At 40.3% G+C, this 57671-nt stretch carries 53 protein-coding genes and 1 pseudogene (1 of these 54 running past the window's edge); 29 read left to right on the top strand and 25 right to left on the bottom strand.

The genetic code is table 11. From position 1 onward, the window contains the following. The 10 genes from F885_RS13700 to F885_RS20625 form a co-directional block, all read left to right on the top strand. Nucleotides 1–709, top strand: partial view of a hypothetical protein gene (locus F885_RS13700; RefSeq protein WP_005314765.1) — the 3' end only. It extends 1706 nt beyond the left edge of the window; 709 of the gene's 2415 nt are visible here — the last part of the coding sequence; the start codon falls outside the window, past its left edge; the stop codon is at nucleotides 707–709. 102 nt (nucleotides 710–811) lie between these two features. Next, nucleotides 812–1813: a PIN domain-containing protein gene (locus F885_RS13705; protein ID WP_005314762.1), complete on the top strand. Its 1002-nt coding sequence runs from the start codon at nucleotides 812–814 to the stop codon at nucleotides 1811–1813. A 382-nt stretch (nucleotides 1814–2195) separates the two neighbouring features. Then, the gene (locus F885_RS13710; RefSeq protein ID WP_005314761.1) at nucleotides 2196–3278 is read left to right on the top strand and encodes a helix-turn-helix domain-containing protein; all 1083 of its coding nucleotides are present in this window, start codon (nucleotides 2196–2198) and stop codon (nucleotides 3276–3278) included. Nucleotides 3279–3483: 205 nt separating this feature from the next. Continuing rightward, complete coding sequence (locus F885_RS21385; protein ID WP_005314759.1) at nucleotides 3484–3663, top strand: hypothetical protein; 180 nt, start codon at nucleotides 3484–3486, stop codon at nucleotides 3661–3663. Nucleotides 3664–3777: 114 nt separating this feature from the next. Next, nucleotides 3778–4791, top strand: a complete 1014-nt coding sequence (locus F885_RS13720; protein ID WP_005314757.1) for an SMODS domain-containing nucleotidyltransferase — start codon at nucleotides 3778–3780, stop codon at nucleotides 4789–4791. Then, complete coding sequence (locus F885_RS13725) at nucleotides 4791–6503, top strand: ThiF family adenylyltransferase (protein ID WP_005314755.1); 1713 nt, start codon at nucleotides 4791–4793, stop codon at nucleotides 6501–6503. The genes F885_RS13720 and F885_RS13725 overlap by 1 nt, the downstream gene beginning before the upstream one ends. Nucleotides 6504–6508: 5 nt before the next feature. After that, nucleotides 6509–6970 (top strand): Mov34/MPN/PAD-1 family protein, encoded by a 462-nt coding sequence (locus F885_RS13730; RefSeq protein WP_005314752.1) that lies wholly within the window; start codon nucleotides 6509–6511, stop codon nucleotides 6968–6970. A gap of 2 nt (nucleotides 6971–6972) precedes the next feature. After that, entirely contained in the window at nucleotides 6973–8364 is a 1392-nt protein-coding gene (gene cap4, locus F885_RS13735) for a CD-NTase-associated endodeoxyribonuclease Cap4 (protein ID WP_005314749.1), read from the top strand. A 44-nt stretch (nucleotides 8365–8408) separates the two neighbouring features. Then, nucleotides 8409–10280 (top strand): hypothetical protein, encoded by a 1872-nt coding sequence (locus F885_RS13740; protein ID WP_005314747.1) that lies wholly within the window; start codon nucleotides 8409–8411, stop codon nucleotides 10278–10280. Nucleotides 10281–10493: 213 nt separating this feature from the next. After that, nucleotides 10494–10805: a hypothetical protein gene (locus tag F885_RS20625; RefSeq protein ID WP_225761778.1), complete on the top strand. Its 312-nt coding sequence runs from the start codon at nucleotides 10494–10496 to the stop codon at nucleotides 10803–10805. Between the two features lie 156 nt (nucleotides 10806–10961). On the opposite strand, the gene F885_RS13745 is transcribed toward F885_RS20625, so the two are convergent. From F885_RS13745 to F885_RS13760, 4 genes are all read right to left on the bottom strand, one after another. Next, entirely contained in the window at nucleotides 10962–12011 is a 1050-nt protein-coding gene (locus F885_RS13745) for a GIY-YIG nuclease family protein (protein ID WP_005314744.1), read from the bottom strand. A 181-nt stretch (nucleotides 12012–12192) separates the two neighbouring features. After that, nucleotides 12193–13623: a hypothetical protein gene (locus F885_RS13750; protein WP_005314740.1), complete on the bottom strand. Its 1431-nt coding sequence runs from the start codon at nucleotides 13621–13623 to the stop codon at nucleotides 12193–12195. An 18-nt stretch (nucleotides 13624–13641) separates the two neighbouring features. Then, a complete protein-coding gene (locus F885_RS13755; protein WP_005314738.1) occupies nucleotides 13642–14733 on the bottom strand; it encodes a TniQ family protein in 1092 nt (363 codons plus the stop codon). 19 nt (nucleotides 14734–14752) lie between these two features. Then, complete coding sequence (locus F885_RS13760; RefSeq protein WP_005314736.1) at nucleotides 14753–15604, bottom strand: TniB family NTP-binding protein; 852 nt, start codon at nucleotides 15602–15604, stop codon at nucleotides 14753–14755. 86 nt (nucleotides 15605–15690) lie between these two features. Between F885_RS13760 and F885_RS13770 the strand changes: the two genes are divergently transcribed. After that, nucleotides 15691–16766, top strand: a protein-coding gene (locus tag F885_RS13770) for an IS3 family transposase (RefSeq protein WP_085946061.1) whose coding sequence is annotated in 2 segments (ribosomal slippage) — nucleotides 15691–15943 and nucleotides 15943–16766 — 1077 coding nt in all. Because the reading frame shifts where the segments join, the coding sequence is not laid out codon by codon here. Between the two features lie 9 nt (nucleotides 16767–16775). Here F885_RS13770 and F885_RS13775 read toward each other — a convergent pair. Continuing rightward, nucleotides 16776–18680 (bottom strand): Mu transposase C-terminal domain-containing protein, encoded by a 1905-nt coding sequence (locus tag F885_RS13775; RefSeq protein ID WP_005314734.1) that lies wholly within the window; start codon nucleotides 18678–18680, stop codon nucleotides 16776–16778. Next, nucleotides 18677–19372, bottom strand: a complete 696-nt coding sequence (locus tag F885_RS13780) for a heteromeric transposase endonuclease subunit TnsA (protein WP_005314732.1) — start codon at nucleotides 19370–19372, stop codon at nucleotides 18677–18679. The genes F885_RS13775 and F885_RS13780 overlap by 4 nt, the downstream gene beginning before the upstream one ends. Before the next feature lie 114 nt (nucleotides 19373–19486). Between F885_RS13780 and F885_RS13785 the strand changes: the two are divergent. After that, a pseudogene (locus tag F885_RS13785) lies at nucleotides 19487–20137 on the top strand (ATP-binding protein); the annotation flags it as partial. 41 nt (nucleotides 20138–20178) lie between these two features. Here the strand turns inward: F885_RS13785 and F885_RS13790 are convergent. Beyond that, nucleotides 20179–20967, bottom strand: a complete 789-nt coding sequence (locus F885_RS13790) for a TorF family putative porin (RefSeq protein ID WP_005314725.1) — start codon at nucleotides 20965–20967, stop codon at nucleotides 20179–20181. A 409-nt stretch (nucleotides 20968–21376) separates the two neighbouring features. Between F885_RS13790 and F885_RS13795 the strand changes: the two genes are divergently transcribed. Beyond that, nucleotides 21377–22141: a sulfite exporter TauE/SafE family protein gene (locus F885_RS13795; protein ID WP_005314722.1), complete on the top strand. Its 765-nt coding sequence runs from the start codon at nucleotides 21377–21379 to the stop codon at nucleotides 22139–22141. Between the two features lie 99 nt (nucleotides 22142–22240). Here the strand turns inward: F885_RS13795 and F885_RS13800 are convergent, their stop codons facing one another. After that, nucleotides 22241–23053, bottom strand: a complete 813-nt coding sequence (locus F885_RS13800; protein WP_005314719.1) for a TorF family putative porin — start codon at nucleotides 23051–23053, stop codon at nucleotides 22241–22243. 740 nt (nucleotides 23054–23793) lie between these two features. Between F885_RS13800 and F885_RS13805 the strand changes: the two genes are divergently transcribed. Then, the gene (locus tag F885_RS13805) at nucleotides 23794–25095 is read left to right on the top strand and encodes an OprD family outer membrane porin (protein WP_005314717.1); all 1302 of its coding nucleotides are present in this window, start codon (nucleotides 23794–23796) and stop codon (nucleotides 25093–25095) included. Nucleotides 25096–25194: 99 nt separating this feature from the next. On the opposite strand, the gene ppa is transcribed toward F885_RS13805, so the two are convergent. Together ppa and F885_RS13815 are read right to left on the bottom strand one after the other, a co-directional pair. Next, nucleotides 25195–25722: an inorganic diphosphatase gene (gene ppa, locus F885_RS13810; RefSeq protein ID WP_004656389.1), complete on the bottom strand. Its 528-nt coding sequence runs from the start codon at nucleotides 25720–25722 to the stop codon at nucleotides 25195–25197. A gap of 115 nt (nucleotides 25723–25837) precedes the next feature. Further along, nucleotides 25838–26236 carry an MAPEG family protein gene (locus F885_RS13815; RefSeq protein ID WP_005314714.1) on the bottom strand — a complete coding sequence of 133 codons (399 nt, stop codon included), beginning with the start codon at nucleotides 26234–26236 and terminating at the stop codon, nucleotides 25838–25840. A gap of 150 nt (nucleotides 26237–26386) precedes the next feature. Between F885_RS13815 and F885_RS13820 the strand changes: the two genes are divergently transcribed. Continuing rightward, nucleotides 26387–26779 carry a hypothetical protein gene (locus tag F885_RS13820; protein ID WP_004656392.1) on the top strand — a complete coding sequence of 131 codons (393 nt, stop codon included), beginning with the start codon at nucleotides 26387–26389 and terminating at the stop codon, nucleotides 26777–26779. A 48-nt stretch (nucleotides 26780–26827) separates the two neighbouring features. Here the strand turns inward: F885_RS13820 and F885_RS13825 are convergent, their stop codons facing one another. The 6 genes from F885_RS13825 to F885_RS13850 form a co-directional block, all read right to left on the bottom strand. Beyond that, nucleotides 26828–28507 carry a long-chain-fatty-acid--CoA ligase gene (locus F885_RS13825; protein WP_005314711.1) on the bottom strand — a complete coding sequence of 560 codons (1680 nt, stop codon included), beginning with the start codon at nucleotides 28505–28507 and terminating at the stop codon, nucleotides 26828–26830. A gap of 156 nt (nucleotides 28508–28663) precedes the next feature. Continuing rightward, nucleotides 28664–30883, bottom strand: a complete 2220-nt coding sequence (parC, locus tag F885_RS13830; protein WP_005314701.1) for a DNA topoisomerase IV subunit A — start codon at nucleotides 30881–30883, stop codon at nucleotides 28664–28666. Nucleotides 30884–30998: 115 nt separating this feature from the next. Beyond that, nucleotides 30999–31637 (bottom strand): tetratricopeptide repeat protein, encoded by a 639-nt coding sequence (locus tag F885_RS13835; protein ID WP_005314699.1) that lies wholly within the window; start codon nucleotides 31635–31637, stop codon nucleotides 30999–31001. Nucleotides 31638–31737: 100 nt separating this feature from the next. Beyond that, complete coding sequence (locus F885_RS13840) at nucleotides 31738–32382, bottom strand: trimeric intracellular cation channel family protein (protein WP_004802075.1); 645 nt, start codon at nucleotides 32380–32382, stop codon at nucleotides 31738–31740. 52 nt (nucleotides 32383–32434) lie between these two features. Next, the gene (locus F885_RS13845) at nucleotides 32435–32905 is read right to left on the bottom strand and encodes a YchJ family protein (RefSeq protein ID WP_005314698.1); all 471 of its coding nucleotides are present in this window, start codon (nucleotides 32903–32905) and stop codon (nucleotides 32435–32437) included. 81 nt (nucleotides 32906–32986) lie between these two features. After that, nucleotides 32987–34570, bottom strand: a complete 1584-nt coding sequence (locus tag F885_RS13850) for a TerC family protein (protein ID WP_004802070.1) — start codon at nucleotides 34568–34570, stop codon at nucleotides 32987–32989. Nucleotides 34571–34896: 326 nt separating this feature from the next. On the opposite strand from F885_RS13850, the gene F885_RS13855 reads away from it, so the two are divergent. Further along, nucleotides 34897–35523: an LOG family protein gene (locus tag F885_RS13855; protein ID WP_032859160.1), complete on the top strand. Its 627-nt coding sequence runs from the start codon at nucleotides 34897–34899 to the stop codon at nucleotides 35521–35523. A 57-nt stretch (nucleotides 35524–35580) separates the two neighbouring features. On the opposite strand, the gene F885_RS13860 is transcribed toward F885_RS13855, so the two are convergent. Beyond that, a complete protein-coding gene (locus F885_RS13860) occupies nucleotides 35581–37368 on the bottom strand; it encodes a choice-of-anchor I family protein (protein ID WP_005314696.1) in 1788 nt (595 codons plus the stop codon). A gap of 164 nt (nucleotides 37369–37532) precedes the next feature. On the opposite strand from F885_RS13860, the gene mdtD reads away from it, so the two are divergent. The 8 genes from mdtD to F885_RS13900 all read left to right on the top strand — a co-directional run bounded on the left by mdtD (nucleotide 37533) and on the right by F885_RS13900 (nucleotide 45553). Continuing rightward, nucleotides 37533–38921 (top strand): multidrug transporter subunit MdtD, encoded by a 1389-nt coding sequence (mdtD, locus tag F885_RS13865; protein ID WP_005314695.1) that lies wholly within the window; start codon nucleotides 37533–37535, stop codon nucleotides 38919–38921. A 153-nt stretch (nucleotides 38922–39074) separates the two neighbouring features. Further along, entirely contained in the window at nucleotides 39075–39836 is a 762-nt protein-coding gene (locus F885_RS13870) for a glycoside hydrolase family 25 protein (protein ID WP_005314694.1), read from the top strand. Continuing rightward, nucleotides 39826–40893 (top strand): DNA polymerase IV, encoded by a 1068-nt coding sequence (dinB, locus tag F885_RS13875; protein WP_005314693.1) that lies wholly within the window; start codon nucleotides 39826–39828, stop codon nucleotides 40891–40893. Before F885_RS13870 ends, dinB begins: the two co-directional genes overlap by 11 nt. Nucleotides 40894–41192: 299 nt before the next feature. After that, complete coding sequence (creB, locus tag F885_RS13880; RefSeq protein ID WP_005314692.1) at nucleotides 41193–41912, top strand: two-component system response regulator CreB; 720 nt, start codon at nucleotides 41193–41195, stop codon at nucleotides 41910–41912. Between the two features lie 3 nt (nucleotides 41913–41915). Then, nucleotides 41916–43382: a two-component system sensor histidine kinase CreC gene (gene creC, locus F885_RS13885; protein WP_005314691.1), complete on the top strand. Its 1467-nt coding sequence runs from the start codon at nucleotides 41916–41918 to the stop codon at nucleotides 43380–43382. 75 nt (nucleotides 43383–43457) lie between these two features. Further along, on the top strand, nucleotides 43458–44855 hold the full coding sequence (gene creD, locus F885_RS13890; protein ID WP_005314690.1) for a cell envelope integrity protein CreD: 1398 nt from the start codon (nucleotides 43458–43460) through the stop codon (nucleotides 44853–44855). 63 nt (nucleotides 44856–44918) lie between these two features. After that, nucleotides 44919–45122, top strand: a complete 204-nt coding sequence (locus F885_RS13895; protein ID WP_005314689.1) for a hypothetical protein — start codon at nucleotides 44919–44921, stop codon at nucleotides 45120–45122. Nucleotides 45123–45196: 74 nt separating this feature from the next. Then, nucleotides 45197–45553, top strand: a complete 357-nt coding sequence (locus F885_RS13900; RefSeq protein WP_004802050.1) for a RidA family protein — start codon at nucleotides 45197–45199, stop codon at nucleotides 45551–45553. Here F885_RS13900 and F885_RS13905 read toward each other — a convergent pair. The 6 genes from F885_RS13905 to F885_RS13930 all read right to left on the bottom strand — a co-directional run bounded on the left by F885_RS13905 (nucleotide 45550) and on the right by F885_RS13930 (nucleotide 52541). Continuing rightward, nucleotides 45550–46092 carry a DUF2726 domain-containing protein gene (locus F885_RS13905; protein WP_004802049.1) on the bottom strand — a complete coding sequence of 181 codons (543 nt, stop codon included), beginning with the start codon at nucleotides 46090–46092 and terminating at the stop codon, nucleotides 45550–45552. The two genes, F885_RS13900 and F885_RS13905, sit on opposite strands and share 4 nt — an antisense overlap. Nucleotides 46093–46395: 303 nt before the next feature. Continuing rightward, nucleotides 46396–48777 carry a YgiQ family radical SAM protein gene (locus F885_RS13910; RefSeq protein ID WP_005314688.1) on the bottom strand — a complete coding sequence of 794 codons (2382 nt, stop codon included), beginning with the start codon at nucleotides 48775–48777 and terminating at the stop codon, nucleotides 46396–46398. 208 nt (nucleotides 48778–48985) lie between these two features. After that, nucleotides 48986–49372, bottom strand: a complete 387-nt coding sequence (locus tag F885_RS13915) for a hypothetical protein (RefSeq protein ID WP_005314687.1) — start codon at nucleotides 49370–49372, stop codon at nucleotides 48986–48988. Between the two features lie 62 nt (nucleotides 49373–49434). After that, nucleotides 49435–50649 (bottom strand): MFS transporter, encoded by a 1215-nt coding sequence (locus tag F885_RS13920; protein WP_005314686.1) that lies wholly within the window; start codon nucleotides 50647–50649, stop codon nucleotides 49435–49437. A gap of 78 nt (nucleotides 50650–50727) precedes the next feature. After that, the gene (locus F885_RS13925; RefSeq protein ID WP_171068193.1) at nucleotides 50728–51984 is read right to left on the bottom strand and encodes an esterase-like activity of phytase family protein; all 1257 of its coding nucleotides are present in this window, start codon (nucleotides 51982–51984) and stop codon (nucleotides 50728–50730) included. A 152-nt stretch (nucleotides 51985–52136) separates the two neighbouring features. Next, the gene (locus F885_RS13930) at nucleotides 52137–52541 is read right to left on the bottom strand and encodes a helix-turn-helix domain-containing protein (RefSeq protein WP_005314680.1); all 405 of its coding nucleotides are present in this window, start codon (nucleotides 52539–52541) and stop codon (nucleotides 52137–52139) included. Between the two features lie 81 nt (nucleotides 52542–52622). Here F885_RS13930 and F885_RS13935 point away from each other — a divergent pair, with 81 nt between their 5' ends. The 5 genes from F885_RS13935 to F885_RS13955 all read left to right on the top strand — a co-directional run bounded on the left by F885_RS13935 (nucleotide 52623) and on the right by F885_RS13955 (nucleotide 55675). After that, the gene (locus tag F885_RS13935) at nucleotides 52623–53114 is read left to right on the top strand and encodes a DUF2938 domain-containing protein (RefSeq protein WP_005314678.1); all 492 of its coding nucleotides are present in this window, start codon (nucleotides 52623–52625) and stop codon (nucleotides 53112–53114) included. 11 nt (nucleotides 53115–53125) lie between these two features. Further along, nucleotides 53126–53701 carry a flavodoxin family protein gene (locus F885_RS13940; protein WP_005314675.1) on the top strand — a complete coding sequence of 192 codons (576 nt, stop codon included), beginning with the start codon at nucleotides 53126–53128 and terminating at the stop codon, nucleotides 53699–53701. Continuing rightward, nucleotides 53698–53916 carry a DUF2798 domain-containing protein gene (locus F885_RS13945; RefSeq protein WP_004656444.1) on the top strand — a complete coding sequence of 73 codons (219 nt, stop codon included), beginning with the start codon at nucleotides 53698–53700 and terminating at the stop codon, nucleotides 53914–53916. The genes F885_RS13940 and F885_RS13945 overlap by 4 nt, the downstream gene beginning before the upstream one ends. A 315-nt stretch (nucleotides 53917–54231) precedes the next feature. After that, nucleotides 54232–54795 carry a lytic transglycosylase domain-containing protein gene (locus tag F885_RS13950; RefSeq protein ID WP_005314663.1) on the top strand — a complete coding sequence of 188 codons (564 nt, stop codon included), beginning with the start codon at nucleotides 54232–54234 and terminating at the stop codon, nucleotides 54793–54795. Between the two features lie 361 nt (nucleotides 54796–55156). Beyond that, a complete protein-coding gene (locus F885_RS13955; protein ID WP_081401671.1) occupies nucleotides 55157–55675 on the top strand; it encodes a lytic transglycosylase domain-containing protein in 519 nt (172 codons plus the stop codon). 55 nt (nucleotides 55676–55730) lie between these two features. On the opposite strand, the gene cysK is transcribed toward F885_RS13955, so the two are convergent. Both cysK and F885_RS13965 read right to left on the bottom strand, forming a co-directional pair. Next, nucleotides 55731–56732: a cysteine synthase A gene (cysK, locus tag F885_RS13960; protein ID WP_004802030.1), complete on the bottom strand. Its 1002-nt coding sequence runs from the start codon at nucleotides 56730–56732 to the stop codon at nucleotides 55731–55733. Between the two features lie 190 nt (nucleotides 56733–56922). Then, the gene (locus F885_RS13965; protein ID WP_005314656.1) at nucleotides 56923–57465 is read right to left on the bottom strand and encodes a GNAT family N-acetyltransferase; all 543 of its coding nucleotides are present in this window, start codon (nucleotides 57463–57465) and stop codon (nucleotides 56923–56925) included. Nucleotides 57466–57671 lie beyond the last annotated feature (206 nt).

Genomic DNA, 57671 nt, shown 5'->3' with positions numbered 1-57671 from the left:
CACATTAGAAGGTAGTAAAGGGATTTGTCAACTTAGTAGTATTGATGGCCAACTTCAAATTACTTTCAACAATGATTTTATGAAATTTTGTAAAGATAGAACTGTAAATTTTGATGATCAAACACATCCTCTTCAAAAAGATCTAGAATCAATCCAAAAAAGATATATAGAGTTTTTAAAACATATTGAAGTAGAAATATCAGATAATGATCAAAAAGCTTATTTAAGTAGGTTTGCACGGGCAGCTAGAAAATTCTTTAATGAGGGTAATAAAGATCAAGCAATTGCATACTATGAATTAGCGATAGATGAGGATCCAACAAATATTTGGTTATTAGAGAAGTATTCAAATACTCTATTTATTTATAAAGATTTTCCACAAGCTTTAGAAAAAATCAATAAAGCTACTAATATTGACCCTAATCACTCAGAACTCCAATTTACTAAAGGTAAAATATTAGCCAGAATTAAAAATAAAACCAAAGAATCTATAACATGCTTAGATTTAGCTCATAAACTCGGGAAATCTATGCACCTATGTGAGTTACAAAAAACATATGCTTATTTTGCAGATGGAGATATAGAGCACGCAACCATATCATTAAATATTGCTAAGAATAATATCCCTAACGATTCTTATTACCAAAAGTGCAAGATAGAAATTGAACGCTTAGAACGCAAAATAAATCAATATATATTACCTCTATAGAAAATGTTACTTTAGATGTATTTATAGAAAGTATTTTCATTACCTATAAGCACATTAACGAGGGTCAATAAATTTAACTTTTTTAATAATCAATGAGGCAGTATGTTTTATATATTTCTTGATACGTGTGTTTTTTTAGATATTTCTACTAAGAAACAAGAATTACCACTAGTTTCTGCATTGGAAGATCTTGTTCGTACTAAAGTAGCGAAGTTAGTCGTAATTGACTTAGTAGCTCAAGAATATGAAAGAAACAAAGAAGAGGTCGCAAACAAAACAGCAAAACGATTATCTCAAGAATTTAAACAAGTCAAAACAGTTGTAAGTGAGTTTGCAAAAAAAAATAAAGCTCAAACCATTGAAGTACTAAACGATATAAATGCAAGACTTCCTCTTTTGACTGATGCTAACTATGCAACCATTAACAGAGTTGAGAAACTAATTGAATCAGCGGAAAAAATAAGTATTAGCGAGCGCTCAAAGATTGCAGCCATTCAACGAGGCTTAGATAAAAAAGCTCCATTCCATATCAGTAAAAACTCTGTAGCTGATGCTGTAATTATTGAGCAATTTTATGAATTTTCATTAAGTGTCAATACGGCAGATAGTTGTTTTTTCATAACACATAATCATAACGACTTTTCTGCCAAAGACCATCGAAAGCCTCATACTGATTTTGAAAATATTTTCAATGGTAATACTTGTTATTTTAATAACTTAGCATCCGCAATCAACCTGATTGATAATAATTACTTAGCTGAAATAGAGTTTGAACATGACTTTACAGAAGAAACTCGTGGTTTAAGAGAAATTCTCGATGTATTAGACGAGCTAGTAGATAAAATTTGGTATAACCGTCATCAAAATCTAATCTGGAAGATAAATGAAGGTGAGATAGAAATTGTTCCTAAAGGTACGAAACACTATGGTAATCATTTTATTCATGAAGATATTCTTGAAGGTGCAATCAAATCTGCCAAACAAGTTAAAGAGACATATGAAGATGTTGGCCCTTGGAATGACTTTGAATGGGGTATGATTAACGGTAAATTGTCAGCTCTACGTTGGGTATTAGGTGACGAATGGGATATGTTAGATACCTAAGATAACAATTGATATCATTTTTAATTAAATATTATATTTTTCAATACCTTAAATATGATGATTTACTAAGAAATATGAATAAAGATAGTTAGAACAGGATATTCCCCTTTCTCAAACCAACCGTACTACAGATTTAATTATCTAATCGTATAGTTCTCAAAACCACTAAATCAAGTAGAGCCATTTCAATTTATCTTCTTAAGATTGCAAAACAATAAAATACAATATATGGTATTAAAATTCAAACAACTACCACTATATATAGTTGTTATTAAAAATAGAAACATTTTAGGAATAATTTGTAGAAAAATTTGCATACTCTTTACTGTTCAGTTATTATTCATTTAACTTGATCTGTAAGTCAATGATCTTGGAGGTGAATATGACTCATTTCAATCCTGATATGCTTAGTATTGCACGAAACTTTCGTGGCCTTAGTCAAACTGAACTAATTGCTGGAATGGGACAGTCTATTACTCAGGCTTCATTATCTAAAATTGAAAGTGGGGACTTAAAACCCTCCGATGAAGTTATCCAAAATCTATCTAATGCCCTACATTTCCCTATACGATTTTTTGAACATATTGAAAAGCTAAATGCACTGCCGATTAGTTTGCATGCATACAGAAAAAAAAGCTCTACCACAGCTAAAGCATTGAGCCGTATGAATGCTGAAATGATGTTAAAAATGGGCCATGTACAAACATTAGAATTGTTCACAAATGTGCCAAAAAGAAAAAACTCCTTACCAACTTTTAAAATTGGCCTAGATGTAAACACTCCTCAAGAAGCGGCTAAAAAGCTTAGATCATTGTGGGCGTTAGGAAGTGAACCTCTTGAAAACCTAACTGCCACTGTGGAAGATGCAGGGGTTTTAGTCTTTTTATGCGACTTTAAAGATAACAATGTTGATGGTGTATCCTTAAAAATGCATGGTGTGTCTCCATGCGTATTTCTAAATGCAAATCAGCCAAATGACAGAATACGCTTCACATTAGCACATGAACTTGGGCATTTGGTCCTCCATGAAGAACCATCTGAATTCATGGAAAAAGAAGCAAATGACTTTGCTGCCGAATTCTTAATGCCAGAAGAAAAAATTATTGATCAATTAGGTTCAACCAATTTAGCTCATTATCTAAGACTTAAAAAGGAATGGAAAACCTCAATGGCGGCCTTAATCTATAGGGCGTCAGAGTTAGGAACTATAACTTCAAGTCAAAGTGCCAATTTATGGCGGCAAATGGCTATGCGTGGTTATCGTAAAGTTGAACCAAATGAATTGGATCGAGAAGCGACATATAGAGTAGCTTCAATGCTCTTTGACTATGCAATAGATGCGAAAAAAACATCAACATCTGTCATTAGTGAGCTATCTCAATTATTTGACTTATATGAAGATGACTTTAAAAAACTATATTATTTTGACCTAGATTCAATGGAGACTATTGAAATGGTTTTATAAATTAAAAAGCCGACTCTATTGGGTAGAGTCGGCTTGATAGATTTTCACACAGGAAAGGCATATGGCTCTAAGCCCTACGCATACCTCATGTTAGATCTGGCTGTCAGAACCCCATTCTAACATTTAGGCCCGTAAATCTCAAGATTTACTCGCTTATTTTGGTATGCGCCCTGAAAAACGAGCCGCCAAAATAGGAGGGCTAACAATGCTTACCGAAAATCAAGACTTCGTGTTTTGTAAATCTTATCGCCATAAATCTGGAAAAATTATTGTCCATCCAACTGGATATTTTAAATTTCCCAGAACTCGGCCATTGAAAGAAGAAAAGGATGCTATCCGTAATAAAAAATCGGATGGTCCTGATAACTCAAACTCAATATCGTAAACAAGGTTAAATAACCTACTGCTATGCAACAAAGTTCACAGCCGTAGGTTACTTAATTTTTCTGATCGCACTTAATTTTATGCCCCATTTTAGTACATGGGCTCAGAGAGAATTATGACAACTCAACAGCAGTTTCTTGACCTACTTTCCGATATTGAACCATCTACAACAACGGTTAATGATTGTTCAAGCGCACATAATACGCTTCGTGATGCTTTAAAAGTGCATAATGAATTCAGCAAAGTACATGTGCATACATTCTTATCAGGTTCTTATAAAAGAAATACGGCAGTACGTCCGACTACCATAGGCGGAATCACACAAAGGCCAGATGTAGATATTATTGCCCTTACAAATCACACAATTAATGATAATCCTCAAATTGTCCTTGATGCAGTACATACGGCATTAAAGGATATTGGATATACCGATCTTACCGTTAACCGTCGTTCAGTAAATGTTAAGTTGAAAAAAGTTGATATGGATGTTGTCCCTATCATTTCAGATGGATATGGCGGCTATCTGATTCCAGACATTCATCTTGAAGAATGGCTAGTTACCAACCCTCCAGCCCATACCGAGTGGACTGTTGAGGTGAATAAAAATGCAAATGGTCGATTTAAGCCTCTTGTGAAGCTATTTAAATGGTGGCGTCGTGAGAACTTGTCTGATTTAAAAAGACCAAAAGGATTCATTTTAGAATGCCTGGTTGCCAAGCATATGAATTACTACGAATCCAACTATGAAAAGTTGTTTGTTTATCTTTTAGAAACGATCAGGAATTCTTATGGGATTTATGCGTCACTAGGCATAATTCCACATTTAGAAGATCCTGGTGTTGCAGGCAATAATGTTTTTTCTGCGGTCACAGCAGATGAGTTCAAAACTTTTTATGAAAAGGTAGAAGAACAAGCTGCTATTGCAAGAAACGCCTTAAATGAAACAGATGATGATAAAGCATTAGCCCTATGGCGGCAGGTTCTGGGTAATCGTTTTCCACGTTCGGCATCACACAAAAGTGCAAACTCTGCTGATATGGCCAGCTCTTTAATCCGTTCTGCTCTAGGTGCGGGATTAACATTTCCATCAACCCCTGTTTATCCAAATAAACCAGGAGGCTTTGCGTAATGGAACTGCTAAAAACACCATTAGAACGCCTAGCTCAAGAACGGCAGTTATTGACTGATCTTGAGAAAGAGAAAAATAGTTTTAAGATTCAGGAGTGGAACTCAACAGAAACAAATGAATTGCATTTGAACTTCTCTCTAAAGATAGGAACTATAGATTTTAATGGTGTTTTAGTATATCCAGAGCTTTTCCCAGAGCTACCAGCATATATACGCCCACAAAAATCTGGTGAAAGATGGAGTATCTTGCACCAGTATGGTGGTTCAGGAGTGCTGTGTCTAGAATATGGCCCAGATAATTGGAATACCAATATCAGTGGAGTGGATCTAGTTAGAAGTGCCCAGCTTCTTTTATTAACAGATGCAATGACTGTATTGGAGATGAATGTAGAACCTGTACCATCTAGGCATTCTGAAACAATAGGTCAAAAATTAAGAGGTGTTTCAGAAAGATTCATTGAAACACCTATGTTACGTCACATACTCTTGGGTAGTGATTCTGAGAAAATGGACTTTAAGATTGCCATCTCAAGCTTTCGAGACAAAACCGTTATTGTTCCAACAAATATTCAGAACAAATCTCTACCTGACATCGTACCATCATTTTCTAATGAAAGATTTGAATTGTCTGGATGGGCAATACGAATTGATTCTGTTCCTCAATTAAAGGAATCCGTAAATGACCGAGTTTCATTAGAATCCTTTTTAGGCAATTTATGGCCTGCTCAAGAGGAATTCACAAATTCCATACAGCCTATATTGTTATATGACTTAAAGGGTAACTTGGAACTATTCTTGATTAATAATACAGCACCACTTTTCGTAAGTTATCCTGCTATTAATCTACATGATGATCAGAATCAAAGATTGCCAGCACAATTTAGCCATCTCAATAATACAAGGATAGCAATTGTAGGTCTTGGATCGTTAGGAAGTAAAATTGCAATTTCACTGGCACGGTCGGGCTGTAAAAACTTTCTACTTATTGATGATGATATTCTGGCTCCACACAATCTTGTCCGTAATGAACTCAACTGGTTAGATGTTGGCTTTGCTAAAACCCATGCTGTTGAAAGAGCATTAAAACGAACTGCATTAGACATGCAGGTTGAAACGTATGAAATGCAAATTGGTGGACAGGAAAATCCTCATTTAAATTCCAATATCGCTAATGCCATTGGTACATGTAATCTGATTATTGATGCGACAGCAAGCTCACATACATTTCTAACCTTAGCTGCAATTGCTAAAAGAAAACATATACCAATGGTATGGGGTGAAATCTTTGGTGGCGGTGGTGGAGCAATGATGGCCCGTAGTCGCCCAACGTTAGATGCCTCACCTTTAGAGCTTCGCAATCATATTTATGGTGTCTTACAAACGTTGGAACCAATCCCAGAAGGCAAAGTTAATAATTACGGCTTTCAAACACAAAACCAAACATATATTGCATCAGATGCAGATGTAACGGCTCTTGCAGCGTCTATGACGCAGTTCACATTAGATACTTTATGTACAATTGATGAGCAATCCTCTTATCCATATTCAGCATATTTAATAGGGTTCCGTAAATATTGGATATTTCAATGTCCTTTTGATACTCATCCTATCGATTGTTCAGGTGCGTTAGTAACAGAATCTCCTACGGATAAACAGATATCTGAAAGTGAAAATGGCAATTCTATTGAAGAGCCTGAACCGATGAAAGGTTAATACTGATGCTGAAAATATCCATTCCTACTGATATACAAATTTTACTGATAAAAGCCCTGTTGAAGTCTGGAACCCACGAATGTGGCGGTGTTTTAATGGGTGAGCATATAGGTACAAACCATTTTAGAGTTAGCTCATTAACTGTTCAAAAGAGTGGAACGATAGCATCCTTTGTACGTGGAATTACGGATGCTATCAAAGCAATCCGCCTTTTTCATAAATCAACAAACAATAATTATCAAAAATTTAACTATTTAGGTGAATGGCATAGCCATCCTCTCTTTAGTGTACAACCCAGCAGTAAAGACCATCACACCATGAGGGAATTGGTGTCCGATCCAAAAGTGGGTGCAAATTTTGTAGTCTTACTGATTTTTCATTTAAAAAACAATCATCTTGAGGGCAGTGCCCATACCTACCTACCAGATGGTTCCTGTTACCCATCCACCCTGGATTTAGAGAGATAATAATGAGTGCAAGTCTGTTAGAAAAACAATCAACTGGTGGTGCAATTGCACGAGTAGGGTTTGATTATCAGGATGCCTTTGTATTAAAGAACCTGCCACTATGGCTATCTGAAAGTGCTTTTAGTCACATTGTGAGTGAATCAATAGGTGATGTGGAGGTTTGCTATTTTTCTCCAGAAAAAAATTTACACCGTGTCATGTATGAAGCCAAGAATCATTCTCTTACTCCCACAAAATTTTGGGAAGAAATTGAACGTTTCAAGCAGGCTTTTGACATTCCATCAAGTGAATATATTCGCTTCGGTTTAGTGTGCCCCAGCTATTCAAATACACTTCACCCATTCCTTGCCCAGATTGAGAGAGTTAGAGGCGTTGGTGCTTCATACAATACAGATTCTGTAATTTTGTTAAAAAGCCGTCAGGATATTATTAACTGGTGCGTTGAAAAAGAATTTGACTCCTCGCTTGTTGAATTCGCTCTTGATCACGTTGATTTTATAACTTTCAACGCTGAGAGCAGTGATTCTATCTTTATGGGTGAAATAGGACATTTATCCAACATCGAATTGACTATGACTAAAGTCAGACAGTTAAAAGACCAATTTAAAGATTTGATTTCCCTTTCATCTTCTGGACCTATATACCGTAAAGACTATGAAAATCTTATTTGCCAGGCTTTAGGAAAAGAGAGGGATCAGTGGCTATGCAGTCCTATTAAAATTAACCTTTCTACTTCAACCAGTCAGTACCAAGACCTAAACTTAGATATTCGTGATTTCAATGGTCCTGATCGTGCCCAAAAAACCTCCAGCGACTGGAATAACCTAATCAAAAAAGCAGTATTGATTGGGGATTTCATTCATAACAGTGGTGACCGTAGAATCCTCCTTATAGATGGCAAACAAAGAATGTCCACTGCATGTATGCTTGGCTATGTTTTTAGTGCCACACGTAATTTCCTACTCGAAATAGAACATAATGGCCTCACTTATCGCACTGATGACCATAAACAGAAAGAGGGACAATTTTTTACTAAAATCGACTCTGTTGAGCTACAGAGTGAAACTGAAGCCATAGTCACTATTGGATTTCCTACAGCTATAGGTAAAGACATTGACTCTACGATTAATGAAGTAAAGAGCTTACCTAGACTGAATTTAGAAAGCTGTCATGCCATTGATAATATGGAAACTCTAAATCTTGCTGTCAGAGAGGCAAAATCCGCTTTAGTTTCATTCAAATCTGAAAATAAGTTATCTAAATTACACCTCTTTATTAAGGCACCCTCAGTTTTTGCAATGATCTTGGGACATCGCTTGAATGGTATTTGTGATATCCAGCTTTACGATTGGGTAGATGGGCAGTATATCCCTACAGCCGAACTGAACTTATAAGAAGAATTGACTAGTCGATAATATTACCAATAGAGAGGTTGATCATGAACAATCATTCTAATGAAGAAAATACTGATAACTCTTCAGATAAAAAAAAATCCCCCGCATTCAAAGTTCTTGAATCCAATGCTGAAAAGTTCTTAATGGTGTGGTGGTATGGGGCGTTAGCAAAAGCTGAACGTAGAAATACCCAACCTAAAGTTCATGTTGCTTTTAGGGAACTTCTTGAAGATTACACACCCACAAATAATTTTATTTTTATTGATGCCAATATAACAGATTTGGTGTCTTGGCCTATTGGCACAGTTTGGCATCATGAACGATTGGTTGATTATCTTCCTTTAGAAATACGGGAGTTTGATATTGACCATACGGATTTTACACATACCTATGTTCAAGCATATAAGCGAGACGAAAAGACAGGGAGAATAGATCATTTCTTCTCAGACAAGAATAAATTTTATATTAATCCAAGCCAACGTGAGAATTGCATTTCTTTCTCCTTAAAGGATCAGGAATATAAGGAACTACTCGTACCTTGTTTTGAGTTTCTGGTAAGAGGATATGGTCTCTCTACAGAACTTCCTAGAATTCTGACAACATATGATGAGGCCGAAAGACATGAACGGCTCTACACACCTCATCCACAAGAAGAAAATACCTGGACGATCCTTATAGGTGATAGCCTCACATCAGATGATCATGTATTTATTGCCTACTATAAATACAGCGAATATACCCAGGATGCCGTAAGGATCTTATTTAGCAGTATTGCAAAACATGATGATTTTACTCAAAGAAACCATATATACCCTAAAGTAATGCCATGGCATGAGGAAACGAGAAAAATTAGGGTTTCTGGTTTCTGTCTCCCTGACACCAATGCCTTTTTAGCCTTGACTATTCTTGGAATAGAATTACCTGATCAAACACTCATCAGACGCGTTCCAAAAGTAATTCACCGCGTTAAGAAACCTGTAGATGTTAACTCACCTAATCCTCCTCAATTGCAACTAGGTCCTGGTCAGATTAACGTATCTGAAGATCAAGGGGGGCGCAAACCATTATCACAATCAGTTATTTTAGGTCATGAATTTACCTGGTTAGGAGCAGGACCAGTAGGAGAGAAAAGTAAAACAAAACATGAAAAAACCATCACCCAACCACAAAGAAAGAAAAATACAAAGGAGACAAATACGATTGGTACAGGGCAACCAGATAGCTCCAAGGATATTCTTAATGCCACAATTAATCCGACCACTAATAAAGATAATGCCACAGAATTTGAAGCTCCAGAACAAGGAAGAATTATGGACCTTTGGAATGCTTGCGTAAAAGCACACTCGTTAAATCCCAGTATTGTCAATGCAGTACACTATTATACTTTTGAAGAAGACTTTAATTACAACGATAAACCCACTCTCATGGCCTTTTCCGTCAATTCAGAAACTTTAGAAAATGAAGATATTTCAGATGAAGAAAAACAAGCTTATAAAAATTGGTGTTATGCAAATTCAAATAAAACAGCAACCCGCGGAGCATTAGTCATTCGACTATCTCTTAGAAATTACCCTCCAGTTTATATTTTCGATATACAACCTGCGATTTATGTTTCAAATGCAGAAGGAAAGAGCGTCTACAAGGAACGTGGGCATTCTGGACTAATATTTAGGTCAAAGACCCTAGAACAATTCGAACAGTATATTTCCGATCTCATGAAAAGCTTGCCTTTGTCAGAGGGTTCTTATACGAAAACTCTTCAGGGCTCCAATCTTGTTACCCAATTATTTGTTTTTAGGCGCTCAAAATCTGCTGGCTTTTCAGATGGTGAATCAACTTTATTGAATGCTCTAAGAAAAATTGGAATTACCAATATTCAGCTAAAGGAAGAAAAAAAAGAAAAAAATGAGGGTTAAAATCCAAATTTGACAAATGTAATCATTTTCTTATAAGGGATTAGCACTAAACCTGTATATAAGCTCCCTTCCATAAAATAGTTGCAACAACCTTTGTCAATTTCTATAATTCAATAGTTGTTGAAATATTGAAATGTTTTTTTCTGAAGCCAAACACAATATTAGGAATGGATACCTGCTACAGCACTTGTTCTGTTTATTGTGCTCGCATCAGTGACGCCTCAAATTGGACTTGCTCAAAGTGCTGCCCTTCAGGCTTTACCAATTTACATCGCATTTGCCATTATTGCTCCCTTTGTAGGCTGGGCTATCGCATCCTTGTTTAAACTGGAGCCAAGTTCTACAAGAGCAGTATCTTTTTCAGCATCATATCGAAACTCTTTGGTTATCTTGCCACTAGCCTTAGCAGTACCAGGAAGTATGCCTATTATCCCTGCTGTAATTTTAACGCAAACAATTGTTGAGCTTTGCTTTCTACCAATATATATCCGCTTGATTCCTAAAATATTTCCACACAAGCATTGATTACAAACTCATAAACCAACGCCAAAAATCCCAAATATTTATATTTGGGATTTGTTATTTATGAATTTAGGTAAGTATGGATAATGCGCTTATACATGTTATTTTTATAAGAACTGTCAGAAATACATAATTTGGCTGTTGGAGAAATCCATTAGCTTATTTTTTCAAAATATTCTGCTTAGAAAGTTTTGCTGCAAGTTTTCTTAATGTTATTAGATTCTTTTCATAATGTTTATTTCGCCCCTTTAGTAAATTAGTCAATCGTTGCTGAAATAAACACTCCTCAAGCAGATTCTTCTGCTTACTGGCAATTTTACGTGCTTCTGAATACAACCATAATGCATTGTCCAAAGGGTCTTTGCGTCTAACTCTTTCATCCTGAACAATCCACCTTTTCACATACAGCATTGCAGCAGACATATCCTGATCCATCAGATTTTTAAGTACATCTAGATCATAATTTTCTGATTTGTCTGTTTCGTACATCTTGTGATCTAAACGTAAGACTTGCTCATTTCGCTCTTTGGCGTACTGCCATCCTAGTGGCAGGGGTTCGGGCGGTACAAAATCTTGTTGCTCTGTTAATCGTACTGTTCCACGCTCAATGACTTTGGCAATTAAAGCAACCATGGTCAGTTCTTTTTCATGAGGATAGTCAACAAAATATTGGTCAAAAACAATTTGGGCCTGTTCTTGTCTATCAGCAGCAACCAATGCTCGGACAGCTTTATCTAATAGTTGGATAGAACCCAGAGGGCGCAGAGCAAGAAGCTCCGCCAGTAAACCATTTTCAATAATAGTGTTTGCAAATAATTTGTGATACCTCAATGCTTCTATAAATAGATCAGCCTTTTCATTCACCTCCGTCGCTAACTCAGCATCCAACTCAGTTTTCTTTAACTTTGACTCAATCTCATTTCGATGACTTAAAGCCTCCATATTTAAGCTTCGGCTCATATTTTGACGATTAACCAACTGATCGCCATATTTTGAAAAAAGCTTTTCCTCTTCTTCTAATGCTTGGTTTTCTGATAATTGATCAAGTACGATTCTAACGTTGTATTGATTATTTAGATATTTTTCAACATACAAATCCCAATTCAAATCTCGACCTTTACGCCACGCTCTATCACCACATCCCTTGCCAACATAAAATACTTCACCTGATAATGTTTCATGTACATAAACGTAATACTTATAATCCATTGCTTTTCCTATAGTTGATGTCCATTTTTCTAATTATGAAACATAGAATATAAATAGACCATGTTTATAACAAGTACGTCTAACTTTCACCCTATTTATTGATATTTTCCCCACTATCCTTTCTCATTTTAATTTCTATTTTATAGACAGAAATCATGTGAGGGAGTTACTTACTTCTGGATTAGAATCTTATTGAGGAAAACTCCATGTTCGGTATCCAATATTGTTGATTATTGATCAAGACGTTAAAACCATCTATTTCAACATTCATATCAACTTTATCTACACGATTACAAATGTTTTTATCCAGTCCATGAAAATATCCCAAACACAGTCTCACCCAGGTTAACTCATCAAAATTTTCTGTTGGATTTTTCATCATTGTTAGTAAATCTTTTTCTAACTTCTTCAAATTACTTTTATTTTTCGATTCTTTATCCAACATTCTTGTTGAGTTCAACTGAGTATCATAATTTTTATTTAGAAAGTTAAGAAAGCCTGTTAATGCTGCTGCTTGTCCTGGTGATTGATATAAGTAATGTTTCACATGCCACATCGTAGGTAAGTCTAATCGAGACTGATTAACCAATTGCATTAATGCGGAAGCTGGTTTCATGGCTAAACGGGTCGAGCGAAGAGTGGTGTTACCCAGTTTCATTTTATTTTTTAAATATTGATCATATTCCTGAAGCACTTGGGCAGACAAAGTTAATTCTGGGGATGACTTTACCAACCTCTCCAATTGATCCAATTCTGAACACTGATCTTTTAATTCAGTATTGATTTCTAGTTTATACATTGAAACTAACCATCGCATTGGTAGCTCATATTTGCGTAGACCGCTTGCTCTTAGTCTGTGTAATAAAGGGGCATAATCTGGGATCTGTTCTCTCCAAAGATTATTGGTCTTTTCAAAGAACTGAATGTGTTTATGAATTAGCAATGCAGCCTTATGTGGTCCTAGCTCATGATCAAGCCAATTCATATATTCTTCAAAGTAACCTTTAACACTTGGATTCACTAATGTATTAACTAGTTCTTTAATCCTATTGCCCAATATTCTTCGCCATGAACATGATTCACAATATTTTCCACATCCAGCAGGAATTTGTTGCTGACAGGTTAAACATTGAAGTGGTGGACAGCTTGAACATTTTTTACAAAGCATTTTGCCTGACACAGCATCCTGTTCAACCGACCTATATCTTCTACAACTTTGGCATGTCTGGTAATCACGGGTTGCACACTTTGTGCAAACTCTTAAATTATCCTCAAAACGGCTGATACGAGACAAACGTTGTGATGCCATTCCACATCGTTCACAAGCTTGAAACTCTCTAAAATAAACTGAGCAGCTATTACAAACAGGTCCTTGTTCCGTTATTTTGCCTACAGGGTAATCAATACGTTGACATCGAATACAGGGGCGATTAGTTTCACATTTTTGGCAAACAGCCAATTCATCAGTTTTGTGCAATCTTGAGCTTTTACCACATGATGGGCAATCTCTTTTTTTAAAAACTCGCACATAGCATTTATGGCAATAGTTACGCTGTTTATAGCGTCGGTGTATCTTTTCAACCGCATTACCACATTCATCACACTGAGACATAGCGTTTCCCTCCAAACACTATCCTAATTTTCTTTTTAATCTCAAAAACTTTCGTATTACAGCCTCCTTACTTTTAGGTTTGCGTGTATCAACTAATGCTCTCTTTGGAGGGTAGTTCCTATAAACCGAGCCCAACTGTTCTTCAATAGGTCTTAATATGGCTGGCAACTGGTTTCTCTTATCCCAAAATGAAGATCTGTTCATATTTAAAGATTGTGCTGTTTCAATAAATTTTTCTAGAGGAATGATGAGTAATTGATAAATACAGGAAAATAGCCGTTCCCTCTCGATAACTTGAAGTTGGCTAATAACCAATCCATTCGAGATAAGCTCAGAATGGGGTACCTGAATCTTGAGTTGTTCAAGAAAAGCCCATCCTTTTCCATTTGATGAACTAGCTAGAACTTTTCTAATAAATTGTGAAAATAACTTAATCACCGTTAACCAATCATTTAGTGAAATCAAATTATCCTGATAGGTTGCACGGCCTTGTTCCAAGAATTGATCAAAGATTTTTTGGAATGCCAAGGCATGACAATCCATAAAACGTTCATTAACCTCCAATAAGCTTTTTTTACATATTGAACAGCAAGTCATAACCTGATCAGGGGCTTCAAGTCGCCTAGGTTGAATGGCATTATGACAATTCGGACATTGATCATGTAAACGCTGATTATGTTTCATACAGCCTGTATGCCAGGCAAAGCGCCAGGGCAAACGGAAATAGGCAACATCATCCTCAGACAAACACTTAGGACAATATTGCCAGCCACCTCGATGCTTGCGGTTTCTTGTACCTAATACCAGATACCATGAATCAAGGGTTCCATTATCCAAGTTATATTTAAATAAGAAATTGCGAAGCGTAGCCGAATCAAATTGGCTTTCATCAATTTTTGTTGTATTGACCAAGGCCCGTAAATGCTCTGAGCTTAAACCTCGATCTACATCTACTGACCAAATTCGCCATTTAGGCCAGAGTACCCCTGTTAGACTTAATGGGTCACAACCACTATCGAGTGCAGCACGTATCAACCATGAAGACAATGCCTCATCTTTCTGTAAAGTCGTGGGGATAATCCATGAATGGACTTCTGTTGTACCTATCATACCTAGTCCTCCACATGGCTTATTTCACACTTTCTAGTAAGCTGCGGTCGATAAACTCCTGACCAGAAACAATAGCTTTCTTTGCAGCTTCCCGTAAAAGCGTTCGCAGATTACCTAAATTTCCATCGGTAATATCATGTAGATATTTTACTGTTGCTGGCTCAGCCAGTTTTGAAGCCTGTTTGAGTGGAAGAACTTTTTCAAACTTATTTACCATGGCCTGAAAGTCCTTATCTAGCTTCCATAAGGGCAAATTAACCACACGAAAACGGCTTACATGCTGTGGATCAGTACGCAGGACACTAATCGCTTCTTCTGTACCAAACCCAACAATGGGTATCTGTGTTTCATTACACAAATACTTAATTGCATTCATTACTGTTCTTTGCTTAATCGGGCTGCCACATAATAAAGAATTCATTTCGTCGATAATGAGGAGTTTTACCTCGTAAAGTTTAAGGCAATGGACCACTTGGTAACGTAGCTTCGCAACAGGATCTCTTTCTCGAAAGGGAACCCAGAACTTATCAAGAATAGCCATATACAAAGCTTTTTCATCAGGTGAAACAGGTGCCTGCACAACAATTACAGGTTTTACTGCATTATTTTCTGCATTGACATAACCCTCCCCATACAGCTTAAAGAACTGATTAATAATTGAGGTCTTACCATTATTTGGCTTACTCAATACCAGTAAGTTGGGCATACGGCTCCGCTTCGGAAGTGTCAGGAATCCTTTCAATTGGTCTAGTAAGTCATTGGCTGCTGGATACCCAATCCATCGGTCCTCTTCCAGGAAGTAGAGCCTGTCCTCATTAGACTGTTCCACAATAGGGCGAAACTCTTGAAAAACATGTGAATAGTTACTCATGAAATATCCTCATCAGGTAATCCCCCCTAAAAATAATAGGATCTAAAAGTAGAATTTTCTCTTAAGATACGAGCAGGAGATTCTGCATGAAAACATCTAAATTTACTGACAGTCAGATCATGTCCATCTTGAAACAGGCAGAATCTGGCACACCTGTAGCGACCCTTTGCCGTGAACACGGCATGAGTAATGCTACCTTTTATAAATGGCGTGCCAAATATGGTGGTATGGATACATCATTAATGGCTCGACTGAAAGAGCTAGAAGCCGAAAATACCAGACTTAAAAAGATGTATGCGGAAGAGCGATTAAAGGCCGAAATCATCCAGGAAGCGATGGCAAAAAAGTGGTAAAGCCATCTTGCCGGCGTAAGATGGCACAACAGGCAGTTGCCCAGCATGCCATTAGTATTCGTTTGGCTTGTAAAGCATTTGGTATTAGTGAAACCTGCTACCGCTATCAAGCCAATCTCAGCGATGACAATGCACTCATTGCTGAACAGCTCATTGAACTCACTGAGGAAAATTCCGATTGGGGCTTTGGTTTGTGCTTCTCGTATTTACGGCATGTTGAGAGTTGCTGCTGGAATCACAAGCGGGTTTACCGCATTTACTGTGAGTTGGCACTGAATCTGCGTATTAAACCGAGAAGAAGACTAAAACGGCATGCGCCTGAACCATTGAAAGAACCAATCCGAGAAAATCAGGTTTGGTCATTAGATTTTATGCATGATCAGCTTTCCGATGGTCGCAAGTTTCGATTATTGAATGTGATTGATGATTACCGCCGCGAAGGCCTAGCCATTGAAGCAGGGTTCTCATTGCCCACAATCAGGGTTATTCGTACGTTGAATCAATTGCTGGAGTGGCGAGAAAAGCCGTTAGTTATTCGGTGTGACAATGGCCCGGAGTTTATCAGTCACGAATTTGTGCGCTGGGCTACTGAGCACGGTATTCGTATTGAATATATTCAACCGGGTAAGCCACAGCAGAATGCGTATATTGAACGCTATAATCGGACCATACGTTATAGTTGGCTGAGCAAGCATTTATTTGATACTTTGGATGAAGTACAAGATTATGCAACAAACTGGTTGTGGCATTACAACCATGAAAGACCACATCAAGCTAACAAAGGAAAGCCACCTCTAATGGCTGCTTAACCTCTACTTTTAACTTCGGTTATTTATGGGAGGATTACCATCATTTTCCAGTTCATCGAGAGGCAATAAACCATATACGCTATCAAGCTGTTGCTCCAAAATCGTACTCTCTTGTTGAGGTTTTTTGCCCTGAATTGATGCAGGATTAACACTCATTTGGTGTTGGGTACTGCGCTGACGTGATCTGCGAGCCCGTCGAGTTTTAGTGCTTGCTTCCTGAACACGTTCCCTAAGTTTAGCTAGAGCCTGTCCAAGTTCATGATCTTTTAGATATTCGCCATTTTCCTTTTTTAGCTCTTGAATCTTTTTGTGTTCCCAAATACTAAATGGCGGAATACTTTGATCCGCTAAAGGTACCTTAAAATAATTTTTGATTTCGGGATCAAAGAACCATATCTCACTAATATTTCTTGGATCACGCCTAAAGATAAATTTACGTTTTTCCTTTTGATTATAGGGGTCTACAGCATTAATCCAACCTCTTAATACATCAGCATAATAAGCAAGGCCATCAATTGTTACACCTGTTGTTTGAATCGTCCTTTCAAAACTTGGTAGAAAATCAAGAAAGAAATTATGATCATTTGCAGGCAATCTGGCAGCTCCAGAACCTAACGTGTTTTTATCGCCAAAGATACCCAACTCAAAAGCATGTAGTGGAGAAGTACCTAAAGCAGAGTGTTTTCTTTTGTGGTAAACATTACAGATAAAATCAATTAGCCAGTCCTCAAATTCGGAAAATGTGAAAACTGCTTCCGTATCTGAGTTATAGCCTTTTCTTTCAAAAATATTTGAAAAAGTTGTTCCTGGAACTGCGTGAATATCCGTTGCAAATGTTCCCATCAAACGTTCAATGTGCCCACCAAAACGTGGTTTTTTTACTGGTCGGTATTCCAGACGAATATCATGTGCCATACAGGCATTTCTGAAAGTTTCTGAGTGAAACTCAGGTCCATTATCGACATGAATGGTGTTCATAATTCCCCAGACAGGCCATTCAGCTTGAATCTTGCGCGAAGCTAGCCATTTCTCTTTGGGCAGTACAGCTTGAGAAACGCTCATTGCAATAGACATAACAGAGGGAGCATCTAATGATAAGTAATATCCCACAACTACCCTTGTGCGCACATCAATTGCCAATGTAAGAAAAGGTCGTCCTATAGGGCATCTGCTAAAATCATCAACCAGAATAAGATCAACGGGTGTATGGTCAATCTGTACAACGGCAAGTGGATAATCAGCATGAGGGAATTTCCCTGCGGCAGGTGTAAATTTGTTATCGGCCTTTTCCTTATGCCCCCTCTTACGAAGAGAGTCTTTCTGGCTAATCGCTGCAATACGATTTCTTACTGTATTGGCATGAGGCACCTCTAGGATATGGTATTCATGACATAAGCGTTTCACTTCAAGTACAACTTTTTGAACACTTATTCTTTGATTAGTTAGGTATAAATCGTTGATGGCTTTTTCAATGATTGCTTCAGCATGTTTATTAATTATCTTCTTACCTTGTGGCAATCCCTCTTTTCTAGGTCGCAATCCATCAATAGTTCCATATGCTTTATAAATTTTTAACCATCTATATATGGTGGCTGGATTTATATCATGTGCCTGAGCACGTAATTCTACTTCCTTACGACCACTCACACCTCCCTCAATGAAAGGACGGATGATGTTGAAACGTCTTTCAGCCTCAATCCAGTCTTTATCAGCGATGAGCTCTAGATCTTCATGCTGTTCCACAGCTATTGACGGCCTTAATTCACTGATAGCCGCAATATTTTTCCTACCTGTATTATTGTTTTCAACAAAAACTGATTTCAGGTCAATGACTTCAATGATCGTATGAGGAATCCCTTTTATCTGAACAGGTTCCCCAGCAGCTATTTTGATATTCACACGTCTATCATTCATGACAAACTCCCACTTACCCAGAGTTCAGTAGATGGCTGTAAAGGTGCACTTAAATCGCAAACCAGATAACCATGAGCAACTAAATACCAGATTTGACTAATTCCATTTGCTCGGTCCCATTTGCCAAGAAAATGTCTGGCTAATAGAGTCTCAAAAGTTACTACTTCTCGATCTCTCACATAATCCAATAAGTGCTTTGAATCAGCAGGGGGAAAGTCCATCTTTCGGTACTTTTGTAAAAACATGGCATTCGACCATAACTGGTCCCGAATACGACCTTCATGTGCAATATGAAATTTCCAACCCTCTTCTTTGCATACCCTCATGGCAGCACGATATCTAGCTTTCCATAGATGTAAATTAAGTTGCAATTCATCTGTAGGTTTTACTTCAACCAGTTTAGGTGCAATAAATGGAAGAAAATCATCATGCTTATAAGTTACCAGGTAGTCAGGGGTGTAAACTCGTTTCTGCCCATTATCAAAATACTCAATGGTAAAGGGTTGAGATTCTACAGCAAGAACATTAGGGTCAACCTCTAATCGAATGAGAAAATCGCGTTCCAGTGTTGATTCAAAGGCCACTGCGGAATCTTTTTTAAAAGGGTATAAACCAGATACACTAATCCGTGTATTACCAATTTTTCTTCGAGCTGGTACGATGTTAACGGTGTCGCATGATTGATTGTTCATTCTGGGTTCCGTTGCATAGTTCTTTATAAAATTTGTCGCATAGTTATTTGTAAAAGGTAGTCTAAGTCATTGACCCTAGCTCATATTGTCGCATAGTTCTTTGGAAATGACAGTGGCTCACAACCCAAACCTGGTGAAATTACCCTAGCGCATTTAGGTGTTCTATTTTTAGATGAATTACCTGAGTTTGATCGCAAGGTGCTTGAGGTACTACGCCAACCACTGGAATCTAAAGAGATCGTGATTTCACGCGCGGCGCGGCAAATGACTTTTCCTGCAAATTTTCAGTTTATAGCCGCAATGAACCCTTGCCCTTGTGGTTATGCCTTTAATCAGGATAGTCGTTGCCAATGTTCTCCAGACAGCATTCAACGTTATCAAAATCGAATTTCCGGCCCGCTATTAGATCGGATTGATTTACATATTGATGTTCCACCTTTACAGACACAAGAATTACAGGATCGTACTCCAACCGAAAACTCTAACACGGTACGACAACGCGTCATCCATGCTTATGAAAAACAAATCCAGAGACAACATTGTTTAAATCAGGCGCTCTCTCCCAAATTATTGGAACAGCATGCCTTATTAGATGGCAGCTCGACCAAAATTATTGAAATGGCACAACAGCGGCTCAATCTTTCTGCTCGCGCCTATCATCGGGTGTTAAGAGTGGCTCGAACCATTGCAGATCTAGCCGAAAGCGAACTCATCAGTAGCAGCCATATCACTGAAGCCTTGTCCTACCGCAGTCAGCAAAGCTAAAAAAGCGACCTTGAGGTCGCTTTTTTATGGCTCAGACTCCATTAGAAGGCATAACCTAATGCTAAGACTACTTTATTCTTTTGTTTGGTTTCATCACGAGTATAGCCACCAAAAATATAATCCAGACTCCACGTTGCGCCAGTATTGCCCAATGGGTGCGATAAACCGAGCGTTGCATGACGGAAGGCAAAATCCGTTTTGGTTACATCGCCAGCTTTGGCTTGGTAAGCCAGATATTCATCGTCATCGCCATAATAATAGGCTGCAACTTGCGCTTTACCTGTAAATCCACCTGCTAGTTTTGGTGCATAGGTCGCCAAGAAATAGGTATCTCCCTTATTTCCGAAGGTGACATTATTCAACAAAGTCTGTGCTGTAATGCTGAAATCTTTATAGCTCAAACCCAAGATGGTTTCATAACCTGTCGATTCCCAACCTGGATAATAGTAATAAACCGTTCCGCCGATTTGATAACCAAGATCCTCGGTAATTTTGCCTTTATAGCCCGCGTAAAAATCGTTTTCGAAGGATTTTTTCTCTTCTTTCACATCAGTAGGCGAAGTATTAAAGTCTGCATAGGCAGCGGTTAAAGTCGAAAACCAATAGCCCAAATAAAAGCCACTGTCATGTGTATAATCCAGCCCCCCTTGCACTGCGGGTGTATCACTTTCTGGTGAGTTGGTCATCCCACGTAAATTATAGCTTGATACCACATTGACATTACCCGTAACGGTACCTGGAAAAGGGAGTTTACTCTCCTCAGCCAAGCTTAATGTTGATGCTGTGGTCAGCATTCCCAGTACCGCAGCCTTGCATGCAAGTTTCATCATATTGGTCTCCCCCTATATTTTAGATACTCAATTGATTTTTAAGCTTTAAATTGCATCACCAGCTATTTAGCAAATGCTGTGCCAAGCTCAAATAAAAAAGAAATACCAATAAAATCAATGTTTAGGAATACAAAAGATGGAACTTGGGGGTGGAGAGCAGCATTTGTGCAGCCAGAAATATGGCTATCTTGCAACCAAAATGGGCTATTGATGCTCGCCATAGCGCACAAACAGCACTGTTTTAGCCAAGCAAAGAACTTTCATACATTCAAATCTTTATTTTTAATCTGCATAAAAAAACAACAAAGCTAAGCAAACGATGTTTTAATCATTCGATTAGATTCTTATTTAAAACACTGCATAAAGCACATACAACAACATCATTTTTCCCTCAGATTGGCTGATTTTTATGATTGATCAAACCGCCCTACTAACTTTAGGACTCTTTGCCTTCTGTGGTGGTCTGATCGATGCCGCAGTAGGTGGTGGTGGTTTAGTCCAAATTCCGGCGCTGTTACATGCCTTGCCTCAGCACAATATTGCAACCGTTTTTGGCACCAATAAATTAGCGGTTTGGGCGGGAACCACCGCCTCATTTTTGAGATATGTTCATAAAATTACTTTTGTCTGGAAGCTTCTGATCCCCACCATGCTTGCGGCATTTATATGTGCATTTGCGGGTGCAATGACAACAGCCCATGTTCCAAAGCAGCTCATGAGCTATGTTGTTTTCTGTTTACTCATCTTGATGGCCATCTATACTTTTTTAAAGAAAGACTTAGGTGCGCGCAGTACCTATGTGAAATGCGGACATAAAGAAATTTCTCTGGGCATCCTTTTTGGCGGGTTGATTGGATTCTATGATGGCGTTTTTGGGCCAGGCAGCGGCAGCTTCCTGCTTTTTCTGTTTGTAAAGGTTTTTGGTTTTGATTTTCTCAATGCCTCGGCATCGGCCAAAATCGTGAATATTGGTACCTTTAGTTCAGCACTTTTATTTTTTATTCCCACAGGTCATGTACTCTGGCAAATCGGTTTAATCGTTGCCTTGTGCAATGTGCTGGGTTCCTTCGCGGGTGTTTTTCTGGCATTACGTTATGGTAGCCAATTTATCCGATGGTTTTTTCTGATCCTTTTAGTTTTTCTCATTTTAAGAATGGGATTCTCTCTCTTTTAAATCGGCCATAAAGTGCAGAACCAAAACGAGTAAATCACCAAGCGTATAAAATAAAAAAAGCCAGCATGGTGACTGGCTTTTTTATTTATTCGAAGAATATTAGAAGGTTTTGGTCAAACTAAATAACACACCAGTGTCATATGGTTTCTTCTGCGCATTAGTCATACCAGATTTACTGATATTTGTACCAACCACATCAACCTCAGCTAAGATACCAAGAAAGTTATAATTTACACCCAGTTTATAATCAACATAGTTATCGTCCTTGCCGGGCCCGCCAGCAACAACACTTAATGAGTCTGCATTTTTGAGTTTGTTGTAACCGACAGATGCAAGACCTGTTAAGCCTGTATCCGCAATTGGTGCAGAATAGCCAAGGTTAAAATACCAAAAATCATCACTTCTACCCCAGTAATCTGGCGAATAATTCACACCAACACTTAGAGCATCACCAGCAAAAATGGTTTCAGGGAATGTTAACTTTCCGAATACTTCAGTAAATGCCAGACCTTTTTTACCATTATAGCTATTTGTATAATTTGACTTAGAGCCAATATAACCATAATGGATAACACCAACGTCATATACTGGCTTAATTTTATCGGTCAAAGCAAAACTATTGGTAAAACCTAATGTAGCGTCAGTTTCAGTTGATACACCTGATATACCAAAATCAACACTCGATCCCCAAAGAGCTAGATAAGCACCTGAAGTATGTGAGAATGTAAAACCGCCTTGAATCGCAGGATTATTTGAGGATTGTGTTACACCACGGAAACGGTAGTCTGTTGTTGCAGAGACATTACCTGATGCCGTTACACCATAAAGTGAAGGCTTATCTTCCGCCATAGCAAAAGTCGAAGTCACTGCACAAATACTCAACGCGATCGCTTTACATGCAAATTTCATCATATTGATCTCCCCCATGATGGATATTCGACTGATTTATGTTTTAAATTGCATCGCAAAGTAATTAGCAATTGCTGTGCCAACTCTATAAAAGCTGCGTCAAATCTCGATTCCGTTCCATAAAAGTGCCGATACAAGAATATCAATGCCTCCGAATTGCGCTTTGTCAGGAAATCTTTTTATTTTTTGAGCGATTTCAAGGCAGCAGAGATTTTAAGCATTTTTTTTGCACAAAAAAGAGGCATATCCATAAAAACAAAATCATTCGAAATGCTTAAAAGATCGGCGTTATGCCGTAAAAATCAATAATGTTCTATAAAAGTGCATGAACAAAAAACTTAAATCAGCCTGAAGCGCTGTAACTATTGGATTGATCAGTCACTGTCATTCGTCGGGATGTCATTTTTTGCAAATCGATTCGCTTGTTTTTTAAACAAAGAAAAAATAACTCTTTCAATAAAAAGAAAAAATACAGCAATAAATCACATATTTTTATAAAAATAAATCAAAAAATATACAGCTCATTTTACAACCAAATTAAATTAATTAATATATAAAAATCATTATCTTAAATTTAATTTGATGACTTTTTAAACGAGAAACAAATCATAAAATTATATAAGTATTTTATTTAATAATAATTAAATTATTTTAATAAAAATCTATCTTTTTTATGCATAACTTATACAATTGGTCAAAATTTCGGTCTTATCCCAAATTTATTTTTTTTAATGAGGCGAGCTATGCCAAAGGCAAATAAACTTACTTTAGCGGTTTTGATTAATGCCGCGTTAATTACCTCAACATATGCAAGCGAACAAAGCGAAGCAAAAGGACTTGTTGAAGATGCCAAAGGGGATATTTTATTCCGTACTGGTTATTTAAATCGTGACAAGAAAAACTACATTGATCAAAAAGGTGAAGAAATACGAGTTAAAGATACTAGCTCATATGCCCAAACTGCAATGGTAAAACTGGAAACTGGTTTTACTCAAGGTTTAATCGGTTTTGGTGTTGGTGTGATCGGTGACGGTTCTTTCAAATTAGGCTCAAACAACAATTCTGGCAACGGTATGATTCCGAAACGTCCAGATGGTTCGGCTTATGATCACTGGGCACGTGGTGGCGGTTTTGTTAAAGCCCGTATCTCGAATACAACTGTGACTTATGGTACTCAAATTCTAGACCTACCTGTCTTGGCAAGTAATACCACGCGTTTGGTTCCTGAATACTTTGAAGGTGTTTTGGCAACTAGCCGTGAGATTGATGGCTTAGAATTAACAGCGGGTAAATTCACCAAAGACCAATACTCTGATCAAATCAATCGCGATGGCCGAAAGCTTGATAGTGCTGTGGTTTGGGGCGCAAAATACAAATTCGATGACAATTTAAGTACATCTTATTTTGGCATGGATAGCAAAGACAAACTAAAACGTCATTATGTCAATGCGAACTATAAACAACCCTTGGATAAAGATAGCGCACTGACTTATGACTTAAGTGCTTATCATACTAAGTGGGATGAAAAAGCGACAACGTATTCAAGCACGACTGATGATTTGTCTAATCGCAAAAATACCATTTGGGCGCTTTCTACGACCTATAACACTGGTCCGCACAGCGTGATGTTGGCTTATCAACAAAACAATGGCAACACTGGTTATGACTACGGCGAGAACGCTGATGGCGCTCAAAGTATCTATTTACCAAACTCTTACCTATCTGACTTTATTGGTAACAGCGAAAAATCTGCGCAATTACAATATAACGTCGACTTTGGTGGTTATGGTGTTCCTGGCTTAAGCTGGACCACTGCATTTGTTTACGGTTGGGACATTAAAGTTAAAAACGTAACAGACAATGCTCAAGAACGTGAATTCTTTAACCAAGTGAAATACACCGTTCAATCTGGTTTTGCAAAAGATGCAAGCTTACGTTTACGTCACTCTTATTACCGTGCAAGCGATGCTTATCAAGCGGGTAACTATATCGGTGATACCAACGAATGGCGTATCTGGCTTGATATCCCTGTGAAATTATTCTAATTCACAGTTGATCAAGCAATAAAAAAACTCCATTCAAATGAATGGAGTTTTTTTATGACCAAACTTTAAAAAACTAAAGCTTGGTCTAATATTTCAAAGTTACTTTTTAGCAGCTTCGATTGCTTTAAGTACTTCTGCTTTCGCAACATCTGCACCTTCCCAGCCACTGATTTTCACCCACTTACCAGGCTCTAAATCTTTGTAGTGAGCAAAGAAGTGCTCAACTTGGCTGATCAATAACGGTGGAAGATCCGTATATTCTTGAACATCTTTATAAAGTGGAGATAATTTTTCGTGTGGAACAGCGATGAGTTTCGCGTCGATACCACCGTCATCTTCCATTTTCAATTTACCGACTGGACGGCAACGAATCACAGAACCAGCAGCGACAGGGTGTGGAGTTACAACAAGTACGTCTAATGGGTCACCATCTTCAGACAATGTATTTGGTACATAACCGTAGTTTGCTGGATAGAACATTGCTGTACCCATGAAACGGTCTACAAATAACGCATCTGAATCTTTATCGATTTCATATTTGATTGGCGCTGCATTTGCAGGAATTTCAATGATGACATAGATGTCGTTTGGTGCGTCTTTACCCGCAGGAATATTGCTATAGCTCATATCAACACTCGTTTATATTGTGAAGTCAGATGTAAATCGGACAGATTATAACGTGAATACAATGAAAATGATGCTAGATATACGCCGAGCTGGTGAATTTTATAGCCAGCCATGCTTAAGTCATTTTGATTGTGATCACGAACAGTAAAATTGGACAAAGTAGCGAGAAAAACCAAATGATTGAACGCAAAGTTGCAAGATTGGCTAAATAACAAATCCCATAAATCACGCGAAATACAACATAGGCCCAGCCCAAGCTAAAAATGAATCGCTCTGGTACCACCATATATTCAGCCATCAAAATCGCAGCGATAAACAAAGGTAAGCTTTCAAAGCTATTCTGTTGCACCGCATTGGCACGTGCAGACAAGCCCGTGGTTTTGGCTAAAAACTCACGCGGATTTTGATTATCTTTTGCTTGAAAACCACCTTTTGATTTCGCAATCAAGGTAAACACATACGGCAACAAACATGCGACTATAATCATCAATATAATGCCGCTAATACCTTGCATGCTGAGATCCATCATTTGAAGTTCTTCTGATCATGCTATCATAATCTATAATTTATTGAACTTTCATTTGTGCTTGTTCAACAAGCGTTTCTTTTACACAGCATGTTTGTGTAAAAGTTGTGTTTTTTCATACAGTTTTAAGGTCAACCTATGCAGCAGCAAGATCAAAAAGAAATGTTTGATGTTCTGGCACAGCAACGACAACATCAGCTTTTGGTTGATCGTGTATTGAAAGTCGTGCTCCCAATCATGGCGTTTTTACTCAGCGTCATTTGTGCAAATCTGAATTGGCAGTCGACCTTGGGTACTTTTGTGATCCTCAGCATTGCCTTCTATGCGGTCGGTATTTACCGTTTGACCCTATGGCACTGGCTAGCAGTGATTGTGCTCTATGCTGTTGCTGATAATTATTTTAGCTTTAATGGTATTGATCCAACCCGTTTACGTTTCCAACTGGCAACCATGGTGGTTTTTGTCGGCATTGTCGGTATCGGACGACCGTATATCGATCGCTGGTTAATGAAATCAAATCGTACTAAATAAATCCAAATAAAAAACGCCGCAATTGCGGCGCTTTTTTTAGCTTTATGCTTAAGCTGGTTTACGTAAGTCTTTACGTAAGATTTTACCTACGTTTGACTTCGGTAATTCTTCCATAAACTCAACATAACGTGGGCACTTATAACCTGTTAGGTTTTGTTTTGCATAAGCAATAATTTCTTCAGTGGTTAAAGACGGATCTTTCTTCACGATGAATAATTTTGGCACTTCACCTGATTTTTCATCTGGAACGCCAATTGCAGCCACTTCCAATACTTTAGGATGTTTCGCAATCACTTCTTCAATTTCACTTGGATAAACGTTGAAGCCAGATACCAAGATCATGTCTTTCTTACGGTCAACAATCTTCACATAACCACGTGAATCCATCACACCGATATCACCGGTACGGAAGTAATTGTCAGCAGTCATCACTTTGGCAGTTTCGTCTGGACGGTTCCAATAACCCTTCATCACTTGTGGGCCACGGATCGAGATTTCGCCTTGTTCACCTAGTGCAACTTCATTACCGTCGTCATCCAAGATTGCAACTTCAGTTAATGGCAATGGAATACCAATGGTGCCACTGAATTCAGTTGTCGCAGGTGGATTTGCTGTTGCAACTGGCGAAGTCTCAGATAAACCATAACCTTCGATAATGGTTGTACCTGTGATCTTTTTCCATGCTGCTGCAGTCGATGGCAATACTGCCATACCACCACCCATCGCCATCTTCAGATTGCTATGGTCAAGCTGTTTAAATTCTTCATTGTTCACCAAAGCATTAAACAAAGTGTTTACCGCTGGGAAGAATGAAGGTTGGTATTTACGTAATTCACCAACAACGGCAGGTAAATCGCGTGGATTCGGGATCAAGATATTCGCTTGGCCTTTGTACATACCGTAAAGCGCGCACACCATGAATGCAAAGATGTGATACAGCGGCAATGCACAAACAATGCGATCACCTTTCGCACTGTCAGAAGTACCAAACTTACTTGAGAAAATGGCTTCACACTGAAGTAAGTTCGCCACAAGGTTACGATGCGTTAATTCAGCACCTTTAGAAACACCTGTAGTACCACCCGTATATTGCAGGACCGCAGTATCGCTTAAGGTTAAGCTTGGACGTTTATAATTGCTTGGATTGGCTTTGTTTAATGCAACATTAAATTTGGTATGGCCCGGAATATTCCACGCTGGGATTTGCTTACGCACTTTACGTAGCACGAAGTTGACCAATGTACCTTTTAGCGTACCCAACATATCACCTACAGAAGCCACCACAACATGCTTCACAGGTGTTTTACCAATAATGCTTTGATAAACGCTGGCAAAGTTTTCAATGATTACCAACGCTTCAGCACCCGAGTCATTCAATTGATGCTCAAGCTCACGCGCTGTATACAGTGGGTTCACGTTTACAAGCACTAAACCTGCACGGAATACCCCTAAAGCCACCACTGGATATTGGAAAACGTTCGGCATCATGACCGCAACACGTGTTCCTTTTGCTAAACCTAAGCTTTGTAAATAAGCAGCGAATTTACGGCTAGCGACTTCTAATTCATTAAACGTTAAAACTTTATCCATGAAGATAAAGGCATCACGTGAACCAAATTTTTGGAAATTGCGTTCAAAAATATCAACAAGTGAGGTGTTTTCAGCAGGCAGTTCAACTGTTTCTGGAATTCCTGTCTTTTGGTATTCAGCAAACCAAATCTTTTCCATAATGCCATTATCTCCGAGTGGTAATCCTTAAAAATGTAACAACGTTACGTCCATGACAAAACATTTTTTTTAACTTTTTGAATTGCCCTGTCAATCTATCCAAACAATATGAATACATTGTCATATATAACGTATTTGTATCACAGAATACTAGCCTTATCTCTGAATGAAGAGTCTATTTGCTTTTTGATATCCGCGTGGTAAAAGTTGCCCCTTTGTTGCTCTTTTTCCTAGATATTTTTGGAGATCATCCCCTTTCAGTTTGAGATGCTGTTGTCCTGCAGCGACTTGGATTATTTCATCTAAACTCAGGGTTGTCATGGATAAAATTTGCTCTTTTTCATCAAGTTGTATCAACTTGTTACCTTTACCTTTATTCAGAACTGGAAGTTCAGCTAAATCAATAATCAGTAGGCGCCCTGATGAACTGAGAATTGCAACATGGCTTGCTTGCTGAATTGGCAGCAATGGTAAAGCCGTTGCCTTATCTGCAACCGTCAAAAACGCCTTACCGGCTTTGGCATTGGTATCCAGTTGCGCAGCTTGGGTTTTAAAACCATAACCTTTCGAACTGACCGCAAGTAATTCACTATTATCGTCATCAATAAACACTTGAATAAATGAAACACCACTGGCTGGAGATAGTTTTGAACTGAGCGGTTCTCCTAAGCCACGCGCCGACGGTAAGCTGCTAATTGGCAAGGCATAACTACGCCCTGTTTCATCCAAGAAGTACACCCGCTGATTGGTTTTACCCACAGCATGACTTAAATACTGATCCCCCGCTCGGAAGTTAAGATTAGCAGCATCGACTTCCGCACCTTTGGCAGCACGCACCCATCCAGCTTCTGACAAGACCACGGTCACTGCTTCAGCTGGCATTAAATCTTGTTCTTTAATCTGAACCGCGTCTGCACGGGCAACGATTGGTGAACGGCGATCATCACCAAATTTTTTCGCGTCTTCTTTTAGCTCACCGATAATAAGATTTTTCAATGATTCTGGATTTGCCAATTGCTCACGAATAATAGCAGCTTTGGCTTCTAGCTCTTCTTGCTCACGGCGAATTTCCATTTCTTCAAGCTTGGCTAAATGGCGGAGCTTGAGTTCCAAAATTGCTTCAGCTTGAATCTCATCAATACCAAAATGCTGCATTAATACAGGTTTTGGCTGGTCTTCTTCACGAATAATCCGAATCACTGTATCAATATCTAAGTAGGCAATTAAAAGACCTGCCAAGATATGTAAACGCTTTTCAATTTTGGTTAAATGATATTGCAAACGACGCGTTACCGTTTGCTTACGAATCTCAATCCATTCGAGCAAGATGCGGCGAATCGATTTCACCTGTGGGCGACCATCCGCCCCAATCATATTCAAGTTGACACGATAGCTTGATTCTAAATCAGTTGTTGCAAATAAGTGACTCATCACCGTTTCGGCATCGACACGATTGGAACGCAGCACAATTACCAAACGGGTTGGATTGCGATGATCAGACTCATCTCGAATATCGGCAACTAGTGGCAACTTCTTGGCAATCATTTGATCGGCAATTTGAGTCACAACTTTTGAACCAGAAACCTGATATGGCAATTCGCTAATCACGATTTCATTTTTTTCGACTGTATACACCGCCCGAACACGATAACTACCACGACCTGTGGTTTGAATTTTCAGTAATTCTTCAGGCGGAGTAATAATTTCAGCTTTGGTCGGTAAATCGGGGGCAGGAATATATTCTGCTAATTTTTCATCGGTGGTTTCAGGATTACGAATCAGCGCAATGGTACCTTTCACCACTTCACGCAAGTTATGTGGCGGGATATCGGTTGCCATCCCGACCGCAATCCCCGTGGTACCATTCAATAAAATATTGGGAATACGTGCAGGTAAGGTGATTGGTTCTTTCATCGAACCATCAAAGTTATCCTGCCATTCACTAGTGCCTTGCCCGAGTTCACTCAGCAATAACTCACTATAAGCCGAAAGTTTGGCTTCGGTATAACGCATGGCCGCAAATGATTTTGGATCATCAGGCGAACCCCAGTTGCCCTGACCTTCAACCAGTGGATAACGATAGCTAAATGGCTGTGCCATCAATACCATCGCTTCATAACAGGCGGAGTCACCATGCGGATGGTATTTACCGAGTACGTCACCGACAGTACGTGCCGATTTTTTCGGTTTGCCTGTCGACTTTAAGCCGAGCTCGCTCATCGCATAGACAATACGGCGCTGTACAGGCTTTAAACCATCACTGATATGGGGCAATGCACGATCCATAATCACGTACATGGCATAGTTCAAGTAAGCCTGCTCAGTGAATTCGGCTACGGAACGGTTTTCTGTTGCATGATGTGCAAGGCTGGTCATTTCAGCGAGTCATCCAAAATCATTTATTATCGTCAATGTTTTGTATGCTATGTGGATGAAGGCGTTGTGACAAGCCCTTGTTGTTGTTTAAACGTCAAATGGTGTCTTGTTAAGCTTAATGCAGCATATTCAATAGAATTTCTGATGCTGGAAACCAGCCATTTTTCTCCGCCTTTTTTAACCACTCTCTAGCAACTTCGTCATCTTTCTCAACATAAAGCCCCTTTAAATAAAAAAGACCCAAGCTAAACTGAGATGCTGCAATTGCGTGATTGACTGCGGCAGAATAAAACTCAAAGGCTATTTTTAAATTTTTTGCAACGCCAGTGCCATTTTCATATTTATCTGCAAGATTATTAATCGCAGGCGGAAACTGCTGCTGTACGGCTTTCTCATAATATTTTAATGCAAGCTCAATATCCAAATGTTCATCTTCATTCGAACCTGAATAGTAAACACCTAACAGATATAACGCCGCAGCATTACCTTGTTCAGCAAGTGCCTCAAGCTCTTCAGTATAAATCATGTCATTTTCATTATAGATGGGTTGCGCCATCCAAGTTGAAGCCCAATTATATTCAGCAACAAGTGATTGATTATAGGTAGCAGCAATCCATAACCAATTTCTACCCAACAAGAGATTTTGAACGACTCCATTGCGTCCTAGACAATAATTAAGTCCTGTTTTTATTTGCTCACTTACATCTAACTCCATCACTTCGGGAGCCATTTCTTGCACAGATAAAAGATTCATTTTTAATTTAATAATCGTATAAAAGTGATCATATTTAAGATCAATAATTCTAAGTAGGCATTAAACCTGCAATAAACTAAATTGCAGGCATGCTTTCCAATCAATGCTCATCGGTTGAAGACGCGGACTCGGCATCATCTTCTTTATAAATAAATTTTGGCATTTCCAAACCAAAATAGATCGCAATCAAACGTAAGGTAAAGCCAAAAACCAAAGTAAAAATCACGGTAAGATCGTGTGGCAAACCAACTTCCAAACACACCCAATAACAAATTACCGCAACAAAGGAAATACTGGCATAGAGCTCACGACGGAACACCAACGGTACGTCATTACACAAAATATCACGCAGAATACCACCTGATACTCCAGTTAATACCCCAGCGACCGCAGACACCACAAAGCCATGCCCCATCGATAACGCAATCTGGCAACCAATGATGGTAAAGCCAATTAAACCCAAGGCATCCAGTACCAAGAAGATATTACGCAAATGGCGCATCCACTTGGCAATAATAATGGTGACAAAGGCCGCAATACAGGTCAGCACCAAATATTCAGGATGTTTGACCCAGGTCAAAGGATAATGCCCGAGCAGCACATCACGTACTGAGCCACCACCTAATGCCGTGACACAGGCAATCAGCACCACACCAAACCAGTCCATACTGCGTCGACCTGCGGACAATGCGCCTGTCATCGCTTCCGCAGTAATGGCAATAATATAAATTACGGTGAGTAACATCTGCCTACATCCCTAAATCAGGCGTAAAAGTGTGCGCTATTCTAAGACAAACTTAGATGAATTGCGCACAACATTGCTTAAATTTTTTCCCCGAGCCACAAATGCAGGGTTGTTTCATGGTGATTTGCATGTCCAGCGTCGGGTCAAGGAAATACCACTGCTGTTGGTGCAATACAAAATGTGAAATTTCATGATGAACATGGGCTTGTGTACCATCATGATAATGTGCCTTGAACTCAACCAACGCATGAGTTTTATCTAGCTTGGGTTGATGCTGCACCACGTCCAGTTTGAGCCATTGGTTCGATTGACTCCAGTCAGCAATCGCAGCCCGATCTAAAGCGCTTTGCTGCCCCAAGGCTGTCGTTTGCAAAATATAGTCAATCTGCTGCAAGGCAAAAGCACTATAACGTGAACGCATCAATTGTTCTGCAGTTTGAGCAACTTGCTGTTTTAAGTGCAAAGGCTGACAGCACGCAGCATATTGCCCCTGCCCACATGGACAATCTTGTGATGATGTCATTTCCGATTCTCAAATAAAAATAGCCCTGAGACAAACCTTGTACCACAAGGTCAAACTCAAAGGCTATTTGCTAAAACTTAATTATTTCTCGGTCGTCTTCTCTTTCGCGATAATGCGCACTTTTTCAATCTTGTGCCCATCCATTGTCACCACCTCAAAACGATAACCATCCACTTCAATCATGTCACCATTTTCAGGTAAACGACCCAGATGGAATAAGATATAGCCCGACAAAGTAGAGTATTCTTCGCTTTCATCGACCAAATCTTTGCCCAATAACAAAGAAACATGACGAATATCGGTTGAACCTTCTAACAACATCGAACCATCATCTAGACTTTCGGCAGTTGCTTCCAATTCATCTTCATCAGGGAATTCACCTGCAATTGCTTCTAGCATATCAATCGGTGTTGCAATCCCTTCAATCGAACCATATTCATTCAGGACAATCGCCATTTGCAACGGTGCTTGACGTAATTGCTCCATCACCATCAGGACTTGTGCATTTTCATGCACAATCACAGGTTCGCGTAAGTGTTTACTGAAATCAATCGCACCTGTTTCGATGTATTCATTCAATACTTTATGGGTGAGAACAATCCCTTCGATATTGTCTAACTCGCCACGCGCAATGATCAAACGCGAATGGGTCATTGCCATTAAACGTTCTTTTAACTCAGCAGGATCGTCATCCAAGTCTAACCATTCCAACTCTGGACGTGGTGTCATCACCGACTTAACTGGACGCTCAGATAAACCCAAGACCCCTTGAACCAAGACACTATGATATACCCCATTGTCTTCATCAAAGACTTCTTTGGCATAGGCCTGTGTCGCTAACACATCTTCCGCTTCTTTGTTCTGACTTTCATTACCATTGCCTTTACTACCCAACATACGCAGTACGGCAGAGGCAGTGCGATAACGTAAATCAGTGGTGGTGACCAATTTCTCTTGGTTACGGCGCATGGTTTGGTTGACCATTTCCACCAATACCGAGAAACCAATCGCAGCGTATAAATAACCTTTTGGAATATGGAAACCGAAACCTTCGACCACCAATGAGAAACCAATCATCATCAGGAAGCCAAGACACAGGATCACCACGGTTGGATGCTTATTGACGAAATCCATCAATGGGCGTGAAGCCAGCAACATGATACCAATCGCAATCGTTACCGCGATCATCATCACCGAAAGCTCTTTCACCATCCCCACTGCAGTGATCACACTGTCAAGCGAGAAGACAGCATCAAGGACCACGATCTGCACCACAACCATCCAGAACACGGCATGCACTGGATTTTCTTCTTTATGTGCTTGTGTACCTTCAATCCGCTCATGCAGTTCCATGGTGCCCTTAAACAATAAGAACACACCACCAAACAGCAGAATCAAATCACGTCCAGAGAACGGATGATCAAAAATATGGAACAGCGGTGTAGTTAATGTCACCACCCATGCGATCGAAGCAAGCAAGATCAAACGCATTAACAGGGCGAGAATCAAACCAATTTTACGCGCAGCATTACGTTGTTCTGGTGGTAATTTCTCTGCCAAAATTGCAATAAAAACAAGGTTATCAATACCTAATACAATTTCAAGCACCACCAATGTGGCTAAGCCAACCCAAGCAGCAGGATCTGACATCCATTCCAGAATCATTGAGGTGACTCCTCTGCAAAATCAGCAATATTGTTATGAAGTTGAGATTTTAAAAGGTCGGCACAAACAGCCAAAACATTTTTTTTAGGAAATAAGAACAATGCGGAGCGACAACAACCACTACTCATAGAGGTACATAAATTAATAAAAGGATTTTTAGTATAGGCAAGATTTCAGTGAAATTCATCTTTTTTTGTGTTGAGGATGTTTTCAAATTCTTTCGAGACGCGACAAAAGTACATTGTATGTAAAATGTGCATAAAACTGTCACAAACCTGATTTAGCCTAGACAAGCACAGCGAAAATGATAAGGTGAAAATAAACGAATGAATAGTGTTCTGATAATGACTGAAAAGAAAACCACAAGCTCTCCCCCTATAAAAACCACTCAATCTCTTATTGCGTTATATTGCGGTTCGCGTACTGGCAACAAGCCAATTTACCGAGACAAAGCCATTGAGCTTGCCCAGCATATTGCCAATCAAGGCTTTGGTATTGTCTACGGCGGCGCCAGTATTGGTCTGATGGGGCAAGTTGCGGATACTGTACTAGAACATAGTGGCGAAGTAGTCGGTGTGATTCCAGAATTTATGCTGGATTATGAAATTGCCCACCATAAACTGACCGAACTCCATATCGTCAACAGCATGCATGAACGTAAAGCCCTGATGGCAGAGCGCGCCAGTGCCTTTATTGCCTTACCAGGTGGTTTGGGTACTTTTGAAGAAATTCTGGAAATTGCCACCTGGGGACAACTCAATCAACATCAGAAACCCATGATTATTTATAACGTCAATCGTTTTTATGATGCCTTGATTGCACAGCTTGATCATGCTGTTGAAGAAGGCTTCTTACCACCGCAACATCGTGCCAAAGTGATTATTTGCGACACACTGGAACAGATTTCAAGTGTGATTAAAAACTTAAATACACCTAGCCATATCGAAGTCTAAAACCGCCCAATATAAAAAAAGCGGATCACATCGATCCGCTTTTTTTATATTGAGAACTTATTGCACATTCACTTGATAGACAGCAGTTGAGCCACTGACTTCATTTCCCACCACCAGTAAAGGCTTGCCATTTGGTGAATCTTTTGCCGTAATGAAAATCAAACCTTCAGGTCCTAAATCTCCCTGCTTGGCCGCATCGGTTTCGACAAAATTACGTGTCGTAAAATATTCAATAAATTTCGGTTTATTCGGTGTAGTGATGTCATACACCATCACTCCACTCATCCGCTCTAAGCCAATAAAAGCAAAGGTTTTCTTACCGATCGTACCAACAGCAATACCCTCAGACTCTGGACCTTTATTATCACTACGATCATCAAAAGCTACCGCTTCGTGGTCACTATTAAAATAGTTCGGGAACAATTCAGCGGTTTTCTTTTCAAACTCGCTGCCTGAGTCCCAAACCAACTGACCTTGAGTATTCCAGATACTGAATGAACGCGCGCCATAAGCGTAGAGCTTGTCATAAGTGAGCAAGCCATTGGCATCTAGTTTGGCTGAACCATCTGCATTGGTTTGATAACCCATGTTCCATGCAATATTGAGACGCCCCAATGCAGCATCATCACGGCATGCACCCGCAGTTGTCGCAGTGGCGCCACAATATGCAAAGGTCACTGGATTGAGTTTTGCCCCTTTCACCCCTGCAGCCAGTTGCTGTAAATGTGCTGGATAATCGCCATCCTTATTAAAGCCTTTGCTGTTAAACAGATGCTTCATTCGGATATTTTCAACAAAACCTTTACTGGCATCGCCCGCATAATAGGCTTTGGAATCCTTCAACCATTCACGGCTATCGCCTTCATTCGCAGTGACCAGATAGGTTTGACCATTGGCTTGATAATTGGCAATCGAGTCAGGTTGATACATCCCGACCAAGCCAGCCCAAGTCTTGATATCAATCTTTTTGTCTTTATCACTGACATCTAGTTCATTGCCAATTTGCCCATGATCTTTATAGCCCAATGGATAAATATCCGTCACTTTCTGCTGTGTAATATCGATCCGAGCAATCGCATTATTTTCCTGCAATGTCACCCAAGCAGTTTTGCTGTCTGCAGAAATGGTTATATATTCAGGTTCTAAATCCTGAGCCACACTCGCATTTGGTCCAAAAATACGTACCCCTTTGCCGATTAAATCCGCCTTTTGTGAATTCCACGCCTTAAAGTCCGCTACGCTGGCTTTAGGTTGTTGAATATTGCTGATATCGATAATGCTGACTGAACCTTCAGGATCAACCGAGTAGTCATCGTTTGGCTCGCCTTCATTGGCCACTAAAACAGTTTTGCCATCGGGGCTAAAAGTCAACATATCGGGCAATGAACCCACAGCAACTTTGCTGATAAAACTTAAGTCCTTGGCATTAAAAAATACCACGATCCCTGTATCGGTTTTCTTCTCGGCTTGGACTGCAATTGCAACAATGCCATTTTTAACCGCAACGCTGTTGACTTCCGAGTTGGCTAAATAGGTACGGGCAGACAGTTCTGCAATATGGACGGGCTTTTCAGGTTTAGATGCATCTAAAACATCGACTAAACCCTTCTGGGCATTGACCACAAAGAGACGTTTGCTTACAGCATCATAAGCGGGAATTTCAGCAGCACTTTTGGCAAAGACATTGGTTTCATAGCGCCCTAATAAACTTAGCTTAATCGTTTCAGGGGTTGTTTCAACTACTTCTGCTGGCGTGTTTGTTTTACTATTGTCGTTGTCATCATTACACGCCACTAACCCCACCGACAGTAACGCTGTCAATAATACTGAAATCCTAAATTTCATGATCAAATTCCATACAATTTATTCTGTATGGCTAATCTAGTCGTTGGTGATGCAAATTCGATGACACTTTAATGTCAGTTTCATGACCACTCTTTGACAATTTTAGGCTTTATTTCACGCACAGTTGCATTAAACTAAAACTGCCTTTTTATCCATCATGGCTCATGACAACGACAACACATCAAGCGGTACAGCCTGAATTCCGAATGTTGGTGCTCTTGGTCTCGATTGGCTTTTTTATGCAAGCCTTAGACACCACCATCGTCAACACGGCAATTCCTGCCATGGCAGTACAACTCAATGAAAATCCCCTGCAAATGCATAGCGTCATTGTGGCCTATGTGCTGTCGGTTGCGGCCTGTATTCCGCTCAGTGGCTGGTTAGCCGATCGTTTTGGCATCCGCAATATTTATCTGAGTTCCATGGTGATTTTCAGCTTGGCCTCGCTAGGCTGTGGCTTGTCACAAAACCTAGAACAATTATTATTTTTCCGCGTCATTCAAGGTGTTGGTGGTGCCTTACTGATGCCCGTGGGGCGCTTGGCACTGTTAAAACTGATCCCACGCTCCCAATTTCTGTCTGCCATGAGCCTGATGAGCCTTGCAGGTCTGATTGGGCCATTGATGGGACCAACTTTAGGGGGTTGGCTCGTCGAAGTAACAACTTGGCACTGGATCTTTTTAATTAATATTCCGATGGGAATTTTGGGAATGATTATGACCTTCAAAGTCATGCCAAACCAGAAAGAACCAAGCGTTAAATCCTTCGATTTAAGTGGCTTTATCCTGTTAATGGTCGCAATGGTAGGCTTGTCTTTAGGCATTGAGAATATTGCAGCATCGCAATATTCCCGCTGGATCAGCGTGGCTTTATTGATTTCCGGACTGCTGGCAGCCACCGCTTATGCCTACCATGCGCATACGCATCAAAATGCCCTGTTTCATGGTCGCCTATTTCGCTACAAAATCTTTTCAATCGGCGTATTGGGCAATTTCTTTGCCCGCCTCGGTAGTAATGCGATTCCCTTCATTTTACCGCTGATGCTGCAAGTCGCCTTTGGTTTTGAACCTTTCTATACCGGTTTAATGATGATTCCACTGGTGCTCGGCTCCTTATTTTCCAAACCGATTATTCGTCCCTTGATTCAACGGGTTGGTTATCGTCGTTTCTTACTCACCAATACCGTTTTAGTCGGTTTATGTATCGCCAGTTTTTCTCTGATGACCGCAACAACGCCATTGTGGTTAAAAGTCCTGCACCTGTTTATCTTTGGTACGCTCAATTCATTGCAATTCGTGGGCATGAATACGCTAACTTTGAAAGACTTAGCACAACAGGATGCCAGTAGCGGCAATAGCTTCTTGTCGATGATTATGATGCTTTCCATGAGTATCGGGGTGGCCTTGGCAGGAACCTTAATTAATCTGTTTGGGCAACAGTTTTCCAGTGCCTCGATTAGCACCGCCTTTCACGCCACTTTGATCACTCTCGGCTGTATTAATATCATTACCGCCTTGGTGTTCTGGCAAATTCCCAAAGAAACCACAGATTAAAAGATGCCCAGAAAATTGCTCAAATGGGACACCATGCAGCATCCAAATGTGTGGCACAATTGTAGACACAGATCAGGTTTCACAAGGCAAAACCTGTACAATTCACTCATAAACAAGCGCGTTATTACTTAGGCACCGCATAACACAAACGATATGGCAAAAAAATCTGCGAAATTTCCATCGACACCACATTATCCGACTTATGCCAGTATCGGTTTAGCGGTCATGCTGGGTGTGGTCAGTTACTTTGGTTTGTTCTATCAGCAGAAAGCATCAGCACAGGATTATTCCATTCGCGGCTTTGATGTATCCCATCATCAAGGCGAGATTAACTGGAAAAAAATCTCGCCGATGCAATATCAATTCGTCTATCTCAAAGCAACCGAAGGCGGTGATTTTAAAGATCGTAACTTTCAGGAAAACTGGCTCAAAGCACGTGAACGTGGCCTGCATGTCGGTGCTTATCATTTTTATCGGCTGTGTCGTGATGGGGCTATACAAGCCGAAAATTTTATTGCGACCGTTCCGAAAAAAGCCGATGCCCTGCCACCTGTGATTGATTTGGAATATGACAGTAACTGCATCAACACCTATACCAAAGAGCAGCTCATCAAAGAAATTCAGGTCATGCATGACCAGTTGCAACAGCATTATGGCAAACAACCGATTTTTTATATTTCAAAGAGCTTTTACCATATTGTCCTAATGGGGAACTTTAACAACACTCCGTTATGGGTCAGAGACTATGAAGGTAAACCTGAGCTCAAAGATGGTCGACAATGGCTGTTTTGGCAGCATAGCAGTCAAGGTAAAATCGACGGCGTTCCCAAAGCCGTCGATTTAAATGTTTATGCTGAATCCCCAAAGCAATGGCGGATTTTTCTGAAAGCACAAGGCATTGAAGATGCCAAATGAGTTACGCAAAATCATCCATATCGACATGGATGCCTTTTATGCCTCAGTCGAGCTCAAAGACCGCCCAGAGCTAAAAGATTTGCCTGTGGTGATTTCCTCACATCATCCTCGTGCAGTGATTGCCGCAGCGTCTTATCCTGCCCGTGTCTTTGGACTCCGTTCTGCCATGTCGATGGGACAAGCCAAAAAACTCTGTCCACAGGTCATCGTGATTGAACCCAATTTTGAAAAATACCGCGAAGTTTCAGCGCAAATTCATCAGATTTTTCAGCAATACACCCCTTTGATTGAGCCGCTGTCTTTAGATGAAGCCTATCTGGACGTGACTGAAAACTTAAAGAATATTGCCAGTGCCACCGAAGTCGCTGCGCAAATCCGTGCTGATATTTTGGCGGTCACAGGACTAACCGCCTCTGCAGGCGTGGCACCGAATAAGTTCTTGGCAAAAATTGCCTCGGATTGGAACAAACCCAATGGTTTATTTGTGATTAAACCGAATCAGGTGCTACGTTTTATTCAAGATTTAGCCTTGAATAAAATTCCTGGGGTGGGCAAAGTCACCCAAGAACGATTACAGCAACTGAATTTACATACCTTGGGCGATCTGCAAAAAATCGACGAAAATGTGCTGATCCATCATTTTGGCAAATACGGCAAACAGCTGTATTTATATGCGCAAGGCATTGATCATCGACCAGTCAAAGCAGAACGAGAACGTCAGCAGATTTCCAAGGAAATTACTTTTGACGATGATTACACCCTTGCTCAATGCAGCCATGCGTGGCAGCCCTTGACCGAGCAAGTCTGGCGCAGTTTAAATAAAAAACAGCTAACGGCTCGCGGTGTGACCGTCAAACTCAAGCTTAAAAATTTCCAAGTCTTACAGCACAGTAAAAGCTTTAAGCAGGCACTACAATCACAACAAGACTTGGGGCAAGTGGTACTACAACTGCTGGATGAAATGCATATTGTCCCAGAATTCCAATTCCGTCTGGTCGGCGTCGGGGTATATCAATTACAGGCGCTAGAAGAAGAATCACAACTTTCTTTGTGGTAGTGCTGATTTTTTACACAAAAGTACAATCCATGCTGAAAATTATGTTTGCTTTTTATCCAGTTTTCAGTACTCTAAGCAACGCAGTAACATTATCCTTGTTATTTGCTTTGCTAAAGAAAACCTCACTTTTAGCATCTGCTCCTGTGGTTGGCGTGACGATCAAATCCGAAGATTACAGGGCACTTCAGGTCTTCTTTCGCTATCCTCTTGTTCCTATAAAAATTCTATATTCCCACTACACTCATAACTTCAGTTAAACTCAGCAGATAAAACTAGAAAATTCTGTATGTACATGCCTTATGAAGCAAAAACAAATTCTCTGTGTCGAAGATGAAGCCGCCATTGTCCTGCCGCTACGTTATGCGCTTGAGCGTGAAGGTTGGCAAGTCAGTTGGGCCAATACAGGAACACAGGCACTGCAATTACTGACGCAACAATCCTTTGATTTTATTATTTTAGATGTCGGACTCCCTGATCTGAATGGTTTCGAAGTCTGCAAACAATTACGTCAAAAAGATCAAACCCCTTTACTGTTTTTAACAGCCCGTGATGATGAAATTGACCGAGTAGTTGGTCTCGAAATTGGGGCAGATGATTATTGCAGCAAGCCCTTTAGCGCACGAGAAATTGTGGCAAGAATCAAAGCGATTTGGCGCAGAATGGAAGCGCAAGCTCAGCCTGTTACAGCCTCTGTAGCAGCGACGAAAACTGAAGTTATTGTGCAATCGGCAATTTGGTCATGTAACCCGCAGTCCTTGCAGATTCATTATCATCAACAAATGCTACAACTGACTCGCTATGAATACCGCTTGTTATTTTTACTGATTCAGCATCCAGAACAGGTGTTTAGCCGCCAACAATTGATGGATCATATTTGGGAACATCCAGAACATAGTTTGGAACGTACTGTCGACACGCATATCAAGAGTTTAAGGCAGAAGCTCAAACAGATTACCCCACATGATGACCCAATTCGCACCCATCGTGGCTTTGGCTATAGTTTGATAAAGTTGAGCTAAAGCATGTCTATCTTTGTCCGTATCTGGTTTTTCTTTAGCTTGGTGGTGGTACTCAGTCTAGGCTTTATCGCCTATACCCTAACTCAACAAGTGAAACCCAATGTACGACAAGTGGTTGAAGACACCCTCGCTGAAAACGCCAATATCATTGCCCAACTGATTGCGGAAGATGTCTATCAACATCAGGTGGATACGCCAGAATTTGATCAAAAAATTCAGGCAGCGTTATCCCGTCAACTGAATGCCACCATTTGGCAGCATCGCAAAGAACAGATTAACCAGCAACTGTACATTACTGATCCCCAAGGCATCGTGATCTACGACTCCGAAGGACAAGCTGTGGGGCAAGACTATTCCAAATGGAATGATGTCTACTTAACACTGCGCGGTAAATACGGTGCACGCTCAACTGCTACCAATCCTTATGATCGCAACAGTAGTGTCATGCATATTGCAGCACCAATTATTTACCAGCAACAATTGCTCGGTGTAGTCAGTATTGGCAAACCAAATCAGTCGGTACAACCCTATATCGAACGTGCTGAGCAACAACTGATTTATCAAGCCCTCTGGATTGCAGCACTCAGCCTGCTCTTGGCTAGTATGGTGGCCTATTGGCTAAGACATAGTATTGATCGGGTTCGACGCTATGCACAGGCGTTGGCACCGGTGAATCAGGCACCTTTCTTTTATTCCGCTAAAGAACTCAATCAAGTGACTCAGGCACTGAGTGAAATGCGGGAAAAACTGGAAGATCGTGGCTATGTGGAGAACTATGTCAATACTCTCACCCATGAACTCAAAAGCCCGCTCACCGCGATTCAAGCCAGCGCTGAATTACTACAGGATGATATCCCTCTAGCTGATCAGCAACAGTTTGCCCATCATATCGTCCAGCAAAGCCAGCGTTTGCAATCCTTGATTGAACGGATGTTGTTATTAACCCGACTCGAAAAAAATCAGCATGTTTTAGAGTTTCAAAACTTAGACCTGAACGAGCTCATTCAACAATGCTTTCAGCAACAACATAGTGCTTTGCAACTGAAACAGATCCAAACACAGCTTGATCTCCCCCAACACTGTGCAATCCACGCCGATCCATTTTGGCTGAAACAAGCGCTGAATAATCTCTTAGATAACGCCAGAGACTTCTGCCCACCACAAGGTAAAATCGCAGTTCAACTTCAGCAAGACCCAAGCCATCACAACATCACCCTACTGTTTTTTAATGAGGGCGATGCGATTCCTGAGTACGCCTTAAACCGCGTATTTGAAACCTATTTTTCTCTACCGCGTCCGCATAATCAGCAACGCAGTACTGGCATTGGGCTCAGTATCGTCAAACAGATTATTCAGCAGCATCAAGGTCAGATTAGCATCCAGAATATTCAGGCAAATAGCCTCGACGTCTTACAAACTCATCGATCTGGTGTGCTCTTGACCCTCACACTTCACACAAACTTCATCTAAGCTTCAAACCGAACTCATCCGAAGCGCATATCGCATGTAGATACTGGTCATATCCTAATGACCATGGAATTTCATATGCGTCGCAATTTTATCAACCTTAAAATCGGAGCCATTTTGTTCCTGATTTTAATTTTTTATATCGGTTTATTTTTTATTTCGGGCTTAGTCTCTGAACGTCAAAGCTATCAACAACAAGTCATTCGCGACATTGCCAATGAACAAATTCGTCCACAACAAATCGTTGCCCCTTATTTAAAACTGCCTTATCAAGTGCAAACCACCTGTACCGATGAACAAAAGAAAAGCTATACCTGTACGCAAACCCTATTTGTTGCTGTAGGTGCTGAAACGACCGACTGGAATGCTCAATTTAAAGTTTCGGACAGTACCTATAGACGCAATATTTACAAAGCAATCAGTTATCAAAATTCGATGTCAGGCAAAGGTACATTCAAGGCCATCGATAACGAAGTAAAACTTGATTATCTATGGGAACAGGCGGAAATTATTTTCCCAATCCAAGATGCGCGTGGGCTGAATGCCAAACCTGTATTCAATATTGATGGCAAGGTCTATAAGTTCGACTTTTCTGAGCAAAGCCAAGGACAACGCGGTTTTGACTTAATGCATCTGACGGCTAAGCAATACCCTGAACTGGTGCAAAAGTTCCAACAGGGTTTTAAGTTTGGCCTGCAGTTCGAGCTTGAAGGACTGAGTGAATTCAGCTTCATTCCAACCAGTTATGAAATGACCTATCAAGCCACAGGTAACTGGGGTGACGTCAAATACGATGGACAAAGCCTACCCTTTAAAAAATCCAGTGAAAAACGCCAATTTCAAGCAGACTGGAAAAATATCGCACTGGGTAAACGTAATTTAGAAAATGTGTCGCTGTGTGAAAATAGCCAATGCTTTTATAAAATTTTAAATGCTCAAGATCCTGTACCAACAGCAGCGGTAGAAACATACGATACAGGCACCCCAGCAAATATCTCTGGTATTTCCACTCAATTCCTAGAACCTGTCAATATCTATACCCAAACCGATCGTGCCATTAAATACGGTGTGATGGTGATCATCATTACCTTTGGTTGCTTCTTCCTGTTTGAAGTCTTAAAACAACTCAAAATCCATCCTGTGCAATATGCACTGGTTGCGATGGCACAAGGTGTGTTCTTCGTGTTGTTACTTTCGATCAGTGAATATTATGCCTTTGCACTCGCCTATCTAACGGCAGCAATCGCTTGTGTCGGTCTCATCACATGGTATTTATATTTTGTGGTCAAAGGGATTAAGCCTGCGCTGTTATTTGGGATTTTATTGGGTGTGCTCTACGGCATGATGTATCTATTACTCCAATCCAGTGGCAAGACCTTCTTATTTGGCTCCATCCTGTCCTTCATCCTGATTGCCTGTGTCATGTTCATCACCCGTCATGTCAACTGGTATCAATCCGAACAACAAAGCCAATAAAAATATATAAGGGCGAAGTAATGTCTTCGCCCCTTTTCACGGCATTGATAAGGAATAAAAACCATGTACCAAACGACTTATTTAGCGTTAAAGCAACTTAAACAGCTATGTCCTTTACACAGCTCGATTGCAAGCTGTCTGAATCAATTACGGCAAGCCAAAATTCAGTTTTTGAATCTGGGAAATATTATTATTTGCCCACAACAACGCTGCATTTTGGTTTTCAAACATCGTAACTTAATGGAAATAGAAAGTTTTTTAGCCTGATTTATAGAAAATTACATTGCAGCTGAATGGCATCAAGTACAATCCCCACTATACTTTTCGATTTGGGAATCACTATGTCTGTGCAACGCCTTCATGTCACATCACGTTATTGCGAAGTTGCAATTTCAGGAAATCTTGTTCATTTAGCAGGTCAATTGGCTGATGATACCAGCGTTGATGTAACCGCACAGACACAGCAGACCTTAGATAATATTGATCGTTTATTGGCAGAAGCAGGTACAGATAAAACTCATATTTTATCTGTACTGATCTTTTTAAAAGACATCGAAAAAGATTATGCAGCCATGAATGCGGTATGGGATGCATGGATTGCTGAGGGACATCCCCCAGCACGTACCTGTGTCGAATCTAAACTCTACACACCTGATGTTTTGGTTGAAATGACAGTCACTGCGGTTCGCCCAGATTAATAAGATTTAAATGCGAATTCATTATATTTCATCATTCGATCTGCTTTAGGCAGCGACATTGATGCTGAGGTACCTGCCGCTGAAATAGCGGTAGGCTCAAACAAATCAGGCACTAAATCTTCTCTGAGCTCCTGTTCAGTCGGAATGCTGCTATAACGCAGTACACGATAGCCTGCCAATTCAAGTAAACTATCTTGATAATGCTTTTGATGCAGGCGGTTCACATAAGATTCGTCAGCAATCTCAATAATCGCAAGCACTTGATGCTGCTGATCTAAAATGACGAAATCTGCAACTAAACCTTGATACTTCCGACGTGTGTGCGCAAATTTAGTGGTCAGTAAAGCATCAAAAGACACATGCGCCAACACGGTATGACGTGGTAATACAGCTTGTAAACGCATCAAGGTAATTTGCTCCGCAATATTTAAAATACCACGGCGTTTTAATGGACTGTCCTGACGCCTATTTTGTTGTAAGCGACGAAGTGCAAGTGCTGTGATTAACAGCAACCCAACTGTTGTTATAAAATAATACATTTCTAACTAATCCCTTTAGATTTTTTATAATCATTTGGCTTTATGCCAATTTTTTTAATCAAGAACATCGATAGCAAAGTCATTTTGCAGTGCAAACTTAAGTTTTTTAATCGTGTTTTCCTAGACGACCAAAGTCGTAATAGCCCTCTGCACTTTATTTATAATCATTCGTTTGCCAAGATTCAAGTCGTTATTGTCAGTTTATGTTTCTATGGGCGATAGTTTTACGATCAAATTGTGATCACATAATAATTTAGGCATAAAAAAGAAGGCATGAACTCTCATGCCTTCTTCTATACCCAATTAACGAGGTGCTTTGGTTTTAGACTTTGGCTTTCCTGAAAATGGTCTTTTCTCACCCGTTTCACGTGGTGGTAAACCATTATGTTGGGTTAAGACCTGTCCTTTTTGCGGACGCTGTTGACCAGACTGCGAACGAGATTGGCCTTGACCACGTTTTGCAGAATCCCCTGCGACAGATGAATTCTTCTTACGTGCCGATTTATATTCACCTTCAGCAGTACCTTGTGGCTGATACGTTGGAATCAAATGCTGCTTTGAATTTCCGATTAAATCTACACGCCCCATCTCTTTCAAGGCTTCACGTAATAAAGGCCAGTTGTTTGGATCGTGATAGCGTAAGAATGCCTTATGCAGACGACGACGCTTTTCGCCTTTCACGATATCCACATTTTCCGTATAACGTGCCACTTTAGACAATGGATTTTTGCCTGAGTAATACATTGTGGTTGCCGTTGCCATTGGCGATGGATAGAAGGTCTGTACCTGATCGGCACGGAAGCCATTTTTCTTCAACCAAATCGCCAGATTCATCATGTCGTAATCGGTGGTACCCGGATGTGCGGCAATAAAGTATGGGATTAAATACTGTTCCTTACCTGCTTCCTTACTGAAACGCTCAAACATTTGCTTAAAACGATCATAAGTCCCGATACCTGGTTTCATCATCTTCGATAATGGGCCATTTTCGGTATGCTCAGGCGCAATTTTTAGATAACCACCGACATGGTGCTGTACCAATTCTTTCACATATTCAGGGTTTAGGACTGCAAGATCATAACGTAGACCAGAACCAATCAGAATCTTCTTCACCCCTTTGATTTCACGGGCTTTACGATAAAGCTGAACCAAAGGTGCATGGTCTGTATGCAAGTTCTGACAAACGCCTGGATAAACACAAGAGGGTTTACGGCAATTCTTTTCAATTTCAGGATCTTGGCAATGCAAACGGTACATGTTTGCCGTTGGTCCACCTAAGTCCGAAATAATCCCAGTGAAGTTAGGTGCAGTATCACGGATCTTTTCAATTTCACGTAAAATTGAATCTTCCGAACGGTTTTGGATAATACGACCTTCATGCTCGGTAATCGAACAGAAAGTACAACCACCAAAACAACCACGCATGATATTCACAGAGAATTTGATCATATCAAATGCTGGAAAACGCGCATTGCCATAAGCTGGATGCGGTAAGCGTGCATAAGGTAAATCAAACACATAATCCATTTCCTCAGTGGTCAGAGGAATTGGCGGAGGATTGATCCAAACATCACGCTCACCATGACGTTGCACCAATGCACGCGCATTACCAGGGTTGGTTTCTAGATGCAAAATACGATTGGCATGTGCATAGAGCACCTGATCCTCAGCCACTTCTTCATAAGAAGGTAAACGGATTACAGCCAATTCGCGTGGTGGTAATTTATGTTTAATTGCTTTTGATGGTGCAGGTTTCAGCTGTACGATCTGCGTATCTTGATCTAGATTGTCGCCTTCACGTACGATTGGATTTGCCACAAATTCTTTTTGGAAGTTTTGATACTGCGCCAATGAGTTGCCTTTTTCTTTTTCAACTTCACAGCCATCAATATCTTCAGTCATCACATAAGGATTGATGATCTGATCAACACGACCAATGGTATCAACATCGTTACTGGCGATTTCAACGAATTTTGCTTTCGATTTTTTATTATGTTTATTAATAATAAATGCAGTACCACGAACATCAGTGATCTCGTGAACTTTTTCACCTTTGGCTAAACGATGCATCACGTCGATAATGGCACGCTCACCATTGCCATACATCAACAAATCAGCTTTAGAGTCCATCAAAATTGAACGACGGACTTTGTCTGACCAATAGTCATAATGTGCAATACGACGTAAGCTGCCTTCAATTCCACCAAGTAAGACTGGAACGTCTGGAAAAGCCTCACGACAACGCTGACAGTAAACCGTGGCTGCACGGTCTGGACGTTTATTCGCTTCATTATTTGGTGAGTACGCATCATCAGAGCGGATTTTACGATCTGCCGTATAACGGTTGATCATTGAATCCATATTCCCTGCGGTCACACCCCATGCAATGGTTGGCTTACCTAAAACGCGGAAGCTCTCTACATTGGTCCAATCAGGTTGCGCAATAATTCCGACACGGAAGCCTTGTGCTTCAAGTACACGCCCAATCACACCTGATACAAAAGATGGATGGTCAATATAGGCATCGCCACAAACTAAAATAAAGTCACATGCATCCCAGCCGAGTAGATCCATTTCTTCTCGTGACATCGGCAAAAATGGTGCGGGTTCAAAACACGACGCCCAATATTTGTCGTAATCAAACAGCGCTTTAGGCGCAGTCTGCATGGTATAGGCAGTAGACATAGCTTGCGAATCTCGGCTAGCAGATGAAGGAGAGACATTTATCGGGGTTGCTGGTATTTTAACCCCTAAAATGAAAGCCGATCATTTTAACATGAATTTCATTCATTTTCCCTGTTTATAAAACATTCAGGAACAAGGGGATAACAAATTATTTGTATAAAGTTTAAGCAAAATATAAATATGAGCATTAAACTGAAGTTTTAACTAACTAGGAAGCAGTAGTGGTTATTCCATTTGATCGAACCACCTCTTTGACCGTATAACCCGACTCAATATAGCCGCTACCTCCAGAAACGGTTTGACCATTCGCAAGTGTCACTTCCAACTGATATCCACCTTCGCCCTGTACAAAGAATTGCGTTTCTATTGTCTTGTTATTTTCTAAGGGCTGGAAAAAGATCTCATGCTGCACACCTGCTGTTTGCACATGTAGCTTCAGCTGACTAATCATTTGCCCGCTGTGATTTGAAATTTGCATGTGGACTAAGGGCTGAAACCAATAATTAAAGCCCGCAGTTAAAGCACCTATACAGAAGCTCATCCCTAAAGAAAGGACGACTAACACTGGTATAAATATATTTTTAACTAATTTCATTCTATTTCTTTATCTTTTTATATTGATTCAAAACTTTAAAACATAAATCTAAAAAACAAAAACTAATCAACTTTCTGAATCAGTAAAGCCTTTAACCGCAACGCTAAAAATAGCCCTATTGCTAAAACCACAGCCACCATAAGATTTATTCCCGTCCAGCCATAGTTCTCCCAGACCAACCCACCACTACTGCCCAATAAACTCGACCCCATGTAATAGCAGAATAAATACAGCGAAGAAGCCACTGCCCGATACTGAACCGCTTGAACCGAAACCCAACTGCTAGCCGTCGAATGTGCCGCAAAAAAAGAAAAGGTAAAAATGGTGAGACCCAGTAAGATGGTCCAAAGCGCTGGAATCAAAGTAATCAATAGGCCGATGATCATCATCACCAGTAAAACTGGCAATACTTTATCCCGTCCAAATTTAAAGCCCCATTGCGCAGCTTTGGGTGAGCTATAAATCCCTGCCAGATAGGCAATTGAAATCAGACCAATCCATGTTTGCGATAGATGAAACGGGGCTTCTAATAAATGGTAACTGATATAGTTAAAGACCGTGACTAAGCAGCCCATTAGAATAAAACCTTGGGCAAATAAAATGCGTAATTTCGGGTCTTTTAGATTTTGCTCAAAGGCTGCTTTAAAACGTGAAAATCGGAATGGAAATGGTTTGAAATGCTGTGATTTAGGTAGTAACAGATAGAATAAGCAGGCAATCACAAAATTCAGAAAACCAATAATATAGGTTGCCGATTGCCAAGAAATAAAATCAACCAAAACGCCTGCAATCAGACGCCCCCCCATACCACCAATCGCCGTACCTGAGATATACAGCCCCATGGCAAAGCCGATATCCTGCTGTGCAATCTCCTCTCCGATATAAGTCATTGCCACAGCGGCAACCCCACTGACCGCCAAACCAATCAAAACACGGGTACTTAGAAAGATTTCCCAGATTGGAAAAGAAGCACTGATCAGCAATAAAATCGAAACCAGAAATAAGGCACATACCATGATGGGTTTACGCCCAAAACGGTCAGAAATAAAACCAGTGAACAACAGGCCAATCGCAAGTGCAATGGTGGAAAAAGACAGAGGAAAACTACTGTGGGTCGGAGTGACATGAAAGAATTCTGCAAAGATCGGCATCATCGGCTGTACACAGTACAACGAGGAAAATGACGCGAAACCTGCAAAGAACAATGACCATAAAATCGCAGTAAACGATTTCGAACCATATTCAATATGGGTTGGGCGCAGCACTGATTCAGACATGAGGACTCCTTATGCCCGATCAGTATACGCCTTCGACCGAAATGCGGAATGATCATTTCGGCCATTTTTATCAAATGTTTAAAATAATGCTTTAGGCAGGCGAATCTGAATGATTTCATTATCATCGGCGAGTTTGGCATTACGGCCCGATGAACCTGGGAAATTATTGTCATTCAATACCGTCAAAGTCGTGCCATTTTCAATAATCACATCTTCAATGGTTTCAAATGGGAAGGCAAACACCTTGCCTGTACCAATATCTCCATCACGCGCTATGCCATACAGCCCATTCGGGTTGGCAATTTTGATTAAATCAACCAAGTCTTCGCGTGCCACCACCTGCTTCGGCTCATTGAATTTAATCCGAATCAGTTTCTTATGGCCACCGAGATTATTTTGACTCACATCGCGCTCAATAATGATGCCTTCTTTGTCATTAAACAGCTGGAAGTCACCAATATTGGTGGCTTTACTATCCAGTACAAACCAATAATAAACACCCGTATAGGCTTTCTTCTGAAGATCAAATTGAGAGATCAGCAGCCGACCTGTCGAGTCATTCAGCAATGGCTTTTCCAGTAGCGGATACAGGTATTTGCCATCAGGTGAAATTGCCATGCCTTCAAAACCACTACTGCGCCCCACCAACGGCTCAACATAATTGATATTGGCTTTATTCAGCTGGTTTTGCGGAGAGCGTAATTCTTGACTCGGATTAAATGGATTTGGCAAAGCAATCGGTGCATCGAGTAACACACCATCGGCTGAGAAATGTAGTAAGAATGGGCCAAATTCATCACCAATCCAATAAGTACCATCTGGCGCACGTTGCATTGATTCAGGATCAAAGTCTGCCCCTGTCAATAAACGTTCTGCCGTATTGCCATTCACAATCTCAAAAGGAATTCGCTTATTGGGATCACGTAGCTGAATGAAGCTTTGTACGGATACTTGTCCTGTACCTTTACTTTTGGTTTTAAAATCGGCTTTGATTTTATAAATGCGTAATAAAAAATCAGCTGAATTATCCTGTGTGCCAAAACCATTATCGGCCATAGCCATATAACTGCCATCCTCATTTTTTAAGGCAGCAGAAAAGCCCTGTACAGGTTGTCCTTTAAAAGGTGGATAGATGCCATTGGCCCCACTCACCGCTTTACCTGAATCTGGTCCAGCGGCATAAGTTGCGACAGGAAGCTTGGCGAAAGAAATCAGCGTGGGTTCTGTGACTTTGTCTGTCGATGTATTCTGATCTAGATTATTGTCATCATTATTACAAGCCGTTAAACCCAAAGCACTACAGCAGAATAAGGCCAATAAAGTTTTCTTGTTCATGGTTTTATACATTTGGTAAAAAATTAGGCAAATTAAAACAAGTTTTTATGACGCTTTTACTGCAATAAAATGAAGTCTTTATGGCGAAAAGATGACAATGTAACGCCATGCTTGGCTCTATAAATAAAATAAACCCGCTCCATTCAATATCATTAAAGCTTGATCGGATGATATTCACCAGCAATCGCAGCTTTTAAAAAGTTTTGAAAGGTTGGGCATTGCATATGATTTTCTGCGGGACATACCGCAGCATGTCTCAGTCCTTGGCTGATAAAGTGCAAACGTCGGGTCATTTGTTCCAGTTGCTCTGCTTTCTCATTGAGCATGGCTCGGTCCAATTCGGGCTGACCACCCTCCCCAAACATATGCGCAATTTCATTGAGGGAAAAACCTGCCGCCCGCCCCAAAGCAATCAATGCCAATTGATCCAAGACATGCTTGCCATATTGTCGGCGTAAGCCATGACGGCCTATTGATTTGATTAAGCCTTTTTCTTCGTAAAAGCGTAAGGTTGAGGTGCTCACATTGCCCCGTTTAGCCACTTCTCCAATATCCATAAATACCCCTTGACTTCAAGTTGACTTGAACTTGCACACTATCTTTATCGCGTTTTATGCAAAAAAGAGCAAGGTGAAAAAATGGAAACTGCGGAACTGTTATTTCAAATCCTCTGCCTAGGTATAGGGGCCACAATAATGATGGATATGTGGCTATTGCTGTTAAAAAGACTCCACCTCCCAAGCTTAAATTTTGCCTTACTGGGTCGTTGGGTCGGTTGGATGTTTCGGGGCAAGTTCATCCATGCATCGATTGCGCAAAGCCCTGCCATTCAAAGGGAATATGCCTTGGGTTGGTTGGCACATTACAGTGTCGGCATTCTCTTTGCATTCAGCTTTGTCCTGATTGTAGGCGAAGCATGGTTATTGCAACCACAATTCATCTCTGCCTTTATTTTCGGGGTGATTACAGTGCTCATTCCCTTTTTCATCATGCAACCGGCTATGGGCGCAGGCATGGCCTCAACGAAAACAGCACAACCTTTGCAAAATTGCCTACGAAGTCTGATTAACCACGCTATTTTCGGCTGCGGTTTATATCTCAGCGCTCAATTGCTTGTACTGTTTCACTGAGGGAACAAACCATGAAATCCATTGCCATTGTTTATCATAGTCGTCAGGGCCATACTCAATTTATTGCCCAACAGATTCAACTCGGTGCCACACAAGCTGCACAGCTTAAAATTGATTTATTCACCGCTGAACAGCTAATATCACAACCTGAATTACTCTGTCACTATGATGGACTGATTTGGGGTTCACCAACCTATTTGGGTGGTGTCTCAGGCACATTGAAACAGTTGATGGATGCCACAGGACCTTTATGGAAAAAACAAGCATTTAAAGGAAAGTTAGCTGCAGGATTTACCGTTTCCTCGCTACCCTCAGGTGATAAGCAATCTACACTGATTTCACTTTTCACCTTTGCGATGCAACACGGTATGATATGGGTCGGTAATCCTATTTTACCTGAGCAACATCAAGGTGTTCCTTATACGCAAGCGGCTAATCGTCTCGGGTCATGGTCTGGCCTTATGGCACAAGCTGAACATGCCAGTGCGGAAAATGCTTTTGATTTTGGCGATATCAAAACCGCTCAGTTGTTTGGACAAAATTTTGCTTTGAGCTTAAGTGCATATCAAGGAGTGATGATCACGTGAAAGCAGCAAGTCTTTTATTTCCATTGATTTTATCCTGCATGATGTCTTTTTTAATCTCTGGCATCACCACATTAAAGGCAGTCGGTTTTATCGATCATTTCTTTGCCATGTGGATGTCAGCATGGATCGTAGCGTGGATGTTTGCCTTTCCTAGCGTATTGGTCTGCGCGCCAATTGCACAAAGGTTGGTCGGCTGGATTCTAAAGAAACGCTAATTTGCACTTTGTAAGTAAAAGCCTACAGTGACTGTGGTGATTGGCGAATATCCCTGATGAGATAGATTCGCTAATATATCAAGCATAGAGAGACAGGATGTCTCATTCAGAATAACAAGAAGCACAGGATGTGGTCGTTGACAGGAGTTGGCGGCAAGAAACCAAATATGAGAAAGCCTCGACAGGATGTCGGGGCTTTTTTATTCGGCTTAATATCTAAAACTAAACGATTTACCCCTATAGATTGCATTGACTGTCATCGACTTGCTCCCTACCATCCGCATGTTTTATAGATGACGGTCAAATTTTTCCACGATGATAATTCACAAAAAATTTTCTTTTTCATATTTTCAAATCTCATTTGCCAAATTAGCACTCATTTTTTTCAGTACTTATCTCACCGTTGCTTGTACCAGTACCAAAGGGCCCAGTATTAACCACTCGCAAAAACTATCTTCTGGTATTCAAAATGCTTTTTCAGTATCACCAACAACCGCAAATCGGGTTGCTCCCATCATTCTGCAAACAGCTGAGCGCCATAATATTTCACCACATTTGTTGGCTGCGCTGATTCGTCAAGAATCTAGCTATAGAACTCGCGCACGCTCTTCAGCAGATGCCGTGGGTTTAACCCAAGTACGCCCAAAATTCTGGCAACAGTTCTGCCCTGGTGATTTATATGATGAACACGTCAACATCAATTGTGGTGCCTACATCTTAGCGAATTACTATCAATCCACAGGCGATTGGTCCAAAGCCCTCGGTTATTACAATGTTGGTCCTACAGGTTACAGACGAAGCCCCTATATGCGCCAGCAAGCTGAACGCTATGCGAACTCGGTTAAACGCCATGAACAAAGCTTAAAAGAAGCGCTATAAAGTTCTGATGTAAGCAAAAACCTACAATAACTGCGGTGATTGCCGAATATACCGAATGAGCTAAATTCACTAATATATCAAGTATAGAGAGACAGGATGTCTCATTCAGAACAACAAGAAACACAGGACGTGGTCGTTGACAGGAGTTGGCGGCAAGAAACCAAATATGAGAAAGCCTCGACAGGATGTCGGGGCTTTTTTATGGCCACTCTGATTCATTCATTACCGTAAAATAACTCCTATTGACTCCCCTAAACTGAGTGCATACCATCCTTATACTTCTGTTTGGTATCGGGTTCTGGTTTTGCACATCACATCGACTTCTTCTGATCAACTTGCGGCCTTTAAAGCGTTTGCCACAATCATTTTAAAGATCAGCCTTGTTGTGCTAGCAATCAGTCTATCTGCATGTAGCAGTTTAAGCGGATCCTTTGCCAATCGCTCGAACCAACTTTCCTCAGGTTTGCAAAATGCGTATTCGGTTTCTCCGACTACGGCCAATCGCTTATCGCCGATGATCATTCAAAGTGCTGAGCGTTATGATGTATCCCCGACTTTACTTGCCGCGCTCATTCGCCAAGAATCGAATTACAACAGTTCAGCACGTTCGCCAACAGGGGCAATCGGTTTAACCCAGATTATTTCCAGCCATTGGCGTCAGTCTTGCCCTGGTAATCTCTATGATGAGAATATCAATATTAACTGTGGTGCACATGTGCTCTCGACCTACTATCGATCTGCTGGCAGTTGGTCTAAAGCGGTCGCCTATTACAATGTTGGACCAACAGGCTACGAACGCAGTTTCTGGACACGGCATAAAGCCAAGAAATATGCTCGTTCGGTCAAACGCCACGAAAAAACCTTAAAGAAAGCGCTTTAAAATCAATAAAAAAACCATGCCTCAAGCATGGTTTTTTATGGGCTGAATCACGAAATTACGCTTCGTCAAATAAACCTTCAAATAAAACTGAAGATAAATAACGTTCACCGCTATCCGGTAAAATCACCACAATAGTTTTGCCTGCATTTTCAGGACGTTCAGCAATTTGCGCTGCTGCCGCTAATGCTGCACCACTTGAAATACCGACTAAAATCCCTTCTTGAGTTGCGCACTTTCTTGCCCACTCAATTGCATCTGCGCTATTCACTGGCAACACTTCATCCACTAGATCCAAGTCTAAGTTCTTAGGAATAAAGTTTGCGCCAATTCCCTGAATTTTGTGTGGCGCAGGTGTGATGCTTTCACCACGTTTAGTTTGCGTGATGATTGGTGATTCTGCAGGTTCAACTGCAACTGAATACAATGGTTTATTTTGAACTTGCTCAAAATAACGTGAAATCCCCGTAATGGTACCACCTGTACCGACACCAGCAACCAAGATATCCACTTGACCATTGGTTGCCTGCCAAATTTCAGGGCCAGTGGTGTCGGTATGAATTTGTGGATTGGCTGGATTCTCAAACTGTTGTGGTAAGAAGTACTGTTCTGGATTTTCAGTGGCCAAACGAACGGCTTCATCTACCGCGCCTTTCATACCTTTGGCTGGATCAGTCAGAACCAGATTCGCGCCTAAAGCTTTCAGTACTTTTCTACGCTCTAAACTCATACTAGCTGGCATGGTTAAGGTAATTGGATAACCTTTTGCTGCTGCGACAAATGCCAAAGCAATCCCTGTATTGCCACTGGTTGGCTCAACAATATGCATACCTGTTTTAAGTACACCACGTTTTTCCGCATCTGCAATCAACGCTGCACCAATACGACATTTCACTGAGAATGCAGGGTTACGGCTTTCCACTTTTGCCAGTACCGTTGCACCTGTTTTGATGAGGCGATTAATACGGACTAAAGGTGTGTTACCAATCGCTTCGGCATTATTTGAATATACTGCGATACCGAGGTTGGCAGGTGTTGGAAATTGCTGATCGGTCGACATGTTATTTCCTTATTAGATTTGGAATGATTCTCAATCATTATAGGCTTGTCAGCCAAGGAGGAAAGTAGAAAACGTTAAGATTTATGAAAAGTTATAAATTATCGAAGTGAAATACCAACCGATTCTTATCTTTATACAGTCTTTAAATTAAAATAATTTTATTCAATATTAATACGCTATACAGTGATTACTACCAAAGCTCGCCCTCTCGCCAATCCGCGCAAATAGCATCATCAGCTGTATGATGTGATAGTAATTCTTTCAGCTTAGCACTTAATGGATACAACAGAATTTCATTCTCATCTGTCAAATAAGTAGAGCTATTTTGTTTGATATATAAATCCCCCAACCAAGAAATCCAGCCTAGTTTTTTATAGAATGCATCATCTTCGGGTTGTAATGCAGCAAGTTCATAACCCCAAGTCGTTAAAGCATCGATCAAATATCTTAATAACTGTGATGCTAGCCCCTTCCCCCGCATCATTTCATCAGTCGTCACATATTCAACATAAGCAGTTTTTACACTGATATTGTCATTAACAATGAACATTCGATCCGTCCATAGAGCGTGCGATACAATCTTTTCATCCAACATACCGACTAGATGAGAAGCTTTTTGCATGAAGGCATACTGACTCCAAGGATCTTCATCAAAAGCTGTAAAACATAACTCAGCAATCTGTTGTCGCTGTAGTCTATCTAGATCTTGAGCGGCAAGAATTTTAAACTGCATGAACTGATGCTCGATTCAAATTGTTTATATTTTAAGCAAGGAAAGGGAGAGTATGAAGTATTTTTAGTCAGATCTAATTAAAATAAGTGGATATATAAAATTCCACAGATAAAAAAACACCCCCAACGGTTAGGTTGGGGGTGTTTGATATTTAAAAGCTGGCGATGACTTACTCTCACATGGCAAGTGCCACACTACCATCAGCG

Origin of the sequence: Acinetobacter higginsii, from assembly GCF_000369845.1 — a bacterium.
Classification (GTDB): domain Bacteria; phylum Pseudomonadota; class Gammaproteobacteria; order Pseudomonadales; family Moraxellaceae; genus Acinetobacter; species Acinetobacter higginsii.
The sequence above is the reverse complement of the archived record's forward strand: the minus strand, read 5'-3'. Positions and strand labels throughout refer to the sequence as shown.

Coding starts and splice junctions, on each gene's coding strand:
- F885_RS13795 (WP_005314722.1), top strand. CDS start 21,377: ATGATTGATCAAACCGCCCTACTAACTTTAGGACTCTTTGCCTTCTGT.
- F885_RS13730 (WP_005314752.1), top strand. CDS start 6,509: ATGCTGAAAATATCCATTCCTACTGATATACAAATTTTACTGATAAAA.
- F885_RS13775 (WP_005314734.1), bottom strand. CDS start 18,680: ATGAATGATAGACGTGTGAATATCAAAATAGCTGCTGGGGAACCTGTT.
- F885_RS13910 (WP_005314688.1), bottom strand. CDS start 48,777: ATGTCTACTGCCTATACCATGCAGACTGCGCCTAAAGCGCTGTTTGAT.
- F885_RS13840 (WP_004802075.1), bottom strand. CDS start 32,382: ATGTTACTCACCGTAATTTATATTATTGCCATTACTGCGGAAGCGATG.
- F885_RS13860 (WP_005314696.1), bottom strand. CDS start 37,368: ATGAAATTTAGGATTTCAGTATTATTGACAGCGTTACTGTCGGTGGGG.
- F885_RS13815 (WP_005314714.1), bottom strand. CDS start 26,236: ATGCAAGGTATTAGCGGCATTATATTGATGATTATAGTCGCATGTTTG.
- F885_RS13805 (WP_005314717.1), top strand. CDS start 23,794: ATGCCAAAGGCAAATAAACTTACTTTAGCGGTTTTGATTAATGCCGCG.
- F885_RS13950 (WP_005314663.1), top strand. CDS start 54,232: ATGATAATTCACAAAAAATTTTCTTTTTCATATTTTCAAATCTCATTT.
- F885_RS13820 (WP_004656392.1), top strand. CDS start 26,387: ATGCAGCAGCAAGATCAAAAAGAAATGTTTGATGTTCTGGCACAGCAA.
- F885_RS13800 (WP_005314719.1), bottom strand. CDS start 23,053: ATGATGAAATTTGCATGTAAAGCGATCGCGTTGAGTATTTGTGCAGTG.
- F885_RS13895 (WP_005314689.1), top strand. CDS start 44,919: ATGTACCAAACGACTTATTTAGCGTTAAAGCAACTTAAACAGCTATGT.
- F885_RS13965 (WP_005314656.1), bottom strand. CDS start 57,465: ATGCAGTTTAAAATTCTTGCCGCTCAAGATCTAGATAGACTACAGCGA.
- F885_RS13780 (WP_005314732.1), bottom strand. CDS start 19,372: ATGAACAATCAATCATGCGACACCGTTAACATCGTACCAGCTCGAAGA.
- creD (WP_005314690.1), top strand. CDS start 43,458: ATGCGTCGCAATTTTATCAACCTTAAAATCGGAGCCATTTTGTTCCTG.
- mdtD (WP_005314695.1), top strand. CDS start 37,533: ATGACAACGACAACACATCAAGCGGTACAGCCTGAATTCCGAATGTTG.
- dinB (WP_005314693.1), top strand. CDS start 39,826: ATGCCAAATGAGTTACGCAAAATCATCCATATCGACATGGATGCCTTT.
- F885_RS13725 (WP_005314755.1), top strand. CDS start 4,791: ATGGAACTGCTAAAAACACCATTAGAACGCCTAGCTCAAGAACGGCAG.
- creC (WP_005314691.1), top strand. CDS start 41,916: ATGTCTATCTTTGTCCGTATCTGGTTTTTCTTTAGCTTGGTGGTGGTA.
- F885_RS13835 (WP_005314699.1), bottom strand. CDS start 31,637: ATGAATCTTTTATCTGTGCAAGAAATGGCTCCCGAAGTGATGGAGTTA.
- F885_RS13920 (WP_005314686.1), bottom strand. CDS start 50,649: ATGTCTGAATCAGTGCTGCGCCCAACCCATATTGAATATGGTTCGAAA.
- ppa (WP_004656389.1), bottom strand. CDS start 25,722: ATGAGCTATAGCAATATTCCTGCGGGTAAAGACGCACCAAACGACATC.
- F885_RS13745 (WP_005314744.1), bottom strand. CDS start 12,011: ATGGATTATAAGTATTACGTTTATGTACATGAAACATTATCAGGTGAA.
- parC (WP_005314701.1), bottom strand. CDS start 30,883: ATGACCAGCCTTGCACATCATGCAACAGAAAACCGTTCCGTAGCCGAA.
- cysK (WP_004802030.1), bottom strand. CDS start 56,732: ATGTCGACCGATCAGCAATTTCCAACACCTGCCAACCTCGGTATCGCA.
- creB (WP_005314692.1), top strand. CDS start 41,193: ATGAAGCAAAAACAAATTCTCTGTGTCGAAGATGAAGCCGCCATTGTC.
- F885_RS13915 (WP_005314687.1), bottom strand. CDS start 49,372: ATGAAATTAGTTAAAAATATATTTATACCAGTGTTAGTCGTCCTTTCT.
- F885_RS13705 (WP_005314762.1), top strand. CDS start 812: ATGTTTTATATATTTCTTGATACGTGTGTTTTTTTAGATATTTCTACT.
- F885_RS13855 (WP_032859160.1), top strand. CDS start 34,897: ATGAATAGTGTTCTGATAATGACTGAAAAGAAAACCACAAGCTCTCCC.
- F885_RS13925 (WP_171068193.1), bottom strand. CDS start 51,984: ATGAACAAGAAAACTTTATTGGCCTTATTCTGCTGTAGTGCTTTGGGT.
- F885_RS13720 (WP_005314757.1), top strand. CDS start 3,778: ATGACAACTCAACAGCAGTTTCTTGACCTACTTTCCGATATTGAACCA.
- F885_RS13710 (WP_005314761.1), top strand. CDS start 2,196: ATGACTCATTTCAATCCTGATATGCTTAGTATTGCACGAAACTTTCGT.
- F885_RS13940 (WP_005314675.1), top strand. CDS start 53,126: ATGAAATCCATTGCCATTGTTTATCATAGTCGTCAGGGCCATACTCAA.
- F885_RS13760 (WP_005314736.1), bottom strand. CDS start 15,604: ATGAGTAACTATTCACATGTTTTTCAAGAGTTTCGCCCTATTGTGGAA.
- F885_RS13825 (WP_005314711.1), bottom strand. CDS start 28,507: ATGGAAAAGATTTGGTTTGCTGAATACCAAAAGACAGGAATTCCAGAA.
- F885_RS13905 (WP_004802049.1), bottom strand. CDS start 46,092: ATGTATTATTTTATAACAACAGTTGGGTTGCTGTTAATCACAGCACTT.
- F885_RS13900 (WP_004802050.1), top strand. CDS start 45,197: ATGTCTGTGCAACGCCTTCATGTCACATCACGTTATTGCGAAGTTGCA.
- F885_RS13850 (WP_004802070.1), bottom strand. CDS start 34,570: ATGATTCTGGAATGGATGTCAGATCCTGCTGCTTGGGTTGGCTTAGCC.
- F885_RS21385 (WP_005314759.1), top strand. CDS start 3,484: ATGCTTACCGAAAATCAAGACTTCGTGTTTTGTAAATCTTATCGCCAT.
- F885_RS13935 (WP_005314678.1), top strand. CDS start 52,623: ATGGAAACTGCGGAACTGTTATTTCAAATCCTCTGCCTAGGTATAGGG.
- F885_RS13755 (WP_005314738.1), bottom strand. CDS start 14,733: ATGATAGGTACAACAGAAGTCCATTCATGGATTATCCCCACGACTTTA.
- F885_RS13845 (WP_005314698.1), bottom strand. CDS start 32,905: ATGACATCATCACAAGATTGTCCATGTGGGCAGGGGCAATATGCTGCG.
- F885_RS13870 (WP_005314694.1), top strand. CDS start 39,075: ATGGCAAAAAAATCTGCGAAATTTCCATCGACACCACATTATCCGACT.
- F885_RS13750 (WP_005314740.1), bottom strand. CDS start 13,623: ATGTCTCAGTGTGATGAATGTGGTAATGCGGTTGAAAAGATACACCGA.
- F885_RS13930 (WP_005314680.1), bottom strand. CDS start 52,541: ATGGATATTGGAGAAGTGGCTAAACGGGGCAATGTGAGCACCTCAACC.
- F885_RS13740 (WP_005314747.1), top strand. CDS start 8,409: ATGAACAATCATTCTAATGAAGAAAATACTGATAACTCTTCAGATAAA.
- cap4 (WP_005314749.1), top strand. CDS start 6,973: ATGAGTGCAAGTCTGTTAGAAAAACAATCAACTGGTGGTGCAATTGCA.
- F885_RS13790 (WP_005314725.1), bottom strand. CDS start 20,967: ATGATGAAACTTGCATGCAAGGCTGCGGTACTGGGAATGCTGACCACA.